The organism is Streptomyces sp. NPDC046870, from assembly GCF_040704595.1.
GTDB lineage: Bacteria > Actinomycetota > Actinomycetes > Streptomycetales > Streptomycetaceae > Streptomyces > Streptomyces argyrophylli.
This window is the reverse complement of sequence record NZ_JBEYXM010000008.1, coordinates 287,772-345,442: the sequence shown is the minus strand read 5'-3', so window position 1 is coordinate 345,442 and position 57,671 is coordinate 287,772. Positions and strand designations below refer to the sequence as shown.

Below are 57,671 nucleotides of genomic sequence, written 5' to 3'. Positions count from 1 at the left end.
CGGCCGCGGCCTCGCGGACCCCGGCGGCCAGCCGCTCGCCGAGCGCGTGCAGCCGTGCGGTGACGCCCTCCTCGACGTAGGTGGCGAGCACGGCCATCGCCGCGGCCAGGGAGTGCGTCTCTGCGCCGTGCGTGGTGGACAGCAGGAACACCCGGTCGCCGGAGTGCCGCAGTCCGCCCCGTTCCATCAGCTCCCGGCGCCCGGCCAGCGCCGAGACGGCGCAGCCGTTGCCCAGCGCCTTGCCGAACGTGGACAGGTCGGGGACGACGCCGTACAGGCCCTGGGCGCCCGCCTCGGACCAGCGCAGGCCGGTGATCATCTCGTCGAATACCAGGACACAGCCGTGCCGGTCGGCCAGCTCGCGCAGGCCGGCGAGGTAGCCGGGCGGCGGCTCGGTGTGGGTGGCGGGTTCGAGGATCAGGCAGGCGACCTCGCCCTCGTACCGGGTGAGCAGCTCCTCCGTGGCGGCCAGGTCGCCGTAGGGGAACGCCACGGTCAGCTCGGTGGTCGACTCCGGGATGCCGGCGGACATCGGTGTGGTGCCGATGAACCAGTCGTCGACGGAGAAGAACGGATGGTCGGCGCAGAGGGCCACCCGTGGGCGCCCGGTGACGGCGCGGGCGAGGCGCACCGCGGCGGTGGTGACGTCGGAGCCGTTCTTCGCGAACTTCACCATCTCCGCGGTCGGCACCGTGGCCAGGAAGCGTTCCGCTGCCTCGACCTCGACGACGGACGGCCTCACGAAATTGGCGCCGCGGTCGAGTTCCCGCCGTACCGCCTCCGTCACACGCGGGTGGGCGTGGCCGAGGCTGACCGACCGCAGGCCGGAGCCGTACTCGACGTAGCGGTTGCCGTCGACGTCCCACACGTGGGCGCCGCGGCCGTGGCTGATGACCGGGGCCAGGTCCTCGGGGTACTGGTCGTCACCCTTGGCATACGTGTGCGCGCCCCCCGGTACCAGGGCGTGCAGCCGTTCGTTCAGGGCCCGCGAGCGGGGCAGGCGGAACTCTTCGGTGTCCAAGCCGGCTTCACCCTTCCATGTGCTTCAGGACCTCGGCGAGGCTCGGCGCCTCCCGGTCGCGCTGGGACATCGACGTGACCGGCAGCGGCCACGGGACGGCGAGGTCGGGATCGTCGAAGGCGATCGTGACGTCCTCGGCCGGGTCGTGCGAGCGGTCGATCCGGTACGAGGTGTCGGCGGTGTCGGTGAGCGCCTGGAAGCCGTGCGCGCACCCCGCCGGGACGTACAGGCTCGCCTGTGTGTCGCCGGACAGCTCGAAGAAGGCCCGGCCCAGGTAGGTCGGCGAGGCGGGCCGCAGGTCCACGACGACGTCGAAGATCCTGCCGTACGAGCACCGCACCAGCTTGGCCTCACCGGCGCCGGAGCGCAGGTGCAGGCCGCGGAGCACGCCCCGGACCGAGCGGGACAGGCTGTCCTGGACGAAGGCGTCCGGGTCGAGACCCACCGAGCGGACCACGTCGGCGTCGAAGGTGCGGCAGAAGAATCCGCGCTCGTCGGCGTACGGCGTCGGCTCGAACAGGTACGCGCCGTCGATCTGGGGGACTTCGGTCGCCTTCATGAGGCCTCCTGCCGGGCGGGGGAGTGGGCACGGCCGGCCGCCGGGAACAGGGCCGTGGTCAAGGCGGTGAACTGGTGGTCGAGCCGGCGGGCGGCGGCCTGGTTCCGCTCGGCGAGGACGCGCCGCAGCTCGGCCGATCGCCCCTCCAGCTCCCGGAACCGTGCGAGCAGCCGGTCGGCGTCGAGCGCGCGCGCCGGGTGGCAGTACGTGTCGAGGCCCATCCGCTCCATGAGCGCCTCGCTCTTCGCCGCGTAGGTGACGGCGAGCGTCGGCGTCCCGGTCCGCAGCGCGCAGATCAGGTTGTGATACCGGATCGCCACCACGGTCTCGGCGGCCGCCGTCTCCTTCATCAGGTCGGCCAGAGAGGCCGTCTCGGCGGCGGTGACCAGCGGTGAGTCCACCGCGTCGAGGATCGCGGCGACCACCGGCGCGTCGCACGCGTCGCCGGTGAGCAGCCGGACCGCCCGGCCCTCCTCGGCCAGCGCGCGGACGAACCGGATCGTCCCCTCCAGGTAGCGCCGGTGGATCTCCCCGGCCCGGGCCCGGTCGTCGTTGCCGCCGTGGAAGTCCATGACCCCGACGCAGACCGGGCCCGGCGGGTCCGAGGGCGCGTGGGGTCCCGGTGCCGGCAGGGCGAACGCGAGGTCCGGGTAGACCTCGTCGCGTGAGGTGTCCACGCCCATCGCCCGCATCGCGTCACGGGACTGGGCGTCCCGGTACGACCGGTACGCGGCCAGCCGTGCCGACCAGCGCACCAGGGCCCGGGTCGGCCGGTCGCCGATCGTCGCGGCGCCGACGCTGACCAGCGCGACCGGCGTGCCCAGCAGCCGGCCGCTCGCGCAGAGCAGGAACAGCGCGTACGGGAAGCCCCACGGCCGCAGCGGCAGCGTGGCCTCCAGCACGCCCATGCCCGGCACGATCACCACGTCGTGCCGGCGCACCCAGGCGGCGGTGCGGAAGGCGTCGACGAGTTTGCCCAGGCCCTTGGACACGATCGCGCCCGCGCGCGACGCGGTCCGGTACTCCCCGCGGTACCAGTGCAGCCGCGTCGCGGGGATGCCGAACCGGGCCGTGACCGCCTCGGGGCCGCCGCACAGCGCGTCCACGACCGCCCGCGGGTGCTCGGCGCGCAGGTAGCCGAGCACGGCCTCCAGCGACCCGTCGTTGCCGAGGTTGCCGGAGCCGAGCAGGCCGAACACCCCGACGCGTGGCGCGGTCCTCATGCCCGCCGCCCCTCACGGCCGGCGACGAGGGCGTCGACCGAGACGGTGAGCCCGGCCGGGTCGACCGGGGCGCGGTCCTCGACCCGTTCGCCGGCGCCCGGCCGGGCCCGGCTGGTCATCCACGCGGCCAGGTGGCGGTAGCAGGCACGCCGGTCGGCGGGGGACAGCGGCGCCCGCCGGATCGCCGAGACGAAGCCCCAGACGTACTCGGCGAGCAGCCGGGGCGTCGGGTGCAGCGGGCCGGCCCGGCGCGGGTCCAGGTTGACGCACCGGGCACGCTTGGACGGGTTCGCCCGCTCGGCGCGGGTGGGGTGGTCGCGGCGGAAGTACAGCAGCTCCGGCACCTGGTGGAAGGGCCCGTGCAGGCCGATCTCGGCGACGAACGTGCGGTCCGCGTGGTGGTAGCTGTCCATGGGTCTCACCCGGCGCAGCACGTCGGCCCGGATCACCCCGTAGAAGTCGTCGCCGCCGGGCTCGAACAGCATGCTGCGGAAGCGCTCCGGCGCGTGCGGGGAGGCCGTGGCGAGCGTGTACTCGTACGGGACCTTCACCCGGCCGTCGGCGTCGATGACCGCCTGGTCGGCGTGCGCGAGGATCACGTGCGGCCGCTCGTCCAGCGCCTCGACGCAGCGCCGCAGCAGGTCCCGGCCGTACAGGTCGTCGTGCGAGGCCCACTTGAACAGCTCGCCGCGGCACTCGGCGAACACGAGGTTGTGGTTCGGGGTCGCGCCGATGTTCCGGGGCAGGCGGAGGTAACGGATGCGGGAGTCCTTCGCGGCGTACGCGCGGCAGACGTCCTCGGTCCCGTCGGTCGAGGCGTTGTCGGAGATGACCAGCTCGAAGTCCTCGTAGGTCTGGCCGAGCAGGGCGTCGAGCGACTCGGCCAGGTACTCCTCGCCGTTGTAGACGGGCAGGCCGATGCTCAGCCTGGGTCGGTCGGTCATGTGGTCCTCACTTCGGGAACGGAGTGGTGGTGCCGCTCGCGCAGGGCGGACCGCAGCTGCAGCCACCACACGGCCGAGCCGCTGACGGTCGCGGCGGCGACGCCCCAGGCCGAGCCGACCGTGCCCGCGACGGCCGCCCCGCCGAGCCCGCCGCCGACGTAGCAGGCGGACGCGAACAACTGGGAGCGCAGGCTGCGCCGGGCCGCGCCGAGCGCGCGCAGCCCGGCCGCGGCGCCGGTGCCGAGGCCCGCGCCGGCGACGCTGAGGGTGATCGGCACGATGAGCTGCGAGGCGGAGTGCCAGACGCCGCCCAGCACGAGGTCGCCGAGCCGTTCCGGCAGCGGCAGCAGCGACCCGCCCCACAGCAGCGCGGCGGCGGCCTGCCCGCCGCCCAGCAGCAGGCAGAACGGGCCGAGGCGGTGCGGGGCCTGCCGCAGCACCCGTGCCGCCTCCGGGACGGTCACCAGCGACAGTCCCATCAGCACGGCGAGGAAGGGGCCCATCAGGAGCTCGGCGCCCCGCACCGCGCCCACCGCGCCGACGCCGACGATCGCGCCGAGCCCGTACGCCCGCAGCTGGCTCGCGCCGCTGAGGCTGACGTTCTCGACCAGGTAACGGGAGCCGAGGTCACGGTGCTCGCGCAGCCACGCGCGTGCTCCGCCCGCCTCGGGCCGGATCCCCGACTGCAGGCAGCCGTACCCGGCGGCCACCGCGGCGGAGGCCCCCCAGGCGAGGACGAACGCGGCCACGCTGCCGACGCGGGCCGCCAGGACCATGGCCGGGACGAGCGCCACGCACCACACGAGGTCGTTGACGAAGGCCTTCCGCCCGGCACCGGCGGCGAAGAACGAGAACCGCCAGGCATCCTGCAGCAGCAGCCCCGGCAGCACGACGCCGAGGCAGGCGAACGCGGGCCCCACCCGGCCGCCGAGACCGAGCCCGGCCACCAGGCACACCGTGCCGATGGCGGCGCCCACGCCGAGCGCGGTACCCGAGGACCGGGCCACCCCCGCGCGCCAGGACGCCTCGGGCACACCGCTGAAGCGCACCACGAGGGGGTCGGTGGCAAGGCCGCGGGAGACGTTGAGCACCACGCCGTAGGTCACCCAGGCGAGGCTGAACACGCCGAACGCGGTCACCCCCAGCGAGCGGGCCACGTAGATGCCCACCGCGAAGTTGCTGATGCTGGAGGCCGCCTGGTCGGCGAGCCCCCAGGACAGCCGGCCGGCGACGGCCCGCCGGGCGGAGCGCCGGGCGTGCGCGGCCCGGGCCGCCGGTGGCGCCGTCGGCTGCGGATTCTCCCCCTCGGTGGTCATCGGCGTCATGCCTTGATCAGCCCGGCGCCGTGCAGGGCGTCGGCCGCGGCGGCGACGGTGTCGAACGGCAGCCCGGACCGCTCGGTGACGTCCAGCAGGCTGTGCTCGCCGTCGGAGAGGCTGAGCACCCAGAGCATGGCCATCTGGGCCTGCTGGGTGTCGCTGCGGCCGCCGAGCGCGTCGTACAGTCCCCGCCGGCCCAGCTGCGGTTCGCCGTAGGGGCTGAGGTTGACGTACCGCCGGTCGCGGTCGAGGACGGCGAACGCCTCGCGGCAGACGGCGAGCGTGTCGGCCATCGCCTCCGGGGAGACGAAGTCCAGGTCGTCCGCCGAGGTGTGGTACTCGGGGTAGCCCGCGTACGGCGTGCGGGTGAGCGAGCCCACCCCGAGGTCGAAGCCGGGCGAGCAGTACTGCCGCTCGTCGTAGCCGTAGGGCGTGAACTCGGTGACGGTGTGCGGGCGTTCGGAGGCGGCCAGGACGTGCCGCATCACCCGGTCGATCTCCGCGTCGCCGCGCCTGCTCTGCTTGTACGTCAGTTGGCCCGGGTCGCCGGCACAGGCCAGCACCAGCCCGTGCCTGACCCGGTCCACCCGCTCCGCGTTGCGGGCCAGCCAGGTGATCGCCCCGATGGTGCCGGGCGCGAAGACGAACCGGTAGGTGTGGTACGGCGTCTGCCGGGCCAGCGCCCGGGCCAGGAACGTCGCCACCGCGATGCCGGCCAGGTTGTCGTTGGCCAGCGACGGGTGGCAGACGTGGCAGGAGACGAGCACCTCGTCGGGGACCTGCCCGGGGACCACGTGCTCGGCGTAGCTGAGGTGGCCGTCGGCGAGGGTGGAGTCGATGCGGACCTCGTAGTCGCCGTCCTCCATCGCGTCCAGGGTCTCCTGGGCCAGGCAGAACCCCCAGTCCGGCTTGTAGTAACTGGTGCGGTACGGCACCCAGGCCGGGTGCTCCGGCAGGGTGTGCAGGTGTCCGCGCAGTTCGGCCAGCGGCATCGTCGCCGACACCGGCACGCTGTAGCCGAGCACGTGCAGGCTGGACGCGGCGAAGTCGACGACCCGGTTCCCGGCGGCGTCGGCGATGTACGCGTCGCGGATGTTCCACTCCTGCGGCACGGTCCAGTCGAGCACCTGCGTGCCGGTCGGCACCTCGTGCCGCTGGAGCGGGATGTACTCCCCGACGATGTCCAAGGTGGCGCGCACACCGTCGCCGGTGATGCTCCGGCACAGCGGGTACATCCGCTCCACCAGCGCGTACATCTCCTCGCCGGGCCCGGTCACGGGCGCCACCGCAGGGTGTCGTCGACGGCGCCGGACGCGGACGCCGCGCGCAGCACGGCGAGGCGGGTGAAGCGCTGCTCGAAGTCCTCCCGGGTGAGGCCGAACGACCTGTAGGCGTCGGCGAGTTCGAGCGCGCCCCGCTTCACCGTCCACTCGCAGTCGAAGCCGGGCACCGCGGCGCGGAAACGGGAGAAGTCCACCCGGTACGACCGCGGATCGGCACCGGTCTCCCCGGTGATCACCACCTTCGCCCCGGACACCGCCTCGGCGACCTGCCCGGCGATCTCGGCGACGGTGACGTTGTTGGTCTCGCTGCCGATGTTGAACGCCCGGTCGTGCACCGCCTCCCGCGGCGCGCTCAGCGCGGCCGAGAAGGCCCGCGCGATGTCGGCGGCGTGCACCAGCGGGCGCCAGGGGGTGCCGTCGGAGAGCACGAGGACCTCACCGGACAGCAGGGCGTGGCCCACCAGGTTGTTGAGCACGATGTCGGCGCGCAGCCGGGGCGAGTAGCCGAAGGCGGTGGCGTTGCGCATGTACACCGGGGTGAAGTCGCCGTCGGCCAGGGAGCGCAGGTCGTCCTCCACCCGCACCTTGGACTCCGCGTACGGCGTCACCGGGCGCAGCGGGGCGTCCTCGGCCACCAGGTCGTCGCCGCCGGCGGCGCCGTAGACGGAGCAGGTCGACGCGTACAGGAAGCGCCGCACCCCGGCGTCGCGGGCCAGCCGGGCCAGCCGCACGGACGCGTGGTGGTTGATGTCGTAGGTGAGCTCCGGTGCCAGCGATCCCAGCGGGTCGTTGGAGAGCGCGGCCAGGTGGATCACCGCGTCCATCCCGGCCAGGTGGTCGGCCGTGACGTCGCGCAGGTCCACCCGGTGCCCCGGCGGGTCGGCGGGCGCGGGGCCCAGGACGCAGTCGGCGAACAGGCCGGAGTCGAGGCCGACGACCTCGTGCCCGGCGGCCGTCAGGACCGGCGCCATGACGGTGCCCAGGTAGCCCTGGTGCCCGGTGAGCAGTACGCGCAAGGTTCATTCCCCCAGGTCGAGCGTGAGTTTGGTGACGGCGAACGCCTCGGCGTAGCGCTCGTGGCATTCGATGCCGCGGATCCGGGCCAGGCCGAGGAAGGCCTCCCGGTCGTACCAGGGCCGGTGCCGCTGCGAGGGGTAGTGCTCCTGCAGCAGCCGCACCTTTCGTTCGGCGGTCTCCGGTGACAGCGGCTGGTAGGCGGACGGCCGGCCGAGATCGCCGTCCCACTTGACGATCTCGTAGCCGAGGACCAGGTGGTCGCGGAACGCGGTGGGTACCAGCCGGGCCAGGCCGCGGTGGTCCTGGTGCGCGTCGTCGGTGCGCGGGGCGAGGACCAGGTCCGGGTCGGTCCGCTCGCGCAGCTCCTCCACGGCGGACTTGGCCTCCTCCCAGTGCGCGGGAAGCCGGCCGTCCGGCAGCTTGTGCACGGTCAGCCGCAGGTCGGCGCCCGGGCAGAAGGCGGCGAGCGCGGCCCGCTCCTCCTGCTCGCGCTCGCCGCCACCGCCGGAGAGCACCAGCGCGTCGACACGGACACCCGGCCGCGCGTGGCACAGCGTCAGCAGCGTGCCGCCGGCGCCGATGGCGATGTCGTCGCAGTGCGCGCCCACCGCGACGATCCGCTCCAGGCGTCCCGCCCCCAGCCGGATCACGCGGTCACCCCCGCGCCGTCCCGCTCCCACACGGCCCACGGACGCTCGCCCCGGGCGTAGGAGGCGTCGAGCGCGGCCCGCTCCTTGACGGTGTCGGTCGGCTTCCAGAAGCCGCGGTGCCGGTGCGCCACCAGCCGTCCGCGCTTGGCCAGCTGGGCGCACCCGTCGGCGACCAGGTCCCCGTCCTCGGGGATGTGGTCGAAGACCTCCTGGCGGAGCACGAAGTAACCGCCGTTCTCCCACAGCGGCAGTTCGCTCACCGCGGTGATGCCCCCCACCAGGCCGTCCTCGCCCAGCTCCACGCAGTGGAACGACGACTGCGGCGGCACCACCATCATCGACGCACCGGCGTCGCGCCGGGCGAAGTTCTCGATCATCTCCGGCAGCGGGGCGTCGGTGAGCACGTCGGCGTAGTTGGCGAGGAACATCTCGTCGCCGTCCAGGTGGTGCCGCACCCGGCGCAGCCGCTCCCCGATCGGCGACTCGATGCCGGTCTGCGCGAACGTGATCGTCCAGTCCGAGATGTCGGTGGACAGCAGCTCGGTCCGCCCGCCCCGCAGCACGAAGTCGTTGGACGTCGTCTCCTCGTAGTTGAGGAAGAAGTCCTTGATGTGGTGGGCCCCGTACCCGAGGCACAGGATGAACTCCGTGTGGCCGAAGTGCGCGTAGTAGCGCATGACGTGCCAGATCAGCGGCCGGGGACCGACCATCGCCATCGGCTTGGGCACGTCGTCCGCGGCACCGCTGCGCATCCGCATCCCGTAACCGCCGCAGAACAGAACGACCTTCATGCTGTGACCTCTCGCGACGCGGCCTCGACCATGCTCAGTTCCGGGATGGGGAAGACCAGCCGGCCGCCCCAGTCGTGCACGTAGGACAGCTGCTCGACCAGTTCGGCCCGCAGGTTCCACGGCAGGACCAGCACGTAGTCCGGCTTGTCCGCGGCGATCTTCTCGGGCGGCAGGATCGGGATGCGGGTGCCCGGGGTGAACCTGCCGTGCTTGTAGGGGTTGCGGTCGACCGTGTACGCGAGCAGGTCCGGGCGGATGCCGCAGTGGTTGAGCAGGGTGTTGCCCTTGCCCGGGGCGCCGTAGCCGACCACCGTCTCGCCGCGCTCGGCCGCCTCGACGAGGAACTTCAGCAGGTCCCGGCGCACCTTGGCCACCCGCGTGGAGAACTCGGCGTACCCGGACAGCTCCTGGAGCCCGGCGGCCTTCTCCCGGTCCAGCACGTCGGCCACCCGCCGGGACGGCTCGCCGGCGACCTCGGCCGGCCGGGCCCACAGCCGGATGGAACCGCCGTGCGTGGGCAGCAGCTCGACGTCCACCAGCGCGAGTCCGCCACTGGCCAGCGCCCGGATCGCGGCGGCGACCGTGTAGTACTGGAAGTGCTCGTGGTAGATCGTGTCGTACTGGTTCTCCTCGATCAGGGTCAGCAGGTGCTGCACCTCGATGGAGACCCAGCCGTCGTCGGCGACCAGGGCGCGCAGTCCCCGGGTGAACCCGACGACGTCGGGTATGTGCGCGTACACGTTGTTGGCCACGACCAGGTCCGCCGGGCCGTGCCCGGCACGGACCGCCGCGCCGGTGTCCGGGCTCAGGAACTCCGTGAGCGTGGGCACACCCGCGTCCCGGGCCGCGGCGCCGACGTTGACCGACGGCTCGATGCCGAGGCAGCGGATCCCCCGGTCCACCACGTGCTTCAGCAGGTAGCCGTCGTTGCTCGCGACCTCGACCACGAAGGCGTCCGGGCCGAGACCCACCCGCCGCACGGCGTCGGCGACGAACGTGCGCGCGTGCTCCACCCAGGACGTCGAGTACGACGAGAAGTACGCGTACTCCTCGAACGTCTCCTCCGGCGTGATCAGCGGCGGGATCTGCGCGAGCCAGCAGTCGGTGCAGACCCGCAGGTGCAGCGGGTACGTCGGCTCCGGCTGGTCCAGTCGGTCCGCCGCGAGAAAGCTCTCGCACGGCGGCGTCGCCCCCAGGTCGACGACGCTCACCAGCGCCGCCGAGCCGCAGAGTCGGCATCGTGTCATCTAGTGCCCCCCATTGGTTCCGTCCCCCCTCGATTGCGCCCGCCCCGCGATCGCGGCGCGGTACTCCTCTTCCAGGCGCTCCAGCCCGACGGCCGGGCTGAAGCCCTTCTCGTAGCGGCGCCGGGCCGCCTGGCCCATCTCCCGGCCCAGCTCCGGCAGGGTCGCGATGCGGCGGATCCGGTCCGCGAGCGAGGCGGGGTCACCCGGCCGGTGCAGCAGCCCGGTCACCCCGTCCTCGACGAGTTCGACGAAGGCGCCGTGACCGGCGGCGACGGCCGGCACGCCCGCCGCCATGGCCTCAGCGACCACCAGGCCGAACGTCTCCATGGCCATCGACGGGGCCACCACGGCGACCGACCGCGCGACGGCCTGCCGTACCCGGGCCGGTTCGAGCAGACCGGCGTAGCGCACGTCGTCCCGGCCCGCCGCCCACGCGGTCACCTCCCGCTCCAGCGGCCCCGCGCCGGCGAGCACGAGCGGCACGCCCACACCGCCGTCCGCCGCGATCTCGTCCCACGCGGCCATGAGCAGCCCCACCCCCTTGGCCTCCGCCAGCCGGCCGAGGAAGAGCAGGTGCTCCCCGTCACCCTCCCGGCAGGCGCCGGGATCGGGTACGAAGTTGTGCTTCACCGTGAGCAGCCCGGCCGGCAGGCCGGACCGCACCAGCACGTCGCGCTGCGCCTCGGAGATGCACAGGAACCGCTCCACGCCGGACCACCACCGCCGCCGGTTGACCGCCAGGCTCACCGCGAGCGGCACCGTCGCGAGACGGGAGTCCCGGTAGCAGCCGTGCCGGACGGCGGGCAGCGGCACCGCCGGGCCGACGCACTCGGTGCACAGCCGGCCGTTCCGTTGCAGCGTGCCGGGCGGGCAGACCTGGGTGTAGTTGTGCAGCGTGGCGACGACGGGCACGCCGGCGTCGGCGCAGGCGGCGAGGACCGCGGGCGACAGGAGCGGGAAGACGTTGTGGACGTGCACCACGTCCGGCCGCTCGGCGCGGAGCCTGGCGGTGAGCTCCCGGCGCACCGCCGGGTTCCACGGCACGAGCAGCGGCACCGCGACCTTGCCGGGCAGGGACCGGCCGGCGATGTCGTCGCTGCGCCGCTCGAACACCTCGGCCCGGTGGCCGGCCGCGCGCAGCAGTGCCACCTCCTCGTCGACGACCCGGTTCTCGCCGCTCGGCTGTGCCGAGGAGTAGCGGTTGTGCACCACGAGGACGTGCATGGTCAGCTCACCTCCCGGTCCCGGGCCCAGCGCGGGACACCTGGTCGTGGCAGCGGGGGAGCCGGCACCGGTGGGGCCGCGGCGGGTGCTACGAGCAGCGAGGCGGCCAGGGCCAGGTGCAGCAGGTACGGCGAGGCGTCGCCGAGGCCCGCCTCGGTGTACGACGAGATCGCGACGTAGCTGATCAGGAAGATCGCACAGGCCCTCGACAGCGACGGCGGCCGCAGCAGCGCGACACCGCCGAGCACGAGGATGACCGCTGCCACGAGGCCGACACCGATCAGACCCTGCTCGTTGTAGACGGCCAGCCAGCTGTTGTCGATCGGCAGCCCGCCGAACGACTTGTCGCCCAGGCCCACGCCGAAGAACCGCTCCCCGGTCGTCCGGGGCGCCGCCAGCAGGGCGTCCCAGACCTTGGCCCGGCCGGTGAGGCTGGAGAAGTTCTCCTTGCTCTGTCCGCGCAGGAACCAGGCCTGGAGCGCGGAGGCGAACCCCACCGCGGCCACCGTGGCGCACAGCACCGCCCAGGTGAAGAAGCGGCGGGCCGCGGCGCTGGTGAGCACGAGCGAGCCGATCGCCAGCGCCAGCCCGGCGAGCAGGCCGACGGTGGCGGTCCGGGTGTGGGTGAGCGCGAGGAGGACGAGTGACGGAACGATGACGACCGCCGCGCCGGTCCTGTCGACCCGGCGGCCCAGGAGCAGCAGCACGGTCAGCCCGGTGATCACCGCCGTGTACTGCCCGATCTGCGGCGGGGTGAGCGGCCACAGCGCGCCGACGAGGCGTCCGCCGTACAGGTCGGGCATGGCCGCGCCCGGTGAGATGGCCAGGCCGGCGGCCACCGACACGAGCACCGCGAAGTACATCCGGATGTGGTGGCGGACGAATGTCACACTGCCGTCCCACCAGCGGCTCACCAGCCACAGCGTGCCGATGAAGAGGGCCAGCCGGGTGCAGCGGAACAGCGCGCCGAACCCGGACTCCAGGTGCACGCTGGAGATCACGCTCGGCACCAGCAGCAGGGTGAGCAGGAACAGGAAGGCGCTGGGTCTGACGCGCAGCCGCACATTGAGCGCGAGCGCCAGCGCGAACGCGACGACCAGCGAGCCCATCGTGACCAGCTGGATGAGGGAGCGGGGCAGCTGGACGATGGTCCTCGCCCCGGCGGAGCCGAGCGTGTTGAGGCCCAGCAGCAGCCAGACGATCCCGACGGCCTTCGGCGGGGTGGCGGGGGCACGGTCCATCTCAGCCACCGGCCCGTCTCGTCGCGAAGGTGCTGCCGGTGTCCTGCCGGTAGGGCGGGCCCTGCCACTGCCACCGGTCGAGCACCTGGCCCGGGTCCTGGACGACGAACTGCCACGGTCCGCGGTAGGTGTTGTCGTGCCAGCGGTTGTGCTGCTCCAGGGTGATCGCCTCGGCCACCCGCTTGCCCTTGTACGGCGACCAGTCCGGATAGGTGCCGTAGTTGGCCAGCACCGCCATGCGGTCGCACTTCTCCGTGCACCTGACGACGGACCTGTCCAGGACGAAGCGGTTGTCGTGGATGTCCACCCGCTGGGTCTTCCAGCGGCAGTCGGCGTACAGCGGTGCCCTGGCGATCGCCGGTTTCGCGCACCGGGCCTTGTCCTTCACCAGCAGCGTGCAGTCACCGGACGAGGTGTTGGCCGGACTGTTGCAGAACCGGTCGGCGTTCTCCCACAGGGTGATCCCGTTCCAGTTGTTCTCCAGCAGGTTGCGGTAGATCTCGATCTTGTCCGTGCGGGCCGCGACCCGTGGCTCGCCGCCGGCCTCCGACAGGTAGACGGTCCCGAACGGGAAGTCGTCGCCGCGCTCGGCGGAGCCGCGGCCCTCGACCCAGTTGTTCCGCCGGATCGTGTTGTTCCGGATGACCGCGTTGTAGCTGATCTCGTAGATCAGCGCGGCGCCGTCGTTCTTCTCGATCAGGTTGTCCTCGAAGCGGAAGTCGTTGTTGTTGGTGTCCGCCCACAACCCGGCCCCGCGGTTGTCGTGCACCCAGTTGCCGCGCACCTCGGCGCCGTCGACCGACCAGAACTTGACGCCTCCGGTGCAGCCGCAGCCGGGTCTGCGCCGCTCCCAGTCGCCGGTGTTGTTGCCGGTGATCTCGTTGCCCTCGACCACCAGGTCGCGGATGGTGTTGCCGGTCTTGTACGCGTTCATCCCGTACTGACCGTTGTCGCGCAGGCAGTTGGCGCGGACCTGCTGGCGGGCGCCGGCCATCAGCCCGGCGCCGTTGTTGTCCCGGATGGTGCTGTGCTCGATCACCCACCCGTCGGCCATGTCGTGGTTGACCACGCCCTCGTCGGTCGGGGCGACGAAGCGCTGCACGGTCAGGTAGCGGATGGTGACATCGGGGGCGGTGCCGCTGAACGCGTAGGCGTTCTTCCTCCCGCCGTCGAGAACCGCTCCCGGCGCGCCGAGGTAGCGGTCCCCCTTCTTGGGCATGACCTGGGCGTAGCGCTCCGGGTCGAGCCGGTGCGTGCCCGGCCGCAGCCAGAACGTGGTGCCCGCGGGGCTGTTCCTCGTCTTCTCGGCCAGGTCACCGACCACGCGGGGGTCGACCGTGACCGCACCCGCCGGAGCCTTCGCGGGCCCGGCGCCGGGCTGGGCGCACACCCGGGCCACGGCCGACGCGGCCCGGGACCCGGACGGCGCGGCGGCGGGCTTGCCCGGTGCGTCCTGCGAGCTCGTACAGCCGGCCGCCGCCAGCAGGGCCAGCGTCAGCGGTGCCGCGGGCCATGCCCGGCGCCGGCACTCGATCCCCACGGGTCCCCTCCCCCTAGCCGCGGAACGTCAGTACGGTGGTGAACCCCCGCACGCCGTCGGCGGTTCCGGTGCCGACCAGCGTGGTGGTGGGTTCCTTGCGCCCGAAGCCCGCGGAGTACCAGCCCAGCGGCGGCTCGGTCTCGCCGCGGTGCGCACGCCAGGACAGCTCCCCCGGCAGCACGAGCACCGCCGAGCGGTCCGCGCCGTCCCGGGTCCAGGTGAGTTCCGCCCGGTTCCCCACCAGTTCCGCGCTGACCGCCGGGCCGAGGTGGAAGGCAAGACGCACGGACCGGCGCGGGCCGCGCACCTCGTCGACCACCCTCAACTCCCGCTCCGCGGCGTTCAGCTCCACCCGTCGGCGGTGCGTGGAGGGGCGGTAACCGTCGTGTTCGGCACACCAGCGGGCCGTACCTCTCGAGGAGGCACCGGAGGTGTCCGCGACCAGGACGCGGCTGCGGGCGTGCCGGGTCCACAGGAACGGGCCGCCGGAGACGGACTGGTCGGCGCCGTCCAGTTGCAGGGTGTTGTGGCCGAGCGTCGACCGGAAGTACCGCCGCCACTCGGGCTGCCCGTGGTAGCAGTACGTGCCCGGGTCGGCGAGCACGTCGACCCCGTCGTGCCGGACCTCCACGGACAGCGCGTCCGCGTGGGCGTGCGCGGCGATGGACAGGAAGCCGTGCGGGCCACCGTCGCAGCGGCACCAGATCCCCGCCGCACCGCGCAGGATCGTCATGCCGGCGTCGGCGAAGTGGGCCGGCCGGCTCGCCGGGCGAGACACGGACGGCCGGGCGGGTCCGAGGAGCGCGGCCAGCAGCGGGGTGCGCACATCGGTGCCGGTCACCTCCGGCCACCAGGCGAGCCGGCCGAACACGGCGTCGCCGGTGGCCAGCAAGGAGGCCCAGCGGTCGGTGCCCGCGCCGTCCACGACCAGACCGTGCCCGTCGTCCGCGTCGCCCTGGCGCGGTGGCCGCAGCCGGTCGTCCACGACGGCCGCGAGCGCGTCGGTCATCCGCAGCAGCACCAGGCGGACCGTCGCGGGAACCGGCACGCCCGCGGCGTCCGCCTCGGCCAGCGCGGCCAGGCCGAGTTCCAGCACCAGTCCGTGGTACTCGGAGGCCAGCTCGCGGTTGAGGCCGGAGGGGAAGGTGTTGGCGCGCAGGTGCCGCTCCAGCGACCGCAGCGCGTCGGCCCGCCAGCGCGCCGAGGCGGGGAACCAATCGAACGCGCAGGCCGCGGCGAACTGCCCGGCGGCCTCGGCGATCACGTGGTTGTTCGCCGACGACCCCCGGCTGGGGAAGGCGGCCAGCCAGCGCTGGTGGTGCCAGATCTGCCGCACCGCCACCGGGTTGTCCTCGAACAGTCCGGCCGCGCCGGACCAGCCGTCCAGCAGCCGGCGGATCCACACCCAGGACAGCAGCCGGATGCCCAGCTCGATGCCGCTGGTCCAGTGCACCCCGCGCAGCGGCGGGTTGGCCGCCCACCACGACCGCAGGTGCGCGGCCACGCGTTCGGCGTACCGCTCGTTCCCGGTGATCGCGTAGGCGGCGGCGAGCACGGTGAGGTACTGGTGCCGGGACGGCTCCCAGATCTGCTTGATGTCCCCGACCGCCTCCTCGTCCCGGTAGGGGACGTCGAAGGCGTAGCCCTGCGGGGCCCGGCGCCCGGTCTTCGGGTCGTACCGCCAGTCCGGGTCGGCCAGGTCGTCGCGGACCACCCCGAAGAACTCGGCGTGCCCGTCCATCAGCCGGTCCGCCTCGGCGACGAGTCGTTTGGCGGCGTCCGCCGGCACCGCGGCGATCGCCCCCGCGGGCAGGACCGCGGTGAACCGGGCGCCGGTCACGCCCGGGCAGTCCGGCGGCGCCGAACGCCACCGCCGTCTGCGCACCGCGTCGCCCGCCCGGCCCGCGACCTCCCGCGGTCCCATCCGGGACAGCCGCCGCAGGTACCAGCCCGCGCTCATGGTCATCGCGCCCGCTCCAGCGTCACCGGCGCACCGGCGGCCAGAGCGGTCCGCACGGCGAGGGTGGCCGCCGTGGTGGCGACCAGCGACGGAAGCGGCACCGGCATCGGCCCGCCGGTCCGCACGGCCTTGACGAACGCGGCCAGCTCGGCGTTCTGGCCCTTGTCCCGGGCCTTGGGCAGCCGCGAACTGACCCACCGCTTGCGGTCGTAGACGTGGGCGCGGACGAAGTCGTCGAGCCGCAGCGCCTTGCCGTCCGCGACCAGGTCCAGCGTCTCCTTGGGGAAGCCGGCCGGGCCGCCGGTGACGTAACCGATGGTGGCGGTGGACCCGTCCGGGTAGCCCAGGACGACCTGGAGGTCCTCGTTGCCGGGCGAGGCGACCGCGTACACCGAGACCGGGTCGGCCCCGAGCAGCCAGCTCGCCGTGTCGATGAAGTGCCCGCCCTCGCCGGCGAACCGCGAGCCCTCGGTGCCCTGCCGGAGGTACCAGCTGTTGTGGTCCAGGCGGCCCGCGTTGACCAGGTACCGCAGGCTCGCCGGGCCGGTCCGGGTGCCGAACCGCGCCCTGGCCTCCCGCAGCAGCGGTGCGAACCGGCGGTTGAAGCCCACCTGCAGGCGGTCGTTGCCGGACTCCTGGACCGCCGCGAGCACCCCGGCCAGCTCCTCCTCGGTGAGGGCCAGCGGCTTCTCCACGAACACGGCCTTGCCGGCCAGCAGTGCCCTGCGGGTCAGGTCGGCGTGCGAGCTGTGCCGGGTGACGACGAACACCGCGTCGACGGACTCGTCACCGAGCACGGCGTCGAGGTCGGTCGTCGCCTGGGCGAAGCCGAACTTGCGCTGCGCGTTGGCCGCGGACAGCGCCGTCGTGGTGACGACGGTCGACAGCTCGACGCCGTCGCGCCGCGCCAGGTGCGGCAGCAGCATCGACGTCGCGTAGTTGCCCGCGCCGACGAACGCAAGCCGCACCGATGCGTTGGCCGCCCGGACCGCACGCGGCCGCACGTTCGCCGCGGGCACGGCCACCGCCGGTGCCGCCGCCTCCCCGGTCGTCCCCTCCTGCCGGGGGTACCGGAACAGCACGGCCACGGCCTTCAGCTCGCCGTCCTTCAGACGCCGGTACGTCTCGACCGCGTCGTCGAATTCGGCGACGTGGGACACCAGGGGCTCCACGTCGACGCTGCCGCGGGCGAGGAGGTCGAGGAAGCACGCCAGGTTGCGGCGCTCGGTCCAGCGGACATAGCCGATCGGGTAGTCGCGCCCCTCCAGCTCGTACTCCGGGTCGTAGCGGCCGGGGCCGTAACTGCGGGAGAACCGGACGTCGAGCTCCTTCTCGTAGTACGCGTTCCACGGCAGGTCCAGGCGGCACTTGCCGATGTCGACGACCCGGCCGCGGTCCCGGCTCAGCCGGGCGGCCAGCTCGACGGGCTGGTTGCTGCCGCCGCCGGCGGCCAGGTACACCTGGTCCACGCCCAGGCCGCCGGTGAGTTCGGCGACGGCGGTCTCCACGGCCGCGGACGCGGGATCACCGCAGGCCGCGGCCCCCAGACGCCCGGCCAGCTCGCAGCGCACCGGGTCGGGGTCGACCCCGACGACGCGCACCCCCGACGCGGTCAGCAGCTGCACCACCAGCTGCCCGATCAGCCCGAGACCGATGACCAGTGCCACTTCACCGAGCCGCGGCTCACCCTGGCGGACGCCCTGGAGGGCGATCGACCCGACGGTGCCGAAGGCCGCGTGCCGGGGCGCGAGACCGTCCGGCACCGGGACGTACAGGTTCTTCGGCACCCAGTTCAGCTCGGCGTGCAACGCGTGCTCGTTGCCCGCGCAGGCCACGAGGTCGCCGGCCTTCACATCGTCGATCCCGGCGCCGACCTGCTCGACCACCCCGCACAGCGAGTAGCCCAGCGGCGTGTAGGAGTCCAGCTTGCCCATCACCTTGCGGTAGGTGGCGGGCACCCCGTTGGTGGCCACGCTCTGCATGACCTTGGCCACCTGGTCGGGACGGGAGCGGGCCTTGCCCAGCATCGACATGCCGGCCTCGGACACCTTCATGAGCTCGGTCCCGGTGGAGATCAGCGAATAGGCGCTGCGGACCAGCACACCGCCCGGCTTGCACCCCGGCACCGGCACGTCGAGCACCGCAAGCTCGCCGCTCTTGTAGTTCTGCACAACCTGTTTCACCCGAACTCCTCTGATTCCTAAGCCGTCATCCGAGTGCTCTGGCCGGACCCAGAGGTCGCGTCGCGATACCAGTACTCGAGCGTCAGTACGTGCCACAGATGCTTGGAGAAGTCCCGCTGCCCGGCGGCGTCCTCGGCGACCATCCGCCGCAGTGCGTCGCGGCGCAGGAACCCGGAACGGACGAGCTCCCCGTCGTCGACCACCTCACGCACCAGCGGTGCCAGGTCCCGGCTCATCCAGGCCCGCAGCGGCGCGCTGAACAGGCCCTTGGGCCGGTACACGATCTCCCGGGGCAGGACGGAGGTGGCCGCCTCCTTCAGGACGGCCTTGCCCTGCCGTCCGGCGATCTTGCGGTTCCCGGGCACGGCGAAGGCCGCCCTGACCACCTCGACGTCGACGTACGGCACCCGTACCTCGGTCGACGCGGCCATGCTGGAGCGGTCCGTGTACGCGAGGTTCAGACCCGGCAGGAACATCCGGGCGTCGGTCAGGCACATGCGGTTGACGAAGTCGTCCAGGTCGTTGTCCCGGTAGGTGTCCGCGTGCTCGGTGAGCACGTCCTCGACCGTCCCTGCGAGGTCCGGGTCGAGGAGGGCGAGCAGCTCGTCCTGGTCGTACATGGTGTAGCTGCGCCGGAACGCGGTCTCCTCCGGCAGATCGGCGAAGGAGAGGAACCGCTTCGCGAAGCGCACCGACCGGTACCCCCGGCGGGACGTGGCGACCGGCAGCCGGTCCACGGCCGCGGACACCCCGCGCCGCAGGGGCCGCGGGACGCGCTGGTAACGCAGCGCGAGCAGGTTGGCCAGGTGCTTGCGGTACCCGGCGAACAGCTCGTCGGCGCCCATCCCCGACAGCAGCACCTTGACCCCGGCCTCCCGGGCGGCCGAGCAGATCAGGAACGTGTTGATCGCGGCGGGGTCGCCGATCGGCTCGTCCAGGTGGTACGTCATCCGCGGCAGCAGGTCGAGCACGTCCGGAGCGATCTCGATCTCGTGCAGGTCGACACCGAACCGCTCGGCCACCTGCCGGGCGTAGCGCAGGTCGTCGGGCATCGCCTCGAACCTGGCGTCCTCGGCGCGGAACCCGATCGTGTAGGCGGAGATGCCGGGCCGGTGACGGGCCGCCAGCGCGGTCAGGTAGCTGGAGTCCAGCCCGCCGGAGAGGAAGGTCGCCACGGGCACGTCGGAGAGCAGGTGGCGCCGGGCCGACTCCTCCACGACGGCGGCCAGGTCCGGCCGCTCGCCGGCCCGGGCCCGCTCCCGGCCCTCGGCGGCGACGTCCCTCAGGTTCCAGAACCGGCCGCGCTCCACCGAGCCGTCCGCCCGGCACCGCAGCCAGCTCCCCGGCGGCAGCTTCTCCGCCTCGCGGAACGCGCACCGCGAGTCCGGCACCCAGTAGTACAGCAGCGAGGCCACCAGCGCCGCGTGGTCCACCTCCAGCGGCCCGCCGGTCGCGGCGGCGAGCGCCTTGAGCTCGGAGGCGAACACCAGCCCCTCGCCGCGCCGCAGCAGGAACAGCGGCTTGATGCCGAGCTGGTCCCGGACGAGGACGAGGTCACCGGTGCGCTCGTCGAAGATCCCGAACGCGAACATGCCGCGCAGCCGGGGCAGGCAGTCGGTGCCCCAGCGCCGCCAGGCCTCCAGCAGCACCTCGGTGTCGGAGGTGCCGCGGAAGCGCACCCCGGCGGCCGCCAGCTCGGCGCGCAGCTCCGGCGCGTTGTACAGCTCGCCGTTGTACGTCAGGGCGAGGCCGCCCGAGACCATCGGCTGGGCGCCGGTCTCCGACAGGTCGATGATGGCCAGCCGGCGGTGCCCGAGGTGCACCTCGCCGTCACCGGCCCGGTGGCTGTACCGGCCCGACCCGTCCGGACCGCGGTGGGCCAGGGTGCCGGTGAGCCGGTCGGTCACGACCTTGCCGTCCGGCCAGCGGTACGTACCCGCGATGCCACACATGTCCTACCGCGCCTCCTGGTCGTTGTCCGCGCCCCGTGCGGCCCACATCGGCTGCCGTTCCGTCCGCCGCCAGCCCGTCTGCTGGGCCGGGCGCTCGCTGCGGCCGCGCAGCGCGGTGTGCAGCCCGTCCCACAGCGTGCCGTCGGTCCGGTCGCGCGGATCGGGGTCGATCAGCACCACACCGATCACCGCGATGTGCTGGTCCGCCAGCTGCCGCGCCACGGTGTGCAGCCACGCGGCGCTGCCGTGGCCGGCCCGTACGACGAGCACCGTGTGCGTGCCCAGGTACCGCAGGTCGGTCCACGCCGTGCCGGGCGCCACCGAGCCGACGCCGAGCCGGCGTTCCCCGGGAGGCACCGCTGCGGCGCGCTCGCCGCCGACCACGGCCGGGTCCCCGGGCTTCGGGCGGCGGTCCGCGAGCTGCGGGCCGGGCAGACCGTCGACGACGGTCACCGCCCCCTCCGCCGTCATCGTCCTGGCGAGGTCGAGGGCGATCACGGCGGTGGCGCGCGCACAGCCGAGTTCCAGCAGCGACACCGGTTCCGAGGAGTCGCGCACGGTGCGGGCGAGGTGCGCGGTGAGCCGTTCGCGTGCCAGCCGGGTCCGTCGGCGCTGCCAGGGCCTGCCCGGCCGGCGGGGCAGCTCGGCGATGACGGAGGCCCCGAGGTTCGCGGCGATGTCCCGGCGCAGCACGGGGCGGTCGGCGACCACGACGCCCACGGCGGCGACGGAGAGGCCGAGGACGAGACCGAGGACGAGCCCGATCGCTGCGTCGGTGGCGGCGGCCTTGGGCAGCGAGTGCCTCACCGGGCGCGGGGCGTCGACGATCTCCGTGCCGGCGACGACCTGGGGCGTGCCGACACGCGCCTCCTCGGCACGCTGGTTGAAGTCGGCGATCCGTGTCGTCAGTTCGGCCCGGCGGGCGAAGAGCGACTCGATGCTCGCCGACTCCTGCGGGTCGGTCGCCGTCTCCGGTGACCGGTCTCCGATGTCCTTGTTGACCTGGGCGAGTTCGTCCTTCATGCGGTCACGCTGGTCGAGCAGCGCCTTGGCCTCGGCGTTCGCCGTCGCCCGCATCCTGCGCACGTGGTCCGCGACGAACGCGTCGGCCAGGGCCCTGGCCCGGGCCACCGCCTCCGCGTCGCTGTCGCCCGTCACGGTGATCTCCAGCAGGTTGTTGGTGACGCCGGCGCCCCGGTAGTCCCGCATGAAGTCCTCGGGGTCCTCGGAGGACTTGAGCGACCGCAGGGCGCTCTCGGCGATCCGCGTCGTTCCCAGCACCTCGACGTCGGTGCGGATCAGCGTTCCGGTGTCGTTCGGCTGGTCCTCCTTGTGCGCGACCAGCACCTTGGTGACCGCGGTCGGCGGCGGTGGCATCAGGACCGCCACGGCCGCGCCGGCCAGCAGTCCGAGGAGTGCCATGGCGCACCACAGGCGGCGGCGTCTGCGGACGGCGACGACCAGTGCGTGCAGGTCGAGGAGCGGGGTGGTGGCCGACGACTCCGGTGTCGTGCTCGTCGTCACGCTGAACCCCCCGTCGCGTGGCCGCGTACCGCCAGGGCCAGAGTCGCCTCGTCCGCGGGACGTGCGGCCGTCCTGGTGGGCCGGGTCCGGACCAGGCCGGCGACGACGATGCCGACGACCTCGTGCCCGCCGTCCGCGCACGCCTCGGCGATGCCGGCGAGCTCCTCCGCGGTCCAGCTCCCCGCGCTCAGGACGACCAGGGCGCCGGACTCGGTGTCGCGGTCCGGTACGACCGGCCGGTCCACCGGGACCCGCACCACCCGCAGCTGCGGGTCGCTCTTGGCCTCGGCGGCGAGCTGTTCGGCGGCCCTGCGCCCGATCTCGTCGCCGTCCGGTACGACGGCCAGCAGACGCCGTGGAGAAGGAAGCCGGGTCCGCAGCCGGGCGCACACCCGGCGGTAGCGGATCCGCCGGCCCGCCTCGTCGCCGGATGCCTGCGGGGCCGGGAGGTCCCACCGGGGGTCGATGCCGAGGAGCCGGCGGATCCGGGCCCGTGGGCCGCGGTCCTCCGGCCGGTGCCTGCCCCGCCGTTCGTCGGGCACGTCGACGGTGCCGAGGAGCGCCGAGCCCAGTGCCGCGGCGATCTCCGGCTCGGTGCGCAGCCGGCGGTTCGCCCGTGCGGCGACGAGATGGCCGATGACCGCGAGCAGGAAGAACAACAGTGCCCCGGCGACGACGAGCTGCACCCTGGTCGGCGGAGCCTCGCCGGTCGGGCGGGCAGCCGGCCCCATGACGACCATGCCGGCCACGGTGTTCGCCGGGTCGGCCTGCTCGAGCTTCGTCATGGCCTCCTCCAGCGACGTGCGCAGCTTCTCCAGCTCGGTGCGGACCTGCACGCTCTCCACGGTCTGTCCCGGGTCGGCCGCGTCGGCCAGTTCGCTGATGCGGCGGTTGGTCTCCTCGACCTTCTTCCGCAGCGCCCCGGGCCCGGTGGCCGCCTTGGCGTCGGTGCCGCCGCCCGCGATCCGCGCCGCGAACTTCACGAACTGGTCGGCCACCTGGTCGGCCAGCCGCTGCGCGCGCTCCGGGGTGTCGGCCGTGCCCGAGATCTTGATGATGTTGCCGTCGGCGGCCTTGGCGGCCACCTGGTCCCGCAGCTCCGTGCCGCTGACACCGGGCCAGCCGAGCGCGTCCGCGGCGCGGTCGACCACCGTCGAACTGGTCGCGATGTCCACCTGGGTGAGCAGTTCGCGTTCTTCCCACTGTCCGGGCAGCAGGACCGAGGCCGACGTCGTGTACCGCGGCGGGAACAGCAGGGAGGCGCCGTAGCCGGCGAGCGCTCCCACCAGGGCGAGGACGGCGAGGAGCCGCCAGCGCCGGCGGAACACCCGTCCGATCGTGACCAGGCGTATCGTGTCGTCGCTCAACGTCGCGGCCTCTTCCCTGCCCGGACCGGACCGCCCGCCGACACCGGAGCGCGGTCACGGCAGGCAGCGGCGTAGGCGGCGAGCAGCGACGCCTGCGAGTTCCGCCAGGAGAGCGGCCCGCTGATCCGCTCCTGGCCGAGCTTGCCCATCCGGGTCCGCTGCTCCGGATCGTCCAGCAGCAGCGCGATGAGCCCCGCGAACTCGGTCTCGTCGTTGGCGCGCGCGTAGACGGCGGCGTCACCGGCGGAGACCCGCGCCTCGCGGAGGTCGAACGAGACGATGGGCCGGCCCATCACCATGTACTCCAGGACCTTGTTCATGGTGGACACGTCGTTGAGCGGATTGAGCGGGTCGGGGGAGAGGCACACGTCCGCGGTGGACAGGTAGCGCACCAGGTCGGCGTCCGGAACGCGCCCGGTGAACTCCACCTGCTCCGCGAGCCCGAGCCGCCTCGACAGTTCCACCATCGCGTCGAAGGTGTCGCCGGCACCGACGAACACCGCGTGCCAGTCGGTCCGCCCGAGCTCGTCGCGCAGCTTCGCGAGGGCCCGCAGGGCGTAGTCGACGCCGTCCTGCGGGCCCATGACGCCCAGGTAGCACAGCAGATGAGGCTTGCCGCGCTTCAGCTCCGGCTCGGGCGGTACCGGCCGGAACCGCTCGGTGTCGGGCGCGCTGCGCACCACGAAGACGTCCTGCGGACGCCGGCCGCCACGGCGCAGCGCGACACCCCGGTAGCTCTCGTTCGTGGCGAGAACGACGTCCGCGGCCCGGTAGGTCAGCCGTTCCAGCGCGCACACGGCGCGGTAGAGCAGGTCCTTGCCGCGGTCGAACCGGGAGAGGTACAGCTCGGGCACCAGGTCGTGCTGGTCGAACACGAACCGCGCGCCGCGCCGCTTCAGCCACAGTGCCGGCAGGAACAGCAGGTCGGGCGGGTTGCAGGCGTGGACCACGTCGACCGGGCCGACCTTGCGGGCCAGCCGGAGCGTGTGCCACAGCGCCGATCCGTACTCCCGCAGGTAGCCGGCCGGTCCTCCGGTGGCGGCGCGCAACGGGTAGCGGTGGATGCGCACCCCGTCGATCTCCGCCTCCGGCTCCGTGTCCCGCTTGGTCCCCCGGGGGCAGATGACGTGCACCTCCCAGCCGGCGTCGCGCAGCGTCGTGCACTCCTGCCACACGCGCCGGTCGAACGGCACGGACAGGTTCTCCACCAGGACCAGCGCGCGCCGGGCCGGCCCGGCGCCGCCCGTCATGTCACCAGGCAAGGCCCACGTACCCCGGTTCGGCCCGGCGCGCCTCGGCGTCGGGGAGGCGGACGAGGTCGACGAGCACCGGTCCGTCGCCCTGGGGCAGGGCCGACAGCACGGCCGGGTCCCTGGTGCCGACCAGGCACACCTCGGCGTGCTCCAGCACCTCGCCGACGGAGTCCGCGAGCAGTTGCGCGAGGTGCGGCAGCCGGTTCTCGATGTACTCCCGGTTCGCGCCGATCAGCCGGGAGAGGTTCACGTTGGCGTCGTAGATCCGCAGGTCGTACCCCTTGCCGAAGAGCCTCTCCGCCAGCTCGACGAGCGGGCTCTCGCGCAGGTCGTCGGTGCCGGGTTTGAAGGAGAGCCCGAACATGCCTATGCGTCTTCTGCCGGTCCGCTCGACCAGGTCCACCGCGCGTTGCAGATGGTCGGAGTTGGAGGGCAGCACGTGGGCGAGGATGGGCACCGAGACGTCGGCCCGCTGCGCCGCGTGCACCAGGCTGCGCAGGTCCTTGGGCAGGCAGGAGCCGCCGAAGGCGAAGCCGGGCCGCAGGTAGGCGGGGCTGATGTTCAGCTTGCGGTCGGCCAGGAAGACGTCCATCACCTGGTGCGAGTCGACCCCGAGCGCCTGGCACACCGCGCCCAGTTCGTTCGCGAAGCCGATCTTGAGGCCGTGGAACGCGTTGTCCGCGTACTTGATCGCCTCGGCCGTCGGGACCGGCACCCGGAACACCTCGCCGGGCAGGCCGTCGTACAGCGCCGTCACCGTGTCGCCGCTCGCCGGGTCCAGCTCGCCGATGACGGTCTTGGGCGGGTCGAAGAAGTCCCGCACGCTCGTGCCCTCGCGCAGGAACTCCGGGTTGACCGCGACCCCGACGTCCACGCCGGCCGTACCGCCGACGTACTTCTCCAGGATCGGCACCAGCAGGTTCAGGCAGGTGCCCGGGAGCATGGTGCTGCGGAAGACGACGGTGTGCCGCCCGCCGCGCTCGGCCAGCGCCGCGCCGATCTGCTCGGTGACCCGCTCCAGATACGTGGTGCACAGACTGCCGTTGGGCTCCGACGGCGTCCCCACGCAGACCAGCGACACCTCGCTGTCCGCGACCGCCTCGCGGACGTCGGCGGTGGCGCGCAACGCCCCCGTCCGCACGACCTCGGCGGTGAGCTCGCCGATCCGCTCCTCGACCACCGGGGCCTTGCCGTCGTTGACCAGGTCGACCTTCACCTGGTTGACGTCCACCCCGATGACCTCGTGACCCATGCTGGCCAGGCACGCGGCCGACACGCAGCCCACGTAGCCGAGCCCGAAAACGCTGACTCTCATGACCCGTTCCTCCCCCCAGGCAGGCCTGGTGGCCTGCGGTCCGCGCGTCCGGCCGGACGACGGCCCCCGCACATCAGTAGGCGCCCTGCCCGTAGAGCACCGCACGCAGCGTCTTCCACAAGATCACTGTGTCCAGGGCGAGCGACCAGTCCTCCACGTACCGCAGGTCCAGACGGACCGCTTCCTCCCACGACAGGTCGCTGCGCCCGCTGATCTGCCACAGGCCGGTGAGTCCGGGCTTGACCAGCAGCCGACGCCGGATGTCCGGGTCGTACGCGGCGCACTCCTCCGGCAGCGGAGGCCGCGGACCGACGAGCGACATCGAGCCGGTGAGCACGTTGAACAGCTGCGGCAGCTCGTCGAGCGAGTACCGGCGCAGCACGGTTCCGACCCGGGTCACGCGCGGATCCCGGCGCAGCTTGAACAGCGGGCCGGCACCCTCGTTGCGGTGGGCCAGCTGGGCACGCGCCCCGTCGGCCCCGACCACCATGGTGCGGAACTTGTACATGGTGAACTCGTGGCCGTCCTTGCCGACCCTGCGCTGGCGGTAGAACGCCCCGCCCCGGCTGTCCGCCACCACGAGCAGCCCGACGAGCACCATCAGCGGTGCGAACAGCAGCAGCAGGAGCGCCGCGCCCATCCGGTCGACGACGCCCTTGACCGCCCGGCGGCCACCGGTGAAGGCCGGCATGCTGACCCGCAGCAGCGGGATGCCGAGCACCGCGTCGACGTGCAGCCGGGGACCGGCCACCTCCATCAGCACGGGTGCCACGACCATCTCGGCGTCGCTGCCCTCGAGGTTCCAGGCCAGCCGCTGCAGCCGGGCCGGTGACCAGTGCGGGTCCGGTGTGACCGCGACGACACGGTAGCCGTCGTGGTGGACGTGCTTGGCGACGTCCGCGAGTTGGCCGACGACCGGCACCCCGTCCAGTTCGTCACCGTCGAGACCGAGACCGTCCGTCGTGCACACCGCGTCCACGCGCCAGCCGAGGTGCGGGAACTTGCGGGTCCGGGTGATCAGGTCGCGCACGGTGGCCACGCTCCCGGCGGCGAGCACCGGCCGCAGGCACTGTCCCTCCTTGCGCTGTTTGTGCAGCCACAGGCGCAGCAGGTACCGCGCGGTCATGGTGACGAGCGCGATCGCGGGGACCGCGACGAAGATCCAGAGCTTGATGTTGCGTGAGGTGAGGGCTATCCCGCCGAGCGCGAGGACGACGGTCGCCGTGAACAGTGAGCGTCCGAGCCGCCGGAACTCCTCGGCTCCCTGGCCGAGCACGGCCGGAGCCCATGCCCGGCTCACCGCGAGCGCGCCGAGCACCAGCAGTTCGGTGCCGAAGGCGAGTATCCCCCACTTCTCATGCCAGTTGGCCGCGTCGCGGGCCCCGAAGAAGTTGCCGATCGCCGCCACCACGAAGGCCGTGGCCACGGTGTCGCTGATGATCACGGTACGGCGGTACCGCTGCTCCCAGTCGGTTGTGGGCCGGCTGGCCGCCCCGTTCGCCAGACGCTCGCGCGCAGACGGAAACGGGCTGACAAGTCCCCCTTGCCGCACAGAACCCCCCCAGGTCCCAGTGGTTCGACGTGTTCGCCCAACACTGTTCGTCCCCCTCGGGAGGCCCCCGCCCCCCGACTGTTCCTCCCCCGGGGGCCCCCGCCCCCGCGCATGCCGTCCCGGCTGTTCCGGAACCCCCGGTGCTCCCCGCACCTCAAGGCCCCGTCTCGGGCTCCAAGAATTGATCATCAATACGTCCGGCACAGGGGACGCGACTGCCGGCTTTCCGTTGCGCCGGAATTGAAGATCATTAATTGGTCGCCAAGTGTCCGAACAGCTGAAGCACGGTCAATCTAGACCATCGGGACCGATCTGAAGAGAGGATGTGTGGAATTTGTGCTCAGGCTTTTGGGGCTCGGTCCACCGCCCGGTGACCGCCCATGGGTGCCTTTGCGCCAGCGCGCGCCCAGCGGCTCATCCAACCCCACAAGCGGCTTCCATGCGACGTGGTCGTACGGGCAAAGGGCCGGTGACCTGCTACTTCTCTCGGTTGCTTGGGGAGGTGGATGCCGCGCCGATCAGGGCGCCGGACGTCATGAATGCCGCCGGGCGCCCGCACGGCGGGCGGCCGGCGTGATCGAAACCGGCACCGCCCGGTATGGCCGGTCTTCACTGGTTCCCGGCAAACCCGCACACCACTTCAGGAACAGAGGTTCCTGTGTTCGCGCGTTTGTTCGCGCTGTGCGCATCCCCGGATTCCCGGATCGCTGGGTTCTTTCCGTGGAACGGATTTCCGCGCCGTACCGCCGGTGGCCCGCCGTACCGCCGCGTCCCGCCGCGCCGGAGGGACGCGGCGGGACCCGGGTGTCGCTCAGCCCTCGGCCGGACGCGCCGTGCGGCCCTCGAAAGCCGCCAGGATGCGCTCCGCCGCCAGCGTGGCCGTCAACCGGCCCTCCCTGACCTGCTGTTCGAGGTCCGGTGCCGTCGCGCGGACCGCCGGGTCGGCGTGCAGACGGCCGAGGAGTTCGTCGCGGACCATCGCCCAGGTCCAGCCGACCTGCTGGTCCCGGCGCTTGGCGGCCAGCCGGCCGGTGGAGTCGAGCAGGGCGCGGTGCTGCTCCAGACGTTCCCAGACCGTGTCGAGGCCGGCCGACTCGCGGGCGCTGCAGTGCAGCACCGGCGGGGCCCAGAAGGCGTCCTTGCCGTGCATCAGGCGCAGCGCGCCCGCCAGCTCCCGAGCCGCCGCCCGCGCGTCGCGCTCGTGCGGGCCGTCCGCCTTGTTGACGGCGATCACGTCGGCCAGCTCCAGGACGCCCTTCTTGATGCCCTGCAACTGGTCACCGGTGCGGGCCAGCGTCAGCAGCAGGAAGGAGTCGACCATCTCGGCGACCGTGGTCTCGGACTGGCCGACGCCGACGGTCTCGACCAGGATCACGTCGTAGCCCGCCGCCTCCATCACCACCATCGACTCCCGGGTGGCCTTCGCGACCCCGCCCAGCGTGCCCGCGCTGGGGGAGGGGCGGACGAAGGCCGCCGGATCGACCGCCAGGCGCTCCATCCTGGTCTTGTCGCCCAGGATGGAGCCGCCCGTGCGGGTGGAGGACGGGTCGACGGCCAGGACCGCCACCCGGTGGCCCAGCGAGGTCAGCATCGTGCCGAACGCGTCGATGAACGTCGACTTGCCGACCCCCGGCACCCCGCTGACGCCGATCCGCCGCGCCCGCCCGCTGTGCGGCAGCAGTTCGGTGAGCAACTGCTGTGCCAGCGCCCGGTGCTGCGGCCGGGTGGACTCGACGAGCGTGATGGCGCGGGCCACCAGGGCCCGCTTCCCGTCCAGCACACCCTTCACATAGGTGTCCAGATCGATCGCGGCCATCGCGGCCCTACAGCTCGTGGCCGAGGTCGGCCGACAGGCGCTTGACCAGGTCGTGGGCGGCGTCCGGGATCACGGTCCCCGGCAGGAACACCTCCGCCGCGCCCATCTCCCGCAGGGCCGGCACGTCCTGCGGCGGGATCACCCCGCCGACCACGATCATGATGTCCTCGCGGCCCTCCTCGGCGAGCCTCTCGCGCAACGCCGGGACGAGCGTGAGGTGACCGGCGGCCAGCGAGGAGACCCCGACCACGTGCACGTCCGCCTCGACGGCCTGCCGGGCGACCTCCTCCGGCGTCTGGAACAGCGGGCCGACGTCGACGTCGAAGCCGAGGTCGGCGAAGGCGGTCGCGATCACCTTCTGGCCGCGGTCGTGGCCGTCCTGGCCCATCTTGGCGACCAGGATGCGCGGCCTGCGCCCCTCGGCCTCCTCGAACGCGTCCACCAGCGCCCGGGTGCGGTCCACGGACGGGGACTGGCCTGCTTCGTTGCGGTACACGCCGGAAATCGTACGGATCTGGCTCGCGTGCCGTCCGTACACCTTCTCCAGGGCGTCGGAGATCTCACCGACCGTCGCCTTGGCGCGGGCCGCGCGCACGGCCAGCTCCAGCAGGTTCTCCGTGCCGTCGGCCGCCCGGGTGAGCGCGTCCAGGGCGTCCCGGCAGGCCCGCTCGTCCCGCTCCGCCCGCAGCCGGCGCAGCTTCTCGATCTGCTGCGCCCGCACGGAGGAGTTGTCGACCTTGAGGACCTCGATCCGCTCGTCGCTGTCGACGCGGTACTTGTTGACGCCGATCACCGGCTGCCGCCCGGAGTCGATGCGGGCCTGGGTGCGGGCCGCCGCCTCCTCCACGCGCAGCTTGGGGATGCCGGCGTCGATGGCCTGCGCCATGCCGCCCGCCTGCTCGACCTCCTGGATGTGCGCCCACGCCTTGCGGGCGAGGTCGTACGTCAGCCGCTCCACGTAGGCACTGCCGCCCCACGGGTCGATGACCCGGGTGGTGCCCGACTCCTGCTGGATGAGCAGCTGGGTGTTGCGGGCGATGCGCGCCGAGAAGTCGGTCGGCAGCGCCAGGGCCTCGTCGAGGGCGTTGGTGTGCAGCGACTGGGTGTGCCCCTGGGTCGCCGCCATCGCCTCCACGGCCGTGCGCGTGACGTTGTTGAACACGTCCTGCGCGGTCAGCGACCAGCCCGAGGTCTGCGAATGGGTGCGCAGCGAGAGGGACTTGGCGTTCTTCGGGTCGAACTGCCGCACCAGCTTGGCCCACAGCAGCCGGGCCGCGCGCAGCTTGGCGATCTCCATGAAGAAGTTCATGCCGATCGCCCAGAAGAAGGACAGCCGGGGCGCGAACGCGTCGACGTCCAGGCCCGCCTCCCGGCCCGCGCGGATGTACTCGACCCCGTCCGCGAGCGTGTACGCCAGCTCCAGGTCGGCCGTCGCGCCGGCCTCCTGGATGTGGTAGCCGGAGATGGAGATGGAGTTGTAGCGGGGCATCCGCTGCGAGGTGTACGCGAAGATGTCGGAGATGATCCGCATCGACGGCTTCGGCGGGTAGATGTAGGTGTTGCGGACCATGAACTCCTTCAGAATGTCGTTCTGAATGGTCCCGGCCAGCTTCTCGGGCGGTACGCCCTGTTCCTCCGCCGCCACGATGTACAGCGCCAGCACCGGCAGCACGGCGCCGTTCATCGTCATCGACACCGTCATCCGGTCCAGCGGGATGCCGTCGAAGAGCCGGCGCATGTCGTAGATCGAGTCGATGGCCACGCCCGCCATGCCGACGTCACCGGTCACGCGCGGGTGGTCGCTGTCGTAGCCCCGGTGCGTGGGCAGGTCGAAGGCGACCGACAGCCCCTTCTGACCGGCCGCCAGATTGCGCCGGTAGAAGGCGTTGGACTCCTCGGCGGTGGAGAAGCCCGCGTACTGGCGGATCGTCCAGGGCTGGTTGACGTACATCGTCGGGTACGGGCCGCGCAGGTACGGCGCGATGCCCGGGTAGGTGCCCAGGAAGTCCAGGCCCTCCAGGTCACGGCCGGTGTACAGCGGCTTGACCCCGATGCCCTCCGGGGTCTCCCACAGCGGCTCCGTGCCCCCGGTGGCCCGCTTCAGGGCCTCGCGCCACTCGCCCTCGGTGGCGTCGGCGGCCGGGGTCCCCAGCTCGATGCCGGAGAAGTCGGGGATTCCCATCAGGACACTCCCATGCGGTCGAGGGTCGCGGACAGGACGTCCACGGCGTCACAGCCCGCGAAGACGTACGAGTCGATGCCGGCGTAGTCGCCCCGGCCCGCCAGGAAGACATGCCGGGCACCGGCCGCGCGCAGCGCCTGCGCGGTCTGTTCGGCCTGTTCGGCGTAGAGCGCGTCGGTGGAGCACAGCACGGCCTCGGTGGCGCCGCTGTCCTCGAAGCGGCCCTCGGCGACCGGCTCGATGCCGCCGGCCTGGAAGAGGTTGGCGGCGAAGGTCGAGCGGGCGGTGTACTCGGCGGCGGAGCCGATCGTGGCGAGGAAGATCCGCGGCCGGGCGCCGGTCGCCGCCAGATGGGCGTCGGAGCGGGCGCGCAGCTCCTCGAACGCCTCGTCGCGGCGCACGCGCGGCAGTCCGCCGGACGGCGGCTCGGGCGCGGGCGCGCGCTCCACCGGCTTCTCCGCCAGCAGCGGGAACTCGCTGACCCCGGTGATGGGTTCGCGCCGCTTGGCGAGCCGCTTGGAGCGCTCGGCCCAGGTCGTCGCCAGGTCGGTGCGCAGCCGGCCGGAGCGCAGGACGGCCGCCTGGCCGCCGTCGCGCTCGACCGACCGGAAGAACTCCCAGGCGGCCTCGGCGAGTTCGTCGGTCAGCCGCTCGACGTACCAGGAGCCTCCGGCCGGGTCGATGACCCGGGCCAGGTGGGACTCCTCGATCAGGATGGAGGAGGTGTTGCGGGCGATCCGGCGCGCGAACGCGTCCGGGAGGCCGAGCGCGTGGTCGAACGGCAGCACGGTCACGGAGTCCGCCCCGCCCACCCCCGCGGCGAGCGTCGCGACCGTCGTGCGGAGCATGTTCACCCAGGGGTCGCGGCGGGTCATCATCACCGGCGACGTCACCACGTGCTGCACCTGCGCGCCCACTGCCGGCGCCCCGCACACCTCGGCGACCCGCGCCCACAGCCGGCGCGCGGCGCGCAGCTTGGCGATGGTCAGGAACTGGTCGGCGGTGGCCGCGTAGCGGAACTCCAGCTGGGCGGCGGCCTGGTCGACGCCGAGCCCGGCCTCGGTCAGCTCCCGCAGGTAGGCCACGCCGGTGGCCAGCGAGGCGCCCAGCTCCTGCGCGGCCGAGCCGCCCGCCTCGTGGTAGGGCAGCGCGTCCACGGTCAGCGCGCGCAGGCCCGGGTACCGCTCGGCGCAGCGGACGGCCAGGGCGGCGAAGGGGGCGAAGTCCAGTGCGGTGCCGGTGCGGGCCTCGTACCCGAGCGGGTCGCCGCCCAGGTTGCCGCGGGCGGCCTCGGGGTCCACGCCCTTGTCCTCGTACAGCCGCAGCAGCGCCTCGGCGGCGGCCTCGGTGTCGCGGCCCGCGTCCAGGGCGACCGGTGCCAGATCGAGGTAGACGCCGTCGAGGGCGCGGCCCAGCGCGGGGACCGGGATGCCGCCCTCGCCCAGCACCAGCCACAGGGAGGTGCCGCCGTTCTCCAGGTCGGCGAGCACGGCGTCGGCCGGGTTGCCGGCGAGTGCCGTGTGCCGCTGCCGCACGTCCCAGCCGCTCGTGCTGGTGCCCTCCGGGCGGCTGCCCCGCACGAAGGGGGCGAAGCCCGGCAGGCCGGGGTCGGGCGCGCTGTCGCGCGCGGTGTACAGGGGCCGGGTGCGCAGCCCGTCCTCCAGCGTCGTGGACAGGGCGTCCTCGGCTGCCGCGCCGGTCAGTTCCTTGCCCGACTTGCGCAGGACGCCCTCGACCAGGCGTTGCCACTGCTCATGTGTCGCGTCAGGGAACTCGGCGGCCAGTGAGAGCCCGTCGTCAGGCAGGACCGTCATGGCTCGGATGCTAGGGCAGGCCGCCGGAGCCAGGGCGGAGCACGGGCTGTGAGGTTTCTCTTCTTGCGGTGGTGATCTGTGTCTCTCCGTGCCCGGCGGCTCAGTGGGTCCCGGTCTCCAGGTCGGGGACGAGGGCGCTCATGGCCGCTCGCTGCTCGGGGCCCATGGAGTCGGCGAGGGCCTGGCGGACGGTGCCGGCGAGCAGGGCGGAGGTCTCGCGCAGCAGGTCGCGGGCCTTGTCGGTGAGGGCGACCTGCACGCCCCGCTTGTCGCCGCACACGGACGTGCGGCTGACGAGACCGGCCCGCTGGAGGCAGGCGATCTGATAGGTGAGGCGGGTCTTGGGGCGGCCGAGGAGATCGGCCACCTGGGTCATCCGCAGTCCGGTGCGCGGCTGCTCCGCCAGCAGGCACAGGATCAGGAACTCGTCGTGGGAGACGTCCAGGGTCTCCTTCACCGCCGACCGCAGCCGCTGCTCCACGGCGCCCGTCGCGGCCAGCAGGAGCATCCAGGCGCGCAGCTCGCCCGGGAGCAGCCCGTCCCCGTGCGCGAGGGGACAGGAGGGCTGGTCGGCGGTGTGCACGTCGGAGGCGGACATGGGTCGAGTCTACCTGTTGTCCAAATTTGTACGAGAACACTCGCCTGCTGTTGTTCAAATTTGGATGAGGGGCTAGCGTGAGGCCCAGTCATCCAAATTTGAATCACCTGGAGTACGACATGACCGTCGCCGTGGAAACAGGTCTGTGGCAGCTCGACCCGACCGCGTCCACCGTGGGCCTGCGGCACAAGACCCTGTGGGGCCTGGTCACCGTGAAGGGCGCCTTCACCGGCGTCGGCGGCACGGGCGAGGTCCGGCCCGACGGCTCGGCCACGGGCACCGTGACCCTGGACGCGGCCTCCCTCGACACGAAGAGCGCCAAGCGGGACGTCCACCTGCGGTCGGCCGACTTCTTCGACACCGACCGCCATCCGGAGATCACCTTCACCGTGCGCGGCGCCGACCGGCTCGACGGCGACACGGTCCGGGTCACCGGACAGCTCACCGTCCGGGGCGTCGGCCGGCCGCTGTCCCTCACCGCCCGCCTGACCGACGTGAGCGCCGACGCGCTGACCCTGGAGACGGAGTTCGGCGTGGACCGCGAGCAGTTCGGCATGGGCTGGAACCAGCTCGGCATGATGCGCGGCCTGACCACGGTCACGGCCGCGCTCCGCTTCACCCGCGCCGCGGACTGAGGCCCAGCTCCGCCCGGGGCACGTCCCGGGTGGACAGCGTCTGCGGGTCCGCCGTGAAGGCGCGCAGCCGGTACCGGGTGCCGGGTTTCGCCGGCGCCCGGACGTCGCCGGACGGCGCCCACAGTTCGACGGTCGCCGTGCGGTGCGCGGGAATCGTCGCCGGGCCGCGCATCAGCGACCAGTAACGGCCCATGCCCTGGCCGGCGCTGAGCATGTAGTGCGGGGTGAGCGCGGTGCCGCCCGTGTTGGTGACCCGCAGGGTCAGCCGGGACAGGGTCCGTGCCGGCGTCCGCCGGACCGCCGTGACGTCCATCCGCAGCGGCGGCGCCCCCGTCGCCGCCAGGGCCGCGCTCACCAGCGCGGGTGCGATCAGCGCGCCGGCGGCCACGGCCAGTGCCGCCCGGCGGCGCGGGCCGGTGAACGGGCGGGGCCGCGGCTGCCAGGCGTGGGCGAACTCCGGCAGCGGCGCGGTCACCGCCGCCGCCAGCCACAACGGGGTCATCATCAGGTAGTAGCCGTCCTGCGACCGGGTCGCCAGGTAGAACGCGCACCAGGGCAGTACGGTCGCGGCCGGTCCGAGCCGCCGGACGAACAGCACGAACACCGCCAGCAGGGCGGCGGCGAGCAGCATGCTCGCCCGGCCGTACCAGTCGAGGCGGTCGCTGCCGTGGGTGAAGTACAGCGAGACGTCGACCAGTCCCTGGCCGTGCAGCACCGCGCCCTGGGTCAGCGGCAGGGCGATGCCCCGCAGCCACCGGCCGGGCTCGCTCACGACGAAGTACACGTTGATCAGCAGCCAGGTGAGCACCGCGGTCCCCGTGATCCGCAGCACCACCCACGCCGCCGCCCGGCCGCCCAGCTCCCCGCGCCGCACGGCGTAGATCCCGGCCAGCAGGAACGGCGTGACGAACCACGGCAGTTGCTGGGCGGCACACGCGGCACCGAGACACGCGGCCCGCGCGATCCCGGCCGCGCCCAGCCGGCCGCGCGCGCCGAGCCGGGGCCAGCGCACCACCACCGGCAGCAGCAGGACCAGGCCGATGATCGCCGGGTAGCCCTGGCGGGCGTAGCTCGGCAGGAAGCCGAAGCCGAGACAGACCATCGTCGCCGCCGAGCGCCAGGGCACCGGGAGCAGCCGCCACAGCACCACCGCGCCCACGACCAGCGCGGCCGTCGCCGCCGCCGTCGCCGGGGCGCCGCCGGGACCCAGCCACAGCAGGGGCGCGGTGAGCAGCGGGGCCAGCGGGGGATAGCCGTAGGTGAAGTCGTATCCGCCGTCCATGGTCGGCGTCAGCGCGACGCCCTCGGCGTGGAACAGCCACGGCCAGGGCTGCTCGTACACCGGGTGCCCGGCGGCCAGTTCCCGCGCGGCCTGGGTGGTGAGGACCGCCTCGTCGCCGCCGCCGTGGTTCAGCGCCCAGGCGCACAGGGTGAGGGTGACCGCCGTCGCCAGCACCACCAGGTCCAGGCGGGCCAGCGAGCGCGTCCGGCGGACGGTGAGGGCGAGCACGCCGGTCACCAGGATCGAGGCGTAGCAGACCGAGATGACGCCCGCGAGGACCAGCTGGTGCGTCGCCGCCTGGGTCCACACCGAGCGCGTGCCGATGAACAGGCTCACGTCGGCGAGGAGCGTCAGTACGCGGTGCCACTGCGCGGGGCCGTCCGGCACCGCCGCGCGGGCCCCCGGATCGGCGGACACCACCGACGATGTCCGCCGTCCGGGTGTCACCTGCTGTGTCTCTGCCACGTGCACGGCACGCGACGCTAGCGGGGAGCGGTGAGCGAAGGCGCCCGGACCGATGAAGAGTCGGGTATGAGCCCGGTAAGAAGCGGGCGTATCCGTACATCTGACGCAGGGTGTGACGAGCGAGATACGGCCGGCCCGGTCGCGCACCGTGTCGTTGTTGGGCCGAACGGGTGACTTGGCGTAAGAATTGGCTGGTGCAGGCAATGAGTGCGAGTCAGGTCAGGGGGAGCCGGTGAGCCGTTACGACGTCACCGATGAACAGTGGGAAGGGCTCGCCCAGGTCGTGCCGCTGCGGGGCCGGGACGCCTGGCCGTCCGCGGTGGACCACCGCTCGCTGCCCGACGCCGAGACCGAGACGCGGCGCCGGTTCGTGGTCCTGCGCGTCAACGTCTTCGCGGACGCCCGGGAAGTCGCCGAGACCCTGATGGCCGGGGCGCCGGTGCTGCTCGACCTGTCCGGGGCGGAGGGCGACGTCGCCAAGCGCGTCCTCGACTTCAGCACGGGCGTCGTCTTCGGCCTGGGCAGCGGCATGCACCGCGTGGACCGCAACGTCTTCCTCCTCACCCCGCCCGGGACGGAGGTCAGCGGACTCATGGAGGGCGCGGCGATCTCAGGCGGCTGAGCCCCCACCGCCCCCGGCCCACGCCGTACGACGCCCTGCCGGGGCCGACGGGGTCGCGGGAGCCCGGCGGTGGGCGCCGGGGCGCACCGGCCCGGATCCAGACCGCCGAGCCGCTTGCCGCCACGGCCGGCCTGCTCGTCGGACAGGCCGTCGTGGCGCGGCAGGAGGGCGGCGTCGGCGGTGCCGCCGCCCGGATCGAGGGCCGTGGGCGCAGGCGATGGCCGCGGCGGTGGTGTGGTCCGCACGGGATGCCCGTTTGCGCCGGGTCCCCCGTTCGTAGGAACGTCCCGGCAGTGAAACGGTTCGGCGTACGGGCGGAGCCCTACGGTCCGCATATGGCCGTGCCCTCCGTGTCCGCTGAGCCGCCGGCGGCCGACGCGTCCGCCGCCGCGGTCCCCGCGCACTCCCGTCCGTCCCCGGACATCCGGTCCCGGATCACCGAACTGCGGCTGTCGGCCTTCGCCGGACACCGGCGGGCCGGGTTCCCGCTCGGCCCGGTCACCGTGTTCGCGGGGCCCAGCGGGACCGGCAAGACCACCGCGCTCGCCGCGTACGAGGCGCTGGCCCGGCTCGGGGGCGGCGCCCCGCTCGCCGAGGCGTTCCCGGACCCCGTCGCCTGCGTGCCGGAAAGGGCCCGCCCCGACGCCGGGGGCCGGCGGGGATTCCGGATCGGCTGCACCGCCGACGGCGCCGAGGGCCCGGTCCGGCTCGACCTCGCCGTGCAGGCCGAACCGTACCCGCGGATCGTGGGGGAGCGGCTGAGCGCGCGCGGGGTCGTCCTGCTGGAGACCGCCCTGCGCGACCCCGGACGCCGCACCGTCCAGGCCGCCTGGCACACCGCCGGCTCCGCCCCGGTCACCCGCGCCCCGCTCCCCGACGACCGCCTGGGCACCGCCCTGCTGCCGCTGCGCGTGGCCGGCAAGACGGACGGCCAGCGCCATGTGCTCGCCGCGGCCGAGCAGATGGTCGTCGCCCTGCGTTCCGTCTTCCCCTGCGACCCGCGCCCCGGACGGATGCGCGCCCCCGTCCCCACCGGCTCGGGCCGGCTGCTGCGCGGCTGCGGCAACCTCGCCGACGTACTGTGGCGCACGCGCGCGGAGTGCGGCCGGCGGCACGGCCTGCTGGTCGAGGCGCTGCGCGCGGGCTGCGCCGGGCGGGTGGCCGACCTGGTCGCCGAGCCGCTGGCCGACGGCACGGTACGGGCGCTGCTCGACCGCGGCGACGGTTTCCGCAGCGAACTCGCCCGGCTGGGCGACGGCGAACTGCGCTACCTCGCGCTCACGCTGGTGCTGCTGACCGGGCCCGGCGTGCTCGACGTGGACACCCCCGGCGAGGTGCCCGACGCGCTGCGGACCCTCACCGTCCTCGCCGACGGTTTCGACCGCGGCCTCGATCCGGGGCAGCGCCGGGAGTTGCTGCGGACGGCCGCGCGGATGGGGGAGCGGGGGCACATCCGCTGTGTGGCCGCGGTGAACGACGCGTCATGGGTCACGGGGACCCCAGGTGTCACGGTGGTACACCTGAACCCGTGACCGAACACCCCGATCCCGGCCTGGCCCGACTCCAGCGCCGACTGGCCGAGTTCGCCGCCGCGCGGAACTGGCAGCCCTACCACACGCCCAAGAATCTCGTCGCCGCCCTCTCGGTGGAGGCCTCCGAACTGGTCGAGATCTTCCAGTGGCTGACGCCCGAGGAGTCCGCCCGGGTGATGGACGACCCCGGGACGGCGCACCGCGTCAGGGACGAGGTCGCCGACGTCCTGGCCTATCTGCTCCAGCTCTGCGAGGTCCTCGGCGTCGATCCGCTCGCCGCGCTGGCCGCGAAGATCGACCGCAACGAAGTCCGGTTCCCGCTTCCCGGTGCCGGGGACGGCGGCCTGGACCGGGAACAGGGTCGGGGCCGAGGCCGGGGCCAACAACCGGAGGACTGAACTCCGTTATTACTCTGCGGAGTCGAATCGCCGGTCGAATCCGAATTGTTGTCCACAGATTTCGGTCTACCTCTGGCTTTTCGCCCTACGGACCCTCACGCTGGGTAGTGAACAAGGGAGTGCAGGTGGCCGTGTGAGGTGACGCGGCGGAGGGACGGGGGCACCCTATGGATGCGGTACGGCTCATTCTCACGAGCAGGCGGGCCCTGGCGGGCGGCGCCGACGCGGCGGAGATGATGGCGGAGGTCTGGCAGGCACAGGCCCTGGCGCAGGCGATCGGGAGCCGCCTCGCGGTCTCCGGCCCGCCGGAACTGCGCGGCGAGGCACTGGGCCTGACGGAGCTGGCGGGCCGGGGCTGCGGAGTCCTGGACCCGCCCGAACTCGACCCAGGCGATCTGCGCGCGGCCCAGCTCACCCGGCTGGACGACGCCCGCGAGACCCTGCTCTGCCTCGGCGGCCTGCTCGGCGAGGTCGGCATGGCCCTGGTCGGCATGGCCAGCGCCGCGGCCGACGAGACGACGTACTGGCAGTGCATGGAGGCGATCGACGCCGCCGACGAGTCCCGCGACCGCGTCCTGGAGATGCTGCGCAAGCTGGCGGCCCGGGAGGAGGTGCTGCCGGGCGACATCCAGGACAGCCCGTCGGGCGTCTGACCGGCGGCGGCGAGGGGTCACCGCGCGCGTCGCCGAGCCGCCCGTCTCATCGCGCCTCGTCGGCCGCACCCGGCGCCGGCGCCCCGGCCTGAAGGTCCGCCAGGGCCGACAGGTCCGCGTTCAGTGCCGCCATCAGCTCCTCCATCTGCTCCAGCAACCCCTTCGGCCGGCCGGCGGGGCCCTCCGGCTGGGGAACGGACTCTTCCGACATGACGGCCTCCTCGGCCCCCGGCCCGCCGGGGCCGGCGCGGTGACGCGCGACGGAAGCCACGGTCCGGCGCGGGCGCCGGACGGTCCGGCTCCGACGGCCCAACGATCACCACCGGGACCGGTCACCGGCCCGCGGCGGAGCCCGCGCGCGGGGTGGAGGAATTTCACCCGACCGGGGACCGCCGTGCCGGACGGTACCGGCGCGGTTGACGCGGGCGGCGCCGTGCAGGATAGATGTATGGACCTTCGAATCTTCACCGAGCCCCAGCAGGGGGCCACCTACGACACCCTGCTCACCGTGGCCAAGGCCACCGAGGACCTGGGCTTCGACGCCTTCTTCCGCTCCGACCACTACCTCCGCATGGGCAGCGTGGACGGCCTGCCCGGCCCGACCGACGCCTGGATCACCCTGGCCGGCCTCGCCCGCGAGACCAAGCGCATCCGTCTCGGCACACTGATGACCGCCGGCACGTTCCGTCTGCCCGGCGTCCTCGCCATCCAGGTCGCCCAGGTCGACCAGATGTCCGGCGGCCGGGTCGAACTCGGCCTCGGCGCGGGCTGGTTCGAGGAGGAGCACAAGGCGTACGGCATTCCCTTCCCGAAGGAGAAGTTCGCGCGGCTGGAGGAGCAGCTCGCGATCGTCACCGGGCTGTGGGCGACCGAGGCCGGCAAGACCTTCGACTTCCACGGCGCGTTCTACGACCTCACCGACTCGCCGGCGCTGCCCAAGCCCGCCCAGAAGAAGATCCCCGTGCTGATCGGCGGCCACGGCGCGACCCGGACCCCGCGGCTCGCCGCCCGGTACGCCGACGAGTTCAACATCCCGTTCGCCTCGGTCGAGGACAGCGAGCGGCAGTTCGGCCGGGTGCGGGCCGCGGCGGTGGAGGCGGGCCGCGACGCGGACGACCTGACGTACTCCAACGCGCTCGTCGTCTGCGTCGGCAGGAACGACCAGGAGGTGGCCCGCCGCGCCGCCGCGATCGGCCGTGAGGTGGACGAGCTGAAGGCCAACGGGCTGGCCGGTTCCCCGGCGGAGGTCGTCGACAAGATCGGCCGGTACGCCGAGATCGGTTCCCGGCGGATCTACCTCCAGGTGCTGGACCTCGGCGATCTGGACCACCTGGAGCTGATCTCCAGCCAGGTCGGATCCCAGCTGTCGTAGCCACGAGGCGACCCGACCCCGCCTCGGGACCGCCCCCGTGTCCGGTCCCGGCCCACGGGCCCGGTGTGTGACGAGCCTGTGACCGTCACCGTCCGGGACGGGCGCCGCTGACGGGATCAGCCGACGGACGACGACTCCGCGCTCGGCATCCTCTTCGGCTTCCTGCTCTTCCCGGCCGGCGCCCGGACTGGCGCCCGGACCTCGTGCGCCGGCCGGCGTGGACGGCGGGCGGGGCCGCGGTCGTCCTCTGTCTCCTGGGCGCGGGATCGGTCGCGTTCCCCGCGCACGCGTCCTCCTCGGCGCGGACTCCGCACCGGCCCAGGAGTGCCGGGACGGCTTCGCGCCCGGGGTGCTCGTCGGCCGGCGGGCCTCCTGGATGCCGCTCCGCTTCGACTGTGTCCTGGCCGACGGCAGCACCCGTCCCAGCGGTCCCGGCTACTTCCGGGCCGGCACGGGCGTCGCCGGTCTCGGCCTCGCCGCCGTGGCCCTCGGGACACTCGCCGGGGCGATCTCCGAGCGCCGGCCGGAGCCGGGCGGGCCGGTCACAGATCCCGGGTCAGCAGACGCTCGCCGTCCCGGGTGAGGACGAGCAGGTTCCAGGCGACGCCGGCGTCCCCGTCGTCGCCGTCCCACCACTCGGTGAACGCGTCGGCCAGGTCCGCCGCGTCCGCCGCGCGGTCGTGGGAAGCGGTGAGTTCAACGTCGTAGTCGTGGTCGCCGAGGTGGACCAGGACGACCCGGCCCGCCCCCGCCGCCGCGGCCCTCGCCCCGTGGTGCGCGGCCCAGGAACGGAAGCCGGCCAGCAGACCTGGGTCCGTCTCACGGTGGGTCAGGGCGCGCGCGGGACGCCGGTGCGGCGCGCCGGACACCCCGTGCCGGCAGCCGAGCACCCAGGCACCGCGGTCCCGTTCCACGACCTTGCGCGGGCGGGCCGTGAGGGAGCGGCGCACACAGCCGCCCCACACCACTTCCCGGACCGCCGCGCCCTTGCCGCCGGACTCGTGGATCTCCCTGCCGGTGGCCCAGCCGGCGTCGTAGGCGGCCGTCCGGGCCGGTGCGGTCGGGCGCGCGGCGGACGGCGGCCGCCGCGCGCCGGTGTCGCAGGACACCATGAGCAGCGCGAGCAGTCCCAGCGCCGCCGGCGCCCACGCCCGCCACCCGGCCCTCCGGTCGGTCAAGGGCACGGTGGGTCCTCCCCTCACGGTCCTGCCTGGTCCGTCCACAAGATGAGAGGGCCCTCGAGGCGGAAGGGTTGCCCGCGCGGCCCGGCGGACCGGCCCGACGCGGATACCGGGGGGACCCGTGGATCCCCCCGGGCCGGCTCAGCCCCGCTGGGTGAAGCCGTAGTCCAGGATCTTCGCCGCGTCCTTGAAACGCTGGTCCGCCGACGTGTCCGCGAGGATCGTGCCCACGACCGTCCTCGCACCACGGGTGGCCGCGAACACCAGGCAGAACTTCGCCTCCGGACCGGAGCCGGTCTTCACACCGAACGCGCCGCGGTAGGAGCTGAGCAGCTTGTTCGAGTTGTTCCACGGCTTCATGGCGTGCGTTCCGCCGCCGGGCCGGTACGACCGCATGTCGTCGTAGACCTTGGTGCCGACCACCTTCTTGAACGTCTTGTTCTTCAGCGCGGCCCCCGCCAGCCTGGCCAGGTCGCGCGGCGAGGAGTAGTTCTTCCCGTTGGACACCCCGTCGAAGGAGTCGAAGTGGGTGTTCTTCAGGCCCAGCTCCCGCGCCTTGGCGTTCATCTTGCCGATGAACGACTTGGTCCGCAGGGCGGTCGTCGAGCCCGTGCCGTAGGTGTCCGCGAGCGCGTAGGCCGCGTCGCAGCCCGAGGGGAGCAGCAGGCCGTACAGCAGGTCGCCCGTCGTCATCGAGTCGCCGAGGATCAGACTGGCGCTCGAGTAGCGCTGGACGTGCGTCACCGGGTCGATGACGTAGTCGGTGTACTCCTTCTTGATCTTCACCTTCTTCCCGAGGTCCACGTTCCGCTGTGACAGCACCACGAGCGCCGTCATGATCTTCGTCGTGGAGCCGGTCCGCAGCCGCCCGTCCGGCGCCTTGCCGAAGAGCTGCCTGCCGGTCGCCGGGTTCATGGCGTACGCGCCCTGCGCCGACACCTGCGGTGCCGCGGCGGCGGAGCGCTGGGCGGAGGCCGCGGCCGGAGCCGTGGCCGCTTGGGCGGGAGCGGTCGCGAGGACGCCCGCCCCGAGGACGGCACCGGCCGCCACGGCGACGGCGGCTCTCAGGCGTACCCGGGTTCCCTGGCCGTTGGTCATGGTTCCCCCTTCAGTCAGTGGTCAGTTGACGAGGGGTCACTCCATCAGACGCCGGGGCGGGGCGGCCATAACGGAGATCACATGGGCCTTCTGTGAACACCATGTGCCGGAACTGTGGCTTCCGTCACAGCGCACATGATCTCTGCCTGGTCATATGACCGCGTGCGTAAAATCCTCCCCCTCGCCCTCACCGGCCTGCTCGCCGTGTCGGCGTGCCAGTTCGTCGGCGACGACGACCCCGGCGACGAGGCCCACCGCCTCAACACCATGAAGTCGTTCCCGCTGAACGCCTACGTACCGGACGCGACGTCCCGCGACGGCAAGGCCGTCGGCACGGCACAGTGGATCCTCGCCAAGCGGTGCATGGTCCGGCTCGGGTTCACCGGCTTCAAGACGCTCGACATCAGGACCGTCGAGTCGACCTACCCGGTCCGGCAGGGCACCTTCGTGGGCGGCGGCAAGGTCGGGGACGACAGCCCGTACGGCGTGGACGACCCCGGCCTGGCCGCCGAGCACGGCTACCACAACGTGGTGCGGGACGAGTCCGCCGACCAGCCCATGGAGTGGCCCGCCGACCAGTACGCGGCCCTCACCGGCACGTTCGAGTCCGGTGACAGCCACCGGGCGCACGGCCACCCCATCCCCGCGAAGGGATGCATGGGCGAGGCCGTCCGGAAGATCTACGGCCCCGAACCCAAGCCGACGAAGATCGGCGGCGTGCGGCTCAGCGGCTACTACTCGCTCCCCGCGCAGTACTGGTACCAGGCGCACAAGCAGGCGCGGAAGGACCCCGCCTGGAAGAAGGCCGAGCGCGAGTGGTCCAGCTGCATGAAGGACAAGGGCTTCCGCTACTCCGACCCGGACCAGGCGTCCACCGACTCCGACTGGTTCCGCGGTGACAAGCCGTCGGAGAAGGAGAAGAAGACCGCCGCCGCGGACGCCCGGTGCAAGCTCGACACCGGCTTCATCCAGGCCGTGCACGCCCTCGAGAGCCGCGCGCAGAAGACCGCCATCAGCGAGAACAAGAAGGCGCTGGACGCACGGCTCGCCGACGACCGGCGGGCCATGGCGAAGGCGCGCAAGATCGTCGACGACGAGTCCTGAGCGGGGCGGGCCCGGCCGAGCGGAAAACCTGTGGTCAGCCAGGTTCCGGCCGGGGAGACTCGGCAGCATGTTCCTGACGATCTCCACCACCGGCACGGCCGGGAACCCGGCCACCGACCTCGGGTACCTGCTGCACAAGCACCCCGACAAGGCGCAGGCGTTCTCCACGTCGTACGGCACGGCGCACGTCTTCTACCCCGAGGCGGACGCCGAACGCTGCACGGCCGCCCTGCTGCTGGAGACCGACACGAGCGCACTGCTGCGCCGGGGCAGGGGCAAGGGCCGCGGCGGCGCCCCCGACGCGGCCCTCGCGCAGTACGTCAACGACCGCCCCTACGCGGCCTCCTCGCTCCTCGCCGTCGCGCTGAGCACCGTCTTCTCCAGCGCCCTGCGCGGTGTGTGCAACGCCCGCCCCGGGCGGGCGGCGGCCCCGCTGCCGCTGCGCGTCGAAGTCCCGGCGCTGCCCGCCCGCGGCGGAGCCGGCCTCGTACGACGGCTCTTCGAGCCGCTCGGCTGGACGGTCACCGCCGATCCCGTGCCGCTCGACACCGCGTTCCCGGAATGGGGCGACTCACGGTACGTCCGGCTGGTGCTGGAGTCGGAGCGGCTGACCCTCGCGGAGGCGCTGCGCCACCTGTACGTCCTGCTGCCGGTGCTGGACGACGCCAAGCACTACTGGGTCTCCGCCGACGAGGTCGACAAGCTGCTGCGCGCCGGTGAGGGCTGGCTGGCCGGCCACCCGGAGCAGCAGCTGATCACCAACCGTTATCTGTCCCGGCGCTGGTCGCTGACCCGGCAGGCACGCGAGCGGCTGGAGCTGGTGCGGCTGGCCGAGGCCGACGACAGCGAGGTCGAGGACATCGACAACGCCGTCGCGGAGGAGACCGAGGCGGAGGAGAAGCCGGCCCCGCTCGCCGAGCAGCGCCGGGCGGCGGTCCTCACCGCGCTGCACGCATCCGGTGCCGCACGCGTCCTCGACCTCGGCTGCGGCGAGGGCCAGTTGGTGCGGGCACTGCTCAAGGACACCCGGTTCACCGAGATCGTCGGCGTGGACGTGTCCGTACGGGCCCTGACCATCGCGGCGCGGCGGATCGGCCTCGACCGGATGGGGGAGCGGCAGGCGGCCCGCGTCCGGCTCGTCCAGGGCTCCCTCGCCTACACCGACAACCGGCTCAAGGGGTACGACGCCGCCGTGCTCAGCGAGGTGATCGAACACCTCGACCTGCCCCGGCTGCCCGCCCTGGAGTACGCGGTGTTCGGGCACGCGCGTCCCCGCACGGTCGTCGTGACCACCCCGAACGTCGAGTACAACGTCCGCTGGGAGAGCCTGCCCGCCGGACACGCCCGGCACGGCGACCACCGCTTCGAGTGGACCCGCGAGGAGTTCCGCGCGTGGGCGGCGACCGTGGCCGGACGCCACGGCTACGACGTCGAGTTCGTCCCCGTCGGCCCGGACGACGCCGAGGTCGGCCCGCCCACCCAGATGGCCGTGTTCCACCGTGACGACACCGAGAAGGAGGCGAAGGCCGCATGAGCGCGACCCGCGAGCCGGGACGGGAACTCCCCGTCACCGACCTCTCCCTCGTGGTCCTCGTCGGCGCCTCCGGCTCCGGCAAGTCCACGTTCGCCCGGCGGCACTTCAAGCCCACCGAGGTGATCTCCTCCGACTTCTGCCGCGGTCTGGTCGCCGACGACGAGAACGACCAGAGCGCCAGCCGGGACGCCTTCGACGTCCTGCACTACATCGCCGGCAAGCGGCTGGCCGCCGGCCGCCGCACCGTCGTGGACGCCACCAGCGTGCAGCAGGACGGCCGGCGTCAGCTGATCGAGCTGGCCAAGCGGTACGACGTGCTGCCCATCGCCATCGTCCTGGACGTGCCGGAGGAGGTGTGCGCCGAACGCAACGCGGCCCGCACCGACCGCGCCGACATGCCCCGCCGGGTCATCCAGCGGCACATCCGCGAACTGCGCCGCTCGCTGCGCCACCTGGAGCGCGAGGGCTTCCGCAAGGTGCACGTCCTGCGCGGGACGGAGGAGGTGGAGAACGCCACCGTCGTCACCGAGAGGCGCTACAACGACCTGACCCACCTCACCGGCCCCTTCGACATCATCGGCGACGTCCACGGCTGCTCCGCGGAACTGGAGGCGCTGCTGGCCGAGCTGGGGTACGCGGACGGGGCGCACCCCGAGGGCCGTACCGCCGTGTTCGTCGGCGACCTGGTCGACCGCGGTCCGGACAGCCCCGGCGTGCTGCGCCGGGTGATGTCCATGGTGAAGTCGGGCAACGCCCTGTGCGTCCCCGGCAACCACGAGAACAAGTACGGCCGCCACCTCAGGGGCCGCCGGGTCCAGCCCACCCACGGGCTCGCCGAGACCATCGCGCAGATGGAGGGCGAGAGCGAGGAGTTCCGGGCCGAGGTACGGGAGTTCATCGACGGACTGGTCAGCCACTACGTCCTGGACGGCGGCCGGCTCGTGGTCTGCCACGCCGGCCTGCCGGAGAGGTACCACGGCCGCACCTCCGGCCGGGTCCGCTCGCACGCCCTGTACGGGGAGACCACCGGCGAGACCGACGAGTTCGGGCTGCCGGTGCGCTACCCGTGGGCGGAGGACTACCGGGGCCGGGCCGCGGTGGTCTACGGTCACACACCCGTGCCCGAGGCCACCTGGCTCAACAACACCATCTGCCTGGACACCGGTGCCGTCTTCGGCGGCAAGCTGACCGCGCTGCGCTGGCCGGAGCGGGAACTGGTCGACGTACCGGCCGAGCGGGTCTGGTACGAGCCGGCGCGGCCCCTGCGCACCGAGGCGCCCGGCGGACAGGACGGCCGGCCACTGGACCTGGCGGACGTGCACGGCCGCCGGGCGGTGGAGACCCGGCACGCGGGCAGGGTGGCCGTCCGCGAGGAGAACGCCGCGGCGGCCCTCGAGGTCATGAGCCGCTTCGCGACCGACCCGCGCCTGCTGCCGTACCTGCCGCCGACCATGGCGCCGACGGCCACCTCGCGGGTCGACAGCTACCTGGAGCACCCCGAGGAGGCCTTCGCGCAGTACGCGCGGGACGGGGTCGCGCGGGTGGTGTGCGAGGAGAAGCACATGGGCTCCCGCGCGGTGGCCCTGGTCTGCCGGGACGCGGAGACCGCGCGCAAGCGGTTCGGTGTGGACGGCCCCACGGGGTCGCTCTACACCCGTACCGGGCGGCCGTTCCTCGACGACGCGGAGGCGACCGAGGAGATCCTCGGGCGGCTGCGCTCGGCGGTCGGGGACGCCGGCCTGTGGGACGAGCTGGACACCGACTGGCTGCTGCTGGACGCCGAGCTGATGCCCTGGTCGCTGAAGGCCACGGGGCTGCTGCGCGGGCAGTACGCGGCCGTCGGCGCCGCGTCCGGCGCGGTGTTCCCGGGCGCGCTCGCCGCTCTGGAGGCCGCGGCGGCGCGCGGTGCCGACGTGGGCGCCCTGCTCACCCGGCAGCGCGAACGCGCCGCCGACGCCCGGGCGTTCACCGCCGCCTACCGCCGCTACTGCTGGACCACCGAGGGCCTGGACGGGGTCCGGCTGGCCCCCTTCCAGCTCCTGGCCGTCCAGGGCCGCAGCCTCGCCGCGCTCCCGCACGACGAGCAACTGGCCCTGATCGACCGGCTGGTGGAGCACGACGGCACCGGACTGCTGCAGACCACCCGGCGGCTGTACGTCGACACCGGCGACCCGGAGTCGGTCCGCGCGGGCGTCGACTGGTGGCTGGAGATGACCGGCCGGGGCGGCGAGGGCATGGTCGTCAAGCCGGTCGAGGCGCTGGTCCGCACCCCCGAGGGGCGGCTGGTGCAGCCCGGCGTCAAGTGCCGGGGCCGTGAGTACCTGCGGATCATCTACGGTCCCGAGTACACCCGTCCGGAGAACCTGGCCCGGCTGCGGCAGCGGTTCCTGAACCACAAGCGGTCCCTGGCGCTGCGCGAGTACGCCCTCGGCCTGGAGGCCCTGGACCGGCTCGCCGGCGGGGAGCCGCTGTGGCGGGTGCACGAGGCGGTGTTCGGGGTGCTGGCGCTGGAGTCGGAGCCGGTGGACCCGCGGCTGTAGGCACCGCCGGGCACACCTCCTGACGGCACCGGCACACGCCTTCCCGGTGTGCCGGTCACACGACGCCCTTGTGCCGCGCGCACACCTGTCCATATGGTGGACAGCCGTGCGGCGCAAGGGCGTTGGCGTGCCCCGAGGGGAGTGACGAGCGTGGAGATCAAGAAGGTCGTGGTCCGCGAGGAGCAGCGGAGCACCACCCGCCGGCCGGCGATCCTGGAGAAGCGGCCGACCCGCTGAGCATGCGCGTCCACCTGGTCACGATGCCGTGGCACCCCCTCGACCTGCCCTCGCTGCAACTGGGCCTGCTCCAGCGGATCGTGCGGCGGGCCCGCCCCGGCGACGAGGTCGGCGAGTTCCACGGCTCGCTGCGCTGGGCGGAGTTCCTGCTGGAGAACTCCGGCGGCCGGCTCCGCCCGGGCGACTACGTCGAGGTCGGCAGCGACGCCATCTTCCACGGCCTCGGCGACTGGGTCTTCTCCGGCGTCCTGTACGACGACCCGGGCTGGGGCGAGGCCCGGCTGAAGGAGTACGCGGCCGACCGGGACGTCCCCGTCGGCACCGCGCTCGCGATGCGCCCGTACGCGGCCGGCTTCATCGACGCCTGCGCCGCCGAGATCCTTGCCGCCGGGCCGGACGTGGTCGGGTTCACCAGCACCTTCATGCAGAACGTGCCGTCCCTCGCCCTCGCCCGCGCACTCAAGCGAAGACACCCGGGGGTGACGGTCGTCCTCGGCGGCAGCAACTGCGACGGGCCGATGGGCCACGCCCTGCACCGCAACCACCCCTTCGTCGACCACGTCGTCCGCGGCGAGGCCGAGTACGCCTTCCCCGCGCTCCTGGACCACCTGGAAGCCCGGACCGCCCCGGCGGACGTCCCCGGACTGTGCTGGTGGGACGGCACGGTGTCCCGGGCCAACACGGAGACCCGGCGGACCGTGGCCCCGGCCGACATACCCTCGCCCGACTACGACCAGTGGCAGGCCGCGCTGGACGCCTCCCCGGTCCAGGAGCACATCCATCCGAAGCTCGTCGTGGAGGGCGCCCGGGGCTGCTGGTGGGGCGAGAAGCACCACTGCACCTTCTGCGGGCTGAACGGCACGGCCATGGCCTTCCGTGCCAAGCCGGGGGAGCGGCTGTGGACGGAGATCGACCGGCTGGTGCGCCGCCACCGCCTCCTCGACGTGGTCACCGTCGACAACATCATCGACATGGCCTACTTCCGCGACTTCCTGCCGCGCTTGGCCGGGAGCGGCTGGGACCTGCGGCTGCACTACGAGGTCAAGTCGAACCTCACCCCCGCGCAGCTCGCACTGCTCGGCGATGCCGGCGCCGTGCACATCCAGCCCGGCATCGAGAGCCTGGGCAGCCGCGTCCTGGACCTCATGGACAAGGGGGTCACCGGCGCCCGCAACGTCCGCACCCTGCGCGAGTGCGAGAACCACGCCCTGACCTGCTCCTGGAACCTGCTGTACGGCTTCCCCGGCGAGACCGCGGACGACTACACACCCGTCATCGACCAGCTGCCCGCGCTGGTCCACCTCCAGCCGCCGAGCGGCGCCCACCGCATCCAGCTGGAACGGTTCAGCCCGCACTTCACCGACCCCGGCCTCGGCTTCGGCGAGCGCCGCCCGGCCGCGATGTACCAGCACGTCTACGACCTTCCCGAGCACGAACTCGCCGACCTGGTCTACCTGTTCGACACCGAACCGGCGGGCATCGCAGGCCCGGTCGAGCGGCGGCTGAAGGAGGCGGTGGCCGACTGGCGGGCCGGGCACGCGGACTCCCGGCTGCTGTGCGAGGAGGACGGCGCGGAGCTGCTGGTGCACGACCGCCGCCACGGCCGCCCGCCCGCCACCCACCGCTTCACCGGCTGGCGGGCCGCGGCCCTGCGCCGGCTGGAGGAGGGCCGGACCGTTCCCGCGCTGCACCGCCTGCTCACCGCCGACGGCCACGACGTGCCGGCCCGGTCCCTGGACGCCTGGGTCGACCACGCGTTCTCCCTGGCCCTGCTGTTCCGCGACGGCACCACCTACGTCTCCCTGCCGACCCGGGGAGAGCCGGTCCGGCTGCCCGAGGGGGCCGCATGAGCGGGCTGACCGGGGAGGGCAGGACGAACGGGCCGGCCGGGGAGGACGCGGTGGAGGGGCTGCCCGGGCGCGTGCCGCACCGACGCACCGGGCGCCGGGTCGAGGTCGCCCAGCCCCTGGACATGAGCGGCACGGGCCGTGCGACGGCGGAGGCGGTACGGTTCCTGCGCGAGTGCCAGGGCCTGGGCCTCGGCGTGGACTGGCGGGCGACGGGCACACCGTCGTACGACCCCCGCCTGCTGCGCCACCTGCCTCCGCCCACCGAACTGCGCGCCGGTCCGGGGATGCTGGCGTCCTGGCGGGCGGGCCACGCCCACGGCACCCTCTACCACCGGCGCGGACCGGACTTCGTCACGGTCCTGGACCGCAGGGAGCGGGGCACGGCCGTCCGCCTGACCCTGGACCACCCCGCGCTGCACGCCACGTTCCTCCGGCTGCTGGAGCCCACGCCCGTCGCGGAGCTGGACCCCACCGAGCGGGAGGCGCTGGAGCTGCTCGCGGCCGAGCGGCTGGTCCTGACGGGCGGCGACTGGGCGGTGACCCTGCCCCCGCGCGTCCGGCGGTGGCCGGTGCCCTGCACCGCGATCTGAACCCCTGTCCGCCGCACGCCCCGCGCGTCGCGGATCGGAAGCGCATCGGAAGCGCGAATCCGGCGCCCGCCCGGCGGATGTCGGGCAGAGTGACTGTCGTCATACCGACGGAACAGCGAGATCCCGGCCGCCTGCCGGGAGTTGCGAGGACCCATGAACCACACCTACGAGCCGCCGAGCCTCTTACCCGCCGGCGGCAGGGAGCGGACGTACGCACTGCTCATCGGTGGTGTCCCCTTTCTGTTGATCCTCCTCATGGGCATCGCGTCCCACCTGGGCTCGGAGGACGGCGGCGGACCAGGGACGCCGTCCGTCTACGGCAGCGGCTACTCCGGAGGCTACTCGGACGGCTACTCCGGCGGTTCCGGCCCGTCGTCCCCGGACACGCCGGCACCGGACACCTCCACGGCGTACGAGACGCCGACCTGGTCGTCCACCGACGGCGCCGACCCCACGGACACCGCTTCCAGTCCGGCCGGCACCGAGAGCACCGAGGCGGCCGACAGCCCCGCCGGCACGGTGACCCGTTTCTTCGAGGCCATCAACGAGCGCGACTACCAGACCGCCTGGGAGCTGGGCGGCAAGAACCTCGACGCGTCCTACACCTCCTTCGTGTCGGGCTTCGCCACCACCGAGCGGGACGACGTCACGATCGAGTCCGTCCAGGGCGAGACGGTCTGGGTGGATCTCCTCGCCCGGCAGACCGACGGCACGCAGAAGTCGTACAGCGGCCGGTACACCGTGGTCGACGGTGTCATCACCGACGCCTCCATGAACCCCACCGGCTGAGCAGAGCGGAGCGAGAAGACAATGGCGAGCGACTTCCTCACCGTGCCCGCCCCGTCGCCGGAACCGGACCGGCCGTCCGCGGCCCGCCCGGCCGCGGACGCCACGAGCAACGCCACCCGGCTGCTGTGCGCGGGCACCTACCTCGACCCGGTCTACCGCGCGGGCGTCATCCGCGAGTTGCTGACCCACCGGTACCGGGTGGTGGCCCCGTCGTACGGCTACGACGCGGTGCCCGTGCTCGCGCACGCGCTGGCCGCGCGCCGGCTCCAGCGCCTCCGGCTGGCCGTGTTCGCCGCGGGCGCCGCCGTCACGTCCGTCCTCATGATCACCGGCGCGCTGAGCGGGTGGACCGCGCTTCTGGCGGTGCTGTGGCTGCTGTGGGTCACGGCCTTCCTGCGGCGGGTCGTCACCCTCCAGACCCTGACGCGCCGGCTGGCCCCTCCGACCGGCGGGGGACGCCGGGGGTTCGACGGTTCGTACCCCGAGCACCCGGAGCTGACGCCCGAGCTGGTGGACAAGATCAGGCGGGAACAGTCCTCGGACGGCACGGTGATCCGCTACGGCGGCTACAAGCCGTTCGTCGGCGCGGGCACCCAGGTGCGCCGCTGGTCCAACGCGGAACTGCTGATCGGCGCGCCGCTCGGGGTGTTCGACGGCCGTCCCGGCGCGGGTCCGCCCGCGGCACCCGGCACGGCCGGCCAGGAGCCCAAGCGCAAGGAGGTCGTCCCCTTCACCGTCGAGGAGCTGAGCGCCTACGTCGCCGACCGCCTGACCGCCCGGCTGCGCGCCCAGGCCCGTCCGACGCAGCGGATCGAGGGCCTCGCCGTCGAGCGGAGCGTCTTCACCACGGCCGTCACGACGCTCCGGGGCGTGGCGGAGCCGACCCCCGAGCAGCTCGACGGCGACTGGCAGGACGTGCACGACACCGGACGCGGCTATCTGTGCGTCCGGGTGGGCTCCTGGGACCAGGAACTGGTCACCACGGCGTTCGTGGGCTTCGACCTCAAGGGGAACACCCTGCACACCGAGTTCTACTCGTACGTGCTGGCGCCGGTCCGGGCGAGCTTCCGGCTGGTGGACCGGCTCCCCGCCGCCCTGGACGAGCGGCTGTTGCTCAAGCTGGCCTGGCACACCCTGCGCGGCACGCCCCACTCCGCGGTACGGTCGGCCGCCGCCAAGGCCGCGGGTGCCCGAGTGCTGCCGCGGCTGCCGTGGGCCAAGGAGAAGATCCGGTTGCCGCAGCCGGCCGACACCAGCGAGTTCGGCCTCGGCCGCTACGCCGACGCCCTGCTCAACCGCGGCGCGGTCACCAGCGTCCGGGAGATGGCGACCAGCCCCCACTTCCACGTCTTCTTCCAGGAGACCGACACCATCAAGTACACGCAGATCGTGGAGCGCCAGTTCCTCCACGTCGTCCGTGACTTCCTGTACGAGCACAACGTGGACCTGACGGAGCACGAGGCCCGTCAGACGAACATCCTCAACAACTACGGGCACAACAACAGCTTCGTGCACGGCGACAACAACACCACCAACTCGGGCACGCAGAGCTTCGGCGGCCCGAACGGCGGTCAGGGGGCGGGATCCGCATGACGCACACCTCCACGGGCGGCAACAGCAGCGACTACGGGAGCCGGAACGACTTCGGGCACAACAACAGCTTCGTCACCGGCGACAACAACACCACCAACTCGGGTACGCAGAACCACTACGGTGCTCCTCCGGCCGCCCGTGCCGCCGGACCGGACCAGGACGGCCCCGCCCCCGACCGCCGCCGCAACGTCTTCGTCGTCCACGGGCGGGACGAGGAGGTGCGGCTGAGGATGTTCGACCTGCTGCGCCTGCTCGATCTGCGCCCGCTGGAGTGGGAGGACCTGGTCAAGGCCACCGGCAAGACGGCGCCCTTCCTCGGCGAGGTCGTCGCCGGCGCCCCCGAGCTGGCCCAGGCGGCCGTCGTGCTGCTCACCCCGGACGACATCGTCCAGCTCCACCCGGACCTGCGCGGCCGGACCGAGCCGCCGTTCGAGACCGAACCCACCGGTCAGCCCCGGCCCAACGTGCTCATCGAGCTGGGCATGGTGCTGATGGCCTACCCGGAACGCACCCTGATGGTCGAGGTCGGGGAGCTGCGTCCGATCGCCGACGTCGCCGGCCGGAACGTCATCCGGTTCGACGGCACGGAGACCGCCCTGCGCAAGATCGCCGAGCGGCTGAAGCTGGCGGGCTGCACGGTTGACGACACCCGTTCCGACTGGCTCCAGACCTGGCCGTACCGCCACCTGTCGGCGTACGGCCGCACCGGGCGGGCGGCACCGCCGGCCCGCTGAGCCGCGGTACGGGCCCGGTGGTTCGTCCACAGTCGGGGGACGGGCCCGTACCGCTCACGCCCCGCCACCGGGGCGCGGGGCCGCCCGGCGTCAGACATGGCGCCGGGCGCCCGCCGCCAGGCCGGCCAGGAACGCGCCGGTCTCCGGCAGGTCGATCCGCGCCAGCTCACCGGGGCGGACCACCACGTGCAGCTCGCGGCAGACCGGCCGCTCCCACGAGTGCACGACGAAGGACAGCAGGATCAGCCGCAGGAGGCTGTCCTCGTCCAGGTCGTGCAGCCGGGCCAGGCCCGCGCCGGTCAACGGCATGGTGAGGCGTTCGAGCTGGCCGTGCCGGTGGACGGCGTCCCACAGCCGGTCCAGGCCCAGCCACAGGTCCTGGACCTTGGAGGAGGCGACACAGTCGTTGCCCATCCGGCTGTAGGCGACGGCGAAGACGAGGTCGGGCCGGGTGCCGAGGACGGCGACCGTGCCGACCGGATACCGGGCTCGCTTGCCGCGCGGCTTGTCCCGGGCGCTCTCCCACGCCACCGGGGTCACCCCCTCCAGCGCGGTGGCCAGCTCCGCGTCCAGCCGCCGGGCGTCCCCCGCGTAGCGACGGGCGAGCAACTGCCCCTGCACACTCCCGTCGTTGATGACGACACCGTCGTCCACGACGGTGTCGAAGGTGTCGGTGAACCCCACCACGAGCTGTCCGGGCTGCTCGAAGAGGTCGCCCTCCTCGACCACCACCGTCATCCCGGGACGGGCGAACTCCTGCCGCACGGCGGCCTGCGGACGCGCCCGGGCCAGCCCCCAGGCCAGGCACAGGGTCACGGAGCCGGCGAGTACCGGCCCGGGCCGGGACACGACGCCCGGGAAGAGCTGGCCGGCGAACTGCACGACGGCCGACACCCCGCCGAAGGCCGCCAGCACACTGCCCGCGAACACCCGCCGGTCGCGCCACGACCGCAGGAGACGCGGCCACGCGGACCGCGGCGACGGGTGGGGACCGGTCGATCGCATGCTTCCCTCCATGTCCTCTTGCTACGCTGACGGCACTGTTGACGGGACGTCACGCGGCGGAGGGGGCGAGGCGCGTGCAGACCCGTGCCCCGTGCATACGGGTGAGCGTTCTGGGCCCCGTCCGGCTGGACGTGAACGGCGCCGCAGTACGCCTCACCCCGCTCACCGCCCGGCTGCTGCTCCGGCTGGTCGCCGCCGACGGCGAGGCCGTCACCGCGCGCCGGCTGTACCTGGACGTCTGGCAGCCGACCGTGGAGCTGCCGCACCAGGACCTGCGCAACCGCAACGAGGTGCAGAAGCGGATCCTGGAGCTGCGGCGCGCGTTCGACCGGGCCGGGCCGGGGCACGGCGCCCGGATCCTGCGCACCGGCCGGCTGCCGACGGCGCGCGGCGCCGAGAGCACCTACCGGCTCGACCTGTCCGACGACGAGCTGGACAGTGTCGTGTTCACGCGCCTGGTCGGCGACGCGCTGCGGGCGGCACCGGCCTCGGCCGTCCGGCTGCTCACCGACGCCCTGCGGCTGTGGCGCGGCCGGCCGCTGACCGAGGTGCGGGACGAGGAGTTCGCGCGCGCACCGGTCCGACGGCTGACCCAGCTCAGGGAGACCGCGCTGCGGGAGCTGATCGCCGGCCACACCGCGCTGGGCCGCTACGACCTCGCCCTGCCGGTGGCCGAACAGACCGCCCGGGAACGCCCGGACGACCCGGAGGCCGCCGCCGCCCTCGCCCGGCTGAACGCCCGGCTGCGCGAGCGGCACGGCGACGAGCTTCTGCGGCACACCCTGCGCGGGTTGCGTGTGGACGTCGTCGTGGTGCGCGGCGACCTGTTCGACCAGGAGGACGCCAACCTCGTCGTGGGGTTCTCCGACACCTTCGACACCTCCACCGACGACGTCGTCATCAGCCGGGAGAGCGTTCAGGGGCAACTGGTCGACCGTCTCTTCGAGGGCCGGCACCGGCTGCTGGACGACCACCTGCGCCGGGGGCTCAGGGAGGTCGCCCCGCTGGCCACCGAGAGCGTCCGGGCGAAGCCGCGCGGCCGGCGCATCCGCTACCCGATCGGCACGGCCGTGCCGGTCCCGGTCGGCAGACGCCGGGTCTTCGCCCTCGCCTACTCCCGGCTGGGCAACGACCTGCGCGCCCGGTCCGCCCCGGCCGACCTGCGGCTGAGCCTGGAACGCCTGTGGCCGTCGGTCGCCCTGCACGGCCTGTTCAGACCGGTGGCGATACCGCTGATCGGCGCCGGCCTGTCCCGCCTCGTCGAACTCGACCACACGCAGCTGCTGTCGCTGATCGTCGAGACCTTCACCGAGAGCCTGCGCCAGGACCCGGCCGTCTGCCCCGAGCTGCGGATCGTCGTCCGGGACGGGGAACTGGAGCGGACCGACCTCTCGGCGGTGGAGGCGTTCCTGCGCGGCGCGGACGAGCGGGGCCCGGTACTCCCGCCGGCCGGAACGGTCTGACCTGTTCACGCTCCCAGCAAAGCGCCGCCCCCGCTTCCGCCGACAGTCACCGTCCGCTTCCGGACCGCTTCCGGCAGTCGCCGGCCGGCATGAGGCGCGGAAACCGGCGGGCGCGGAAACCGCCGAGCGGAGGGTGAAGCGGGGCTCCGGTGGTCAGGATGGAGGCATGGGATTCCACGTCGACTCCGAGGCCGGGCGGCTGCGCCGCGTCATCCTGCACCGGCCGGATCTGGAGCTCAAAAGGCTCACCCCCAGCAACAAGGACGCCCTGCTCTTCGACGACGTGCTCTGGGTGCGCCGGGCGCGCGCCGAGCACGACGGCTTCGCCGACGTACTGCGTGACCGGGGGGTCGAGGTGCACCTCTTCGGGGACCTGCTCGCCGAGACCCTGGCGTTCCCCGAGGCCCGCGCGCTCGTCCTGGACCGGGTCTTCGACGAGAAGGAGTACGGCCCCCTCGCCACCGACCACCTGCGCGCCGCCTTCGACCGGATGACCCCGGGCGAGCTGGCCGAGGCCCTGGTCGGGGGCATGACCAAGCGGGAGTTCCTGGCGGAGCACGCGGAACCGACCTCGGTCCGCTTCCACGTCATGGAGCTGGACGACTTCCTGCTCCCCCCGCTGCCCAACCACCTGTTCACCCGGGACACCTCGGCGTGGATATACGACGGCGTCTCCATCAACGCCATGCGCTGGCCGGCCCGGCAGCGGGAGACCGTCCACTTCGAGGCGATCTACCGCCACCACCCGCTGTTCCGTGACGAGACGTTCCACGTGTGGTCCCGGGGGCAGGCGGACTACCCCTCCACCATCGAGGGCGGCGACGTCCTGGTGATCGGCAACGGCGCCGTGCTGATCGGGATGAGCGAGCGCACCACCCCGCAGGCCGTGGAGATGCTGGCGCACAAGCTGTTCGCGGCCGGCTCCGCGCGCACGATCGTCGCGCTCGACATGCCCAAGCGGCGCGCCTTCATGCACCTCGACACGGTGATGACCATGGTCGACGGCGACACCTTCACCCAGTACGCCGGCCTCGGCATGCTGCGTTCGTACACCATCGAACCGGGCGTCGGCGAACGCGAGCTGAAGGTCACCGACCATCCGCCGGAGCACATGCACCGTGCGATCGCCGCCGCGCTCGGCCTCGGCGAGATCCGGGTGCTGACCGCCACGCAGGACGTGCACGCCGCCGAGCGCGAGCAGTGGGACGACGGCTGCAACGTCCTCGCCGTCGAACCGGGCGTCGTCGTCGCCTACGAGCGGAACTCCACCACCAACACGCACCTGCGCAAACAGGGCATCGAGGTGATCGAGATCCCGGGCAGCGAGCTGGGCCGCGGCCGGGGCGGCCCCCGGTGCATGAGCTGTCCGGTGGAGCGGGACCCCGTGTGAGACGGCGGAGGACGACACATCGCATAGAA

Annotated in this window: 46 protein-coding genes (1 of these 46 only partly in view); 16 read left to right on the top strand and 30 right to left on the bottom strand. The window is 73.2% G+C overall.

The genetic code is table 11. The features are described 5' to 3' along the window. The 25 genes from AB0946_RS20640 to AB0946_RS20520 form a co-directional block, all read right to left on the bottom strand. Positions 1-1,021: the 5' portion of a glutamate-1-semialdehyde 2,1-aminomutase gene (locus AB0946_RS20640; RefSeq protein WP_366762068.1), read on the bottom strand. Its footprint begins 305 nt before the window's first position; 1,021 of the gene's 1,326 nt are visible here — the first part of the coding sequence; the start codon lies at positions 1,019-1,021; its stop codon lies off the left edge, out of view. Between the two features lie 7 nt (positions 1,022-1,028). Beyond that, complete coding sequence (locus AB0946_RS20635) at positions 1,029-1,580, bottom strand: dTDP-4-dehydrorhamnose 3,5-epimerase family protein (protein ID WP_366762067.1); 552 nt, start codon at positions 1,578-1,580, stop codon at positions 1,029-1,031. Next, positions 1,577-2,803, bottom strand: coding sequence for a polysaccharide pyruvyl transferase family protein (locus AB0946_RS20630; RefSeq protein ID WP_366762066.1), 1,227 nt, complete (start codon positions 2,801-2,803; stop codon positions 1,577-1,579). Before AB0946_RS20630 ends, AB0946_RS20635 begins: the two co-directional genes overlap by 4 nt. Further along, positions 2,800-3,747 carry a glycosyltransferase family 2 protein gene (locus AB0946_RS20625; RefSeq protein WP_366762065.1) on the bottom strand — a complete coding sequence of 316 codons (948 nt, stop codon included), beginning with the start codon at positions 3,745-3,747 and terminating at the stop codon, positions 2,800-2,802. The genes AB0946_RS20630 and AB0946_RS20625 overlap by 4 nt, the downstream gene beginning before the upstream one ends. Then, positions 3,744-5,072, bottom strand: a complete 1,329-nt coding sequence (locus AB0946_RS20620; protein ID WP_366762064.1) for a hypothetical protein — start codon at positions 5,070-5,072, stop codon at positions 3,744-3,746. Before AB0946_RS20620 ends, AB0946_RS20625 begins: the two co-directional genes overlap by 4 nt. Further along, entirely contained in the window at positions 5,069-6,352 is a 1,284-nt protein-coding gene (locus AB0946_RS20615) for a DUF4910 domain-containing protein (RefSeq protein WP_366762063.1), read from the bottom strand. Before AB0946_RS20615 ends, AB0946_RS20620 begins: the two co-directional genes overlap by 4 nt. Then, positions 6,340-7,365 (bottom strand): SDR family oxidoreductase, encoded by a 1,026-nt coding sequence (locus tag AB0946_RS20610; RefSeq protein WP_366762062.1) that lies wholly within the window; start codon positions 7,363-7,365, stop codon positions 6,340-6,342. Before AB0946_RS20610 ends, AB0946_RS20615 begins: the two co-directional genes overlap by 13 nt. A 3-nt stretch (positions 7,366-7,368) precedes the next feature. Continuing rightward, the gene (locus tag AB0946_RS20605) at positions 7,369-8,016 is read right to left on the bottom strand and encodes a PIG-L deacetylase family protein (protein WP_366762061.1); all 648 of its coding nucleotides are present in this window, start codon (positions 8,014-8,016) and stop codon (positions 7,369-7,371) included. Continuing rightward, entirely contained in the window at positions 8,013-8,807 is a 795-nt protein-coding gene (locus AB0946_RS20600) for a glucose-1-phosphate cytidylyltransferase (protein ID WP_366762060.1), read from the bottom strand. The genes AB0946_RS20605 and AB0946_RS20600 overlap by 4 nt, the downstream gene beginning before the upstream one ends. Continuing rightward, positions 8,804-10,054, bottom strand: coding sequence for a class I SAM-dependent methyltransferase (locus AB0946_RS20595; RefSeq protein WP_366762059.1), 1,251 nt, complete (start codon positions 10,052-10,054; stop codon positions 8,804-8,806). Before AB0946_RS20595 ends, AB0946_RS20600 begins: the two co-directional genes overlap by 4 nt. After that, entirely contained in the window at positions 10,055-11,278 is a 1,224-nt protein-coding gene (locus tag AB0946_RS20590) for a glycosyltransferase (protein ID WP_366762058.1), read from the bottom strand. A gap of 2 nt (positions 11,279-11,280) precedes the next feature. Beyond that, entirely contained in the window at positions 11,281-12,519 is a 1,239-nt protein-coding gene (locus AB0946_RS20585) for an O-antigen ligase domain-containing protein (RefSeq protein ID WP_366762080.1), read from the bottom strand. Between the two features lies 1 nt (position 12,520). Beyond that, positions 12,521-14,059: a right-handed parallel beta-helix repeat-containing protein gene (locus AB0946_RS20580; RefSeq protein WP_366762057.1), complete on the bottom strand. Its 1,539-nt coding sequence runs from the start codon at positions 14,057-14,059 to the stop codon at positions 12,521-12,523. 13 nt (positions 14,060-14,072) lie between these two features. Continuing rightward, positions 14,073-16,025: an alginate lyase family protein gene (locus AB0946_RS20575; RefSeq protein WP_366762056.1), complete on the bottom strand. Its 1,953-nt coding sequence runs from the start codon at positions 16,023-16,025 to the stop codon at positions 14,073-14,075. Then, the gene (locus tag AB0946_RS20570) at positions 16,022-18,202 is read right to left on the bottom strand and encodes a bi-domain-containing oxidoreductase (RefSeq protein WP_366762055.1); all 2,181 of its coding nucleotides are present in this window, start codon (positions 18,200-18,202) and stop codon (positions 16,022-16,024) included. The genes AB0946_RS20575 and AB0946_RS20570 overlap by 4 nt, the downstream gene beginning before the upstream one ends. Positions 18,203-18,219: 17 nt before the next feature. Further along, complete coding sequence (asnB, locus tag AB0946_RS20565) at positions 18,220-20,154, bottom strand: asparagine synthase (glutamine-hydrolyzing) (protein WP_366762054.1); 1,935 nt, start codon at positions 20,152-20,154, stop codon at positions 18,220-18,222. 3 nt (positions 20,155-20,157) lie between these two features. Further along, entirely contained in the window at positions 20,158-21,678 is a 1,521-nt protein-coding gene (locus AB0946_RS20560) for a Wzz/FepE/Etk N-terminal domain-containing protein (protein WP_366762053.1), read from the bottom strand. Beyond that, positions 21,675-23,045 carry a Wzz/FepE/Etk N-terminal domain-containing protein gene (locus AB0946_RS20555; RefSeq protein ID WP_366762052.1) on the bottom strand — a complete coding sequence of 457 codons (1,371 nt, stop codon included), beginning with the start codon at positions 23,043-23,045 and terminating at the stop codon, positions 21,675-21,677. Before AB0946_RS20555 ends, AB0946_RS20560 begins: the two co-directional genes overlap by 4 nt. After that, positions 23,042-24,295 (bottom strand): glycosyltransferase family 4 protein, encoded by a 1,254-nt coding sequence (locus AB0946_RS20550; protein ID WP_366762051.1) that lies wholly within the window; start codon positions 24,293-24,295, stop codon positions 23,042-23,044. Before AB0946_RS20550 ends, AB0946_RS20555 begins: the two co-directional genes overlap by 4 nt. A gap of 1 nt (position 24,296) precedes the next feature. Continuing rightward, the gene (locus tag AB0946_RS20545; RefSeq protein ID WP_366762050.1) at positions 24,297-25,613 is read right to left on the bottom strand and encodes a nucleotide sugar dehydrogenase; all 1,317 of its coding nucleotides are present in this window, start codon (positions 25,611-25,613) and stop codon (positions 24,297-24,299) included. 73 nt (positions 25,614-25,686) lie between these two features. Further along, a complete protein-coding gene (locus AB0946_RS20540; protein WP_366762049.1) occupies positions 25,687-27,165 on the bottom strand; it encodes a sugar transferase in 1,479 nt (492 codons plus the stop codon). Positions 27,166-27,976: 811 nt separating this feature from the next. Next, entirely contained in the window at positions 27,977-28,981 is a 1,005-nt protein-coding gene (gene meaB / locus AB0946_RS20535) for a methylmalonyl Co-A mutase-associated GTPase MeaB (protein WP_366762048.1), read from the bottom strand. A gap of 7 nt (positions 28,982-28,988) precedes the next feature. Continuing rightward, positions 28,989-31,163, bottom strand: a complete 2,175-nt coding sequence (scpA, locus tag AB0946_RS20530) for a methylmalonyl-CoA mutase (protein ID WP_366762047.1) — start codon at positions 31,161-31,163, stop codon at positions 28,989-28,991. Next, the gene (locus tag AB0946_RS20525; RefSeq protein WP_366762046.1) at positions 31,163-32,977 is read right to left on the bottom strand and encodes a methylmalonyl-CoA mutase family protein; all 1,815 of its coding nucleotides are present in this window, start codon (positions 32,975-32,977) and stop codon (positions 31,163-31,165) included. The genes scpA and AB0946_RS20525 overlap by 1 nt, the downstream gene beginning before the upstream one ends. A gap of 100 nt (positions 32,978-33,077) precedes the next feature. Then, the gene (locus tag AB0946_RS20520; RefSeq protein ID WP_366762045.1) at positions 33,078-33,575 is read right to left on the bottom strand and encodes a winged helix DNA-binding protein; all 498 of its coding nucleotides are present in this window, start codon (positions 33,573-33,575) and stop codon (positions 33,078-33,080) included. Positions 33,576-33,694: 119 nt separating this feature from the next. Between AB0946_RS20520 and AB0946_RS20515 the strand changes: the two genes are divergently transcribed. Further along, positions 33,695-34,210 (top strand): YceI family protein, encoded by a 516-nt coding sequence (locus AB0946_RS20515; RefSeq protein ID WP_366762044.1) that lies wholly within the window; start codon positions 33,695-33,697, stop codon positions 34,208-34,210. On the opposite strand, the gene AB0946_RS20510 is transcribed toward AB0946_RS20515, so the two are convergent. After that, a complete protein-coding gene (locus AB0946_RS20510) occupies positions 34,191-35,912 on the bottom strand; it encodes a hypothetical protein (protein WP_366762079.1) in 1,722 nt (573 codons plus the stop codon). The genes AB0946_RS20515 and AB0946_RS20510 overlap by 20 nt on opposite strands. A 277-nt stretch (positions 35,913-36,189) precedes the next feature. Between AB0946_RS20510 and AB0946_RS20505 the strand changes: the two genes are divergently transcribed. The 4 genes from AB0946_RS20505 (at position 36,190) to AB0946_RS20490 (ending at position 39,162) form a co-directional block, all read left to right on the top strand. Further along, a complete protein-coding gene (locus AB0946_RS20505; RefSeq protein WP_132783268.1) occupies positions 36,190-36,579 on the top strand; it encodes a cell division protein SepF in 390 nt (129 codons plus the stop codon). A gap of 335 nt (positions 36,580-36,914) precedes the next feature. After that, complete coding sequence (locus AB0946_RS20500; protein ID WP_366762043.1) at positions 36,915-38,111, top strand: ATP-binding protein; 1,197 nt, start codon at positions 36,915-36,917, stop codon at positions 38,109-38,111. Further along, positions 38,063-38,509: a nucleotide pyrophosphohydrolase gene (locus AB0946_RS20495; RefSeq protein ID WP_366762042.1), complete on the top strand. Its 447-nt coding sequence runs from the start codon at positions 38,063-38,065 to the stop codon at positions 38,507-38,509. Before AB0946_RS20500 ends, AB0946_RS20495 begins: the two co-directional genes overlap by 49 nt. A 167-nt stretch (positions 38,510-38,676) precedes the next feature. Beyond that, positions 38,677-39,162, top strand: a complete 486-nt coding sequence (locus AB0946_RS20490) for a DUF6099 family protein (RefSeq protein ID WP_366762041.1) — start codon at positions 38,677-38,679, stop codon at positions 39,160-39,162. A 46-nt stretch (positions 39,163-39,208) separates the two neighbouring features. Here AB0946_RS20490 and AB0946_RS20485 read toward each other — a convergent pair whose 3' ends face one another. Then, positions 39,209-39,373, bottom strand: a complete 165-nt coding sequence (locus AB0946_RS20485; protein ID WP_366762040.1) for a hypothetical protein — start codon at positions 39,371-39,373, stop codon at positions 39,209-39,211. Positions 39,374-39,610: 237 nt separating this feature from the next. Between AB0946_RS20485 and AB0946_RS20480 the strand changes: the two genes are divergently transcribed. Beyond that, complete coding sequence (locus AB0946_RS20480) at positions 39,611-40,534, top strand: LLM class F420-dependent oxidoreductase (protein ID WP_366762039.1); 924 nt, start codon at positions 39,611-39,613, stop codon at positions 40,532-40,534. A 542-nt stretch (positions 40,535-41,076) separates the two neighbouring features. On the opposite strand, the gene AB0946_RS20475 is transcribed toward AB0946_RS20480, so the two are convergent. Next, positions 41,077-41,718, bottom strand: coding sequence for a hypothetical protein (locus tag AB0946_RS20475; RefSeq protein ID WP_366762038.1), 642 nt, complete (start codon positions 41,716-41,718; stop codon positions 41,077-41,079). A 138-nt stretch (positions 41,719-41,856) separates the two neighbouring features. Beyond that, positions 41,857-42,813, bottom strand: coding sequence for a D-alanyl-D-alanine carboxypeptidase (locus tag AB0946_RS20470; protein ID WP_366762037.1), 957 nt, complete (start codon positions 42,811-42,813; stop codon positions 41,857-41,859). 162 nt (positions 42,814-42,975) lie between these two features. On the opposite strand from AB0946_RS20470, the gene AB0946_RS20465 reads away from it, so the two are divergent. The 8 genes from AB0946_RS20465 (at position 42,976) to AB0946_RS20430 (ending at position 53,784) form a co-directional block, all read left to right on the top strand. Continuing rightward, positions 42,976-43,917, top strand: a complete 942-nt coding sequence (locus AB0946_RS20465; RefSeq protein ID WP_366762036.1) for a hypothetical protein — start codon at positions 42,976-42,978, stop codon at positions 43,915-43,917. Between the two features lie 67 nt (positions 43,918-43,984). Continuing rightward, entirely contained in the window at positions 43,985-45,451 is a 1,467-nt protein-coding gene (locus tag AB0946_RS20460) for a 3' terminal RNA ribose 2'-O-methyltransferase Hen1 (RefSeq protein WP_366762035.1), read from the top strand. Next, the gene (locus tag AB0946_RS20455; protein WP_366762034.1) at positions 45,448-47,991 is read left to right on the top strand and encodes a polynucleotide kinase-phosphatase; all 2,544 of its coding nucleotides are present in this window, start codon (positions 45,448-45,450) and stop codon (positions 47,989-47,991) included. Before AB0946_RS20460 ends, AB0946_RS20455 begins: the two co-directional genes overlap by 4 nt. Before the next feature lie 239 nt (positions 47,992-48,230). Next, complete coding sequence (locus tag AB0946_RS20450; RefSeq protein WP_366762033.1) at positions 48,231-50,078, top strand: RiPP maturation radical SAM C-methyltransferase; 1,848 nt, start codon at positions 48,231-48,233, stop codon at positions 50,076-50,078. Further along, the gene (locus AB0946_RS20445; protein ID WP_366762032.1) at positions 50,075-50,668 is read left to right on the top strand and encodes a DUF5825 family protein; all 594 of its coding nucleotides are present in this window, start codon (positions 50,075-50,077) and stop codon (positions 50,666-50,668) included. Before AB0946_RS20450 ends, AB0946_RS20445 begins: the two co-directional genes overlap by 4 nt. Before the next feature lie 153 nt (positions 50,669-50,821). Then, positions 50,822-51,457, top strand: a complete 636-nt coding sequence (locus tag AB0946_RS20440; protein ID WP_366762031.1) for a hypothetical protein — start codon at positions 50,822-50,824, stop codon at positions 51,455-51,457. 21 nt (positions 51,458-51,478) lie between these two features. Next, positions 51,479-53,050, top strand: coding sequence for a hypothetical protein (locus AB0946_RS20435; protein ID WP_366762030.1), 1,572 nt, complete (start codon positions 51,479-51,481; stop codon positions 53,048-53,050). After that, a complete protein-coding gene (locus tag AB0946_RS20430) occupies positions 53,047-53,784 on the top strand; it encodes a nucleotide-binding protein (RefSeq protein WP_366762029.1) in 738 nt (245 codons plus the stop codon). The genes AB0946_RS20435 and AB0946_RS20430 overlap by 4 nt, the downstream gene beginning before the upstream one ends. A 90-nt stretch (positions 53,785-53,874) precedes the next feature. Here AB0946_RS20430 and AB0946_RS20425 read toward each other — a convergent pair whose 3' ends face one another. After that, complete coding sequence (locus AB0946_RS20425) at positions 53,875-54,789, bottom strand: macro domain-containing protein (protein ID WP_366762028.1); 915 nt, start codon at positions 54,787-54,789, stop codon at positions 53,875-53,877. A 101-nt stretch (positions 54,790-54,890) separates the two neighbouring features. Here AB0946_RS20425 and AB0946_RS20420 point away from each other — a divergent pair, with 101 nt between their 5' ends. Both AB0946_RS20420 and AB0946_RS20415 read left to right on the top strand, forming a co-directional pair. Then, positions 54,891-56,252: a macro domain-containing protein gene (locus AB0946_RS20420; protein ID WP_366762027.1), complete on the top strand. Its 1,362-nt coding sequence runs from the start codon at positions 54,891-54,893 to the stop codon at positions 56,250-56,252. A gap of 166 nt (positions 56,253-56,418) precedes the next feature. After that, entirely contained in the window at positions 56,419-57,642 is a 1,224-nt protein-coding gene (locus tag AB0946_RS20415; protein WP_366762026.1) for an arginine deiminase, read from the top strand. Positions 57,643-57,671 lie beyond the last annotated feature (29 nt).

Excerpts from the sequence above, each read along its gene's own strand:
- AB0946_RS20635 (WP_366762067.1), bottom strand. The coding sequence starts at position 1,580 with ATGAAGGCGACCGAAGTCCCCCAGATCGACGGCGCGTACCTGTTCGAG.
- AB0946_RS20630 (WP_366762066.1), bottom strand. The coding sequence starts at position 2,803 with ATGAGGACCGCGCCACGCGTCGGGGTGTTCGGCCTGCTCGGCTCCGGC.
- AB0946_RS20625 (WP_366762065.1), bottom strand. The coding sequence starts at position 3,747 with ATGACCGACCGACCCAGGCTGAGCATCGGCCTGCCCGTCTACAACGGC.
- AB0946_RS20620 (WP_366762064.1), bottom strand. The coding sequence starts at position 5,072 with ATGACGCCGATGACCACCGAGGGGGAGAATCCGCAGCCGACGGCGCCA.
- AB0946_RS20600 (WP_366762060.1), bottom strand. The coding sequence starts at position 8,807 with ATGAAGGTCGTTCTGTTCTGCGGCGGTTACGGGATGCGGATGCGCAGC.
- AB0946_RS20595 (WP_366762059.1), bottom strand. The coding sequence starts at position 10,054 with ATGACACGATGCCGACTCTGCGGCTCGGCGGCGCTGGTGAGCGTCGTC.
- AB0946_RS20590 (WP_366762058.1), bottom strand. The coding sequence starts at position 11,278 with ATGCACGTCCTCGTGGTGCACAACCGCTACTCCTCGGCACAGCCGAGC.
- AB0946_RS20585 (WP_366762080.1), bottom strand. The coding sequence starts at position 12,519 with ATGGACCGTGCCCCCGCCACCCCGCCGAAGGCCGTCGGGATCGTCTGG.
- AB0946_RS20575 (WP_366762056.1), bottom strand. The coding sequence starts at position 16,025 with ATGACCATGAGCGCGGGCTGGTACCTGCGGCGGCTGTCCCGGATGGGA.
- asnB (WP_366762054.1), bottom strand. The coding sequence starts at position 20,154 with ATGTGTGGCATCGCGGGTACGTACCGCTGGCCGGACGGCAAGGTCGTG.
- AB0946_RS20550 (WP_366762051.1), bottom strand. The coding sequence starts at position 24,295 with ATGACGGGCGGCGCCGGGCCGGCCCGGCGCGCGCTGGTCCTGGTGGAG.
- AB0946_RS20545 (WP_366762050.1), bottom strand. The coding sequence starts at position 25,613 with ATGAGAGTCAGCGTTTTCGGGCTCGGCTACGTGGGCTGCGTGTCGGCC.
- meaB (WP_366762048.1), bottom strand. The coding sequence starts at position 28,981 with ATGGCCGCGATCGATCTGGACACCTATGTGAAGGGTGTGCTGGACGGG.
- scpA (WP_366762047.1), bottom strand. The coding sequence starts at position 31,163 with ATGGGAATCCCCGACTTCTCCGGCATCGAGCTGGGGACCCCGGCCGCC.
- AB0946_RS20525 (WP_366762046.1), bottom strand. The coding sequence starts at position 32,977 with ATGACGGTCCTGCCTGACGACGGGCTCTCACTGGCCGCCGAGTTCCCT.
- AB0946_RS20520 (WP_366762045.1), bottom strand. The coding sequence starts at position 33,575 with ATGTCCGCCTCCGACGTGCACACCGCCGACCAGCCCTCCTGTCCCCTC.
- AB0946_RS20515 (WP_366762044.1), top strand. The coding sequence starts at position 33,695 with ATGACCGTCGCCGTGGAAACAGGTCTGTGGCAGCTCGACCCGACCGCG.
- AB0946_RS20500 (WP_366762043.1), top strand. The coding sequence starts at position 36,915 with ATGGCCGTGCCCTCCGTGTCCGCTGAGCCGCCGGCGGCCGACGCGTCC.
- AB0946_RS20495 (WP_366762042.1), top strand. The coding sequence starts at position 38,063 with ATGGGTCACGGGGACCCCAGGTGTCACGGTGGTACACCTGAACCCGTG.
- AB0946_RS20490 (WP_366762041.1), top strand. The coding sequence starts at position 38,677 with ATGGATGCGGTACGGCTCATTCTCACGAGCAGGCGGGCCCTGGCGGGC.
- AB0946_RS20485 (WP_366762040.1), bottom strand. The coding sequence starts at position 39,373 with ATGTCGGAAGAGTCCGTTCCCCAGCCGGAGGGCCCCGCCGGCCGGCCG.
- AB0946_RS20480 (WP_366762039.1), top strand. The coding sequence starts at position 39,611 with ATGGACCTTCGAATCTTCACCGAGCCCCAGCAGGGGGCCACCTACGAC.
- AB0946_RS20470 (WP_366762037.1), bottom strand. The coding sequence starts at position 42,813 with ATGACCAACGGCCAGGGAACCCGGGTACGCCTGAGAGCCGCCGTCGCC.
- AB0946_RS20460 (WP_366762035.1), top strand. The coding sequence starts at position 43,985 with ATGTTCCTGACGATCTCCACCACCGGCACGGCCGGGAACCCGGCCACC.
- AB0946_RS20455 (WP_366762034.1), top strand. The coding sequence starts at position 45,448 with ATGAGCGCGACCCGCGAGCCGGGACGGGAACTCCCCGTCACCGACCTC.
- AB0946_RS20450 (WP_366762033.1), top strand. The coding sequence starts at position 48,231 with ATGCGCGTCCACCTGGTCACGATGCCGTGGCACCCCCTCGACCTGCCC.
- AB0946_RS20445 (WP_366762032.1), top strand. The coding sequence starts at position 50,075 with ATGAGCGGGCTGACCGGGGAGGGCAGGACGAACGGGCCGGCCGGGGAG.
- AB0946_RS20440 (WP_366762031.1), top strand. The coding sequence starts at position 50,822 with ATGAACCACACCTACGAGCCGCCGAGCCTCTTACCCGCCGGCGGCAGG.
- AB0946_RS20435 (WP_366762030.1), top strand. The coding sequence starts at position 51,479 with ATGGCGAGCGACTTCCTCACCGTGCCCGCCCCGTCGCCGGAACCGGAC.
- AB0946_RS20430 (WP_366762029.1), top strand. The coding sequence starts at position 53,047 with ATGACGCACACCTCCACGGGCGGCAACAGCAGCGACTACGGGAGCCGG.
- AB0946_RS20425 (WP_366762028.1), bottom strand. The coding sequence starts at position 54,789 with ATGCGATCGACCGGTCCCCACCCGTCGCCGCGGTCCGCGTGGCCGCGT.
- AB0946_RS20415 (WP_366762026.1), top strand. The coding sequence starts at position 56,419 with ATGGGATTCCACGTCGACTCCGAGGCCGGGCGGCTGCGCCGCGTCATC.